The sequence below is a fragment of the Advenella sp. FME57 genome (assembly GCF_014897675.1).
GTDB lineage: Bacteria > Pseudomonadota > Gammaproteobacteria > Burkholderiales > Burkholderiaceae_B > Advenella.
The window spans coordinates 173,015-230,685 of record NZ_JABUXU010000007.1; the positions used below are offsets into that span (position 1 = coordinate 173,015).

Below are 57,671 nucleotides of genomic sequence, written 5' to 3' on the forward strand. Positions count from 1 at the left end.
CGGCAATCACCTTGGCAAAGCCGGTCGTGTCGCCCAAAGCACGGGCGCGGCCGTTGGCCAGGAATGGAAAGCTGCCTGTGCGGATTTCGCGTTTTTCTGCCTTCAGTTGCTGTTCGGTCTTGCCGACCCATGCAATTTCCGGAGAGGTGTAGATGACCCAGGGGATGGTATCGAAGTTGACATGGCCGTGCTGACCGGCAATGCGTTCGGCAACGGCAACACCCTCTTCTTCGGCTTTGTGCGCCAGCATCGGGCCGCGCACCACATCACCCACTGCCCAGACGTTTGGCAGATTGGTCTTGCATTCTTCGTTAACGCTGATGAACCCGCGCTCGTCCAATTGCAGGTCGACACTGTCCGCGTTCAGGTTGCCGGTAAAAGGCACCCGACCAATAGAGACAATCAGTTTGTCTACTGCAAGCGACTGTTCGGCGCCCTTGGCGTCGGTATAGGGTACGGTGACTGTCTTGGCTGTGGATTTGATCTCGCCGATTTTGACGCCGGTTTCAATTTTCAGACCCTGTTTGGCAAATGCTTTCTGCGCTTCCTTGGCCACCTGGACGTCGGCTGCACCCAGAAATTCAGGCATGGCTTCCAGAATGGTCACTTCGGCGCCCAGGCGACGCCAGACGCTACCCATTTCCAGACCGATCACACCAGCGCCAATCACGCCCAGTTTCTTGGGCACGCCAGCAATACGCAGGGCGCCATCATTGGACAGAATCTGTTTTTCGTCAAAAGGCAGGCCAGGCAAGGCGCGTGCGACCGAACCGGTAGCCACGATCACATGGGTCGCGGTCAGACTTTCCGCTTTCTTGCCAGTGACGCTGATTTTCCAGCTGCCGTCTTCGGCCTTGCCATCGAACGCACCTACGCCGGAAAAGAAAGTGACTTTGTTCTTTTTGAACAAATATAGAATACCGTCGTTGTTCTGTTTGACAACCGTGTCCTTGCGACCGATCATGTTTTCCAGTTTGAGCTTGACGCTGCCCAGTTCAATGCCATGCTCGGCAAAATGGTGGTTGGCCTGTTCAAAATGCTCGGACGATTGCAGCAGGGCTTTGGACGGAATGCAGCCGACATTGGTGCAAGTGCCGCCTGGTTTGGGATTGCCGGCCTCATCAGCCCAGGCATCAATACACGCAACTTTTTTGCCCAGCTGCGCAGCGCGAATCGCTGCAATGTAGCCGCCAGGACCGGCACCAATTACGACAACGTCAAATTGTGAAGACATAATTTTCTCTTGATTTCGATAGAGCAGATGCGCTTGCACGCATCCTATGAAAAACGCGCGCCCCGCGAAGGGGCGCATTCAGACTGCGTCGATTACAGTTCCAGCAGTAGGCGTTGCGGATCTTCCAGCGCCTCTTTCATGGCAACCAGACCCAGCACCGCTTCGCGGCCATCAATGATACGGTGATCGTATGACATGGCCAGGAAGTTGATCGGACGAATGACCACCTGACCATTCTCTACCACAGGGCGGTCCTTGGTGGCGTGAACGCCCAGGATGGCAGACTGCGGTGGATTGATGATGGGAGTGGACAGCATGGAACCGAAGACACCACCATTGGAAATGGAGAAGGTGCCGCCAGTCAGGTCTTCCAGGCTGATTTTGCCTTCGCGGGCTTTAACACCGTACTCCGCAATGGTTTTTTCAATTTCGGCAAAAGACAGCTGGTCTGCATTGCGCACAATAGGCACCACCAGACCGCGCGGGCTGCTGACCGCGATACCGATATCAAAGTACCCGTGATAGATAATATCTTTGCCATCGACAGAGGCGTTGAGCAACGGATATTTTTTCAATGCGGCAACCGCAGCCTTGACGAAAAAGGACATGAAGCCCAGTTTCACACCATGTTCTTTTTCAAAGCGATCTTTGTAGGCATTACGCAGATCGATCACTGCCTTCATGTTGACTTCGTTGAAAGTCGTGAGAATGGCGTTTTCCTGCTGCGACTGGATCAGGCGCTCGGCTATACGCGCACGCAGGCGAGTCATTGGCACGCGCTGTTCCGGGCGGCCATCAAGAGACAGGCTGGTCGCGGCGCCAGCAGATGCGGCAGGCGCTGCGGGTTTGCCAGAGGCAGCGGCGGCGTCGGCCTTGGTCACACGACCATCACGACCAGAACCCTCTACGTCACCAGCAGCAATACCTTTTTCAGACAGGATTTTGCTGGCGGCGGGAGATGCAACGCCTGCACTGCCTTTGCTGGCTTCGGCGGCCTTGGCTGGGGCGGCTTCGGCCTTGGCAGGCTCGGCAGCAGCCGGCTGGGCCGCAGGCGCAGCAGCGGCGGCTTCAGGCGCAGCTGCTGCGCCTTTTGCCTCGGTGTCAATTTTTGCCAGCAACTGCCCTGAAGTGACCGTGCTGCCATCGCCCTGGGCGATTTCAGTTAGCACGCCACTGGCCGGTGCAGGCACTTCCAGAACGACCTTGTCGGTTTCGACTTCGATCAGGGTTTCATCCTGAGTTACAGCTTCGCCTACTTTCTTTTTCCACTCAAGCAGGGACGCCTCTGAGATCGATTCGGAGAGCTGAGGAACTACAACGTCAATAATAGCCATTTTCGATAATCCGTAAAATTGTAATTAGACCGCTTACTTGGTCAGAATGAACCCTTTGAGCTTGGGCGCAAAAGCCTGTTCCACCAAGGCTTTTTGCTGCTCAATATGCTTGGCCATATAGCCAACCGCAGGAGAGGACGAAGCGATACGTCCGGCATAACCCAGGCGCTGTCCGGACGACATATCTTCATACAGGTGGTGCTGGATATAGAACCATGGTCCCTGATTCTGAGGCTCGTCTTGTACCCAAACGACTTCCGTCGCATTCGGGTACTTGGCCAGCTCACTGGCAAACGACTTGTGTGCAAACGGATACAGCTGCTCTACCCGCAGGATCGCAACGTGACTGGCATCCCGTTCCTTGCGTGCGTTCATCAGATCATAGTAAACCTTGCCTGAGCACACCAGCACGCGCTTGACTTTCTTGCCGTCAAGGTTGCTGTCGATTTCACTCAGGATAGGATGGAATTCGCCGGAGGCCAGATCGCTCAGCGGTGAGGTTGCGTCCTTGTTACGCAGCAGTGATTTTGGCGTGAAGATCACCAGCGGCTTGCGGAATGGCCGAATCATCTGGCGACGCAGCAGATGGAAAATCTGTGCGGCATTCGTTGGCTGCACACACTGCATGTTATGGTCGGCGCACAGTTGCAAAAAGCGTTCGATACGTGCCGAAGAGTGCTCTGGTCCCTGACCTTCGTAGCCGTGCGGCAGCATCAGCGTCAGACCGGACTGGCGTCCCCATTTGGCTTCGCCTGAACTGATGAACTGGTCAATCACAACCTGCGCACCGTTGACAAAATCGCCGAACTGCGCTTCCCAGATAACCAGAGTGTTTGGCTCGGAGCAAGAATAGCCGTACTCAAAACCCAGTACCGCCTCTTCGGACAGCACTGAATCGATGACCGTGAACGGCGCCTGGGAATCGGAGACATTCTGCAGTGGAATATAGGTGCCATCGTTCCAGCGCTCACGTTTCTGATCATGCAATACAGCGTGGCGGTGCGTAAAGGTGCCGCGTCCCGAATCCTGGCCCGTAATACGGATGGTATAGCCCGATGCCACCAGCGTCGCTAACGCCAGATGTTCGCCCATGCCCCAGTCCAGGTTTTGCTCGCCCATTGCCATTGCACGGCGGTCGGCGAGCAGTTTTTTCACCAGGTTGTGGGGCGTAAAGGTGTCTGGCACAGTGGTAATGCGCTCGCCAATACGTTTGAGTTCGGCCAGCGGCACAGCCGTATCGGCACTGTCTGTCCACTTGGCGCCCAGAAACGGCGTCCAGTCAATGGAATATTTGTTTTTGTAGTCGGTAAGAACGGGCTCGACGGTTTTCTGGCCGTCTTCCATTAGCCGGCGATAGTTTTTGACGAACTCTTCGCCTTCGCCATCAGCCAATACGCCCTGCGCGGTCAGTTTGTCTGCATAGATTTTGCGCGTGCCGGGGTGCGCGCCAATGCTCTTGTACATAAGCGGCTGCGTCAGCGACGGCGTATCCTGCTCGTTATGACCCAATTTACGGTAGCAGATGATGTCTACAACCACGTCATGGTTAAACTCCATGCGGTAGTCCAGCGCCAGGCGTGTTGCGAAAACCACGGCTTCGGGATCATCGGCATTCACGTGAAAGACCGGTGCTTCGATCATTTTTACTACATCGGTACAGTAAAGCGTTGAACGTGAGTCGCGCGGGTCAGATGTGGTAAAGCCGATCTGGTTGTTAATTACGATATGCAGGGTACCGCCGGTGCCGTAGCCGCGTGTCTGCGCCATATTGAGCGTTTCCATGACCACGCCCTGGCCAGCAAAGGCCGCATCACCGTGCACCAGCACAGGCAACACCTGCTGCCCCAGCGGGTCGGCACGGCGTTCCTGACGAGCCCGCACACTTCCTTCCACAACCGGGTTAACAATTTCCAGATGCGAAGGGTTAAATGCCAGGGAAAGGTGAACCGGGCCACCGCGAGTGGACAGATCGCTGGAAAAACCATTGTGATACTTCACATCGCCATCGGTCAGGCCTTCAGCATGCTTGCCTTCAAACTCGGCAAACAGGTCGCCGGGCATTTTGCCCATGATGTTGACCAGCATGTTCAGGCGGCCACGGTGAGCCATGCCCACGATAATTTCCTGAACGCCCAGATCGCCTGCGTGGTTGACCACCTCGTCCATAGCAGCGATAAAGCTTTCACCGCCCTCGAGTGAAAAGCGCTTCTGCCCCACATATTTCGTGTGCAGGAAACGCTCCAGCCCCTCGGCTTCGGTCAGTTGCTGCAGAATGCGTTTCTTGGTGTCGCCATCGAAAGAGCCGTTGGCATGAGTAGACTCCAGGTGTTCCTGAACCCAGCGCTTGGCCTTGGGATCGGACATATGCATAAACTCGACGCCGACAGCGCCGCAATAGGTATCACGCAGGGAGTTGAGGATTTCACGCAAGGTCATGGTGCCTTGTTTCGTGAAATAAGTATTGGTGGCAGAGTACACCTGGTCCAGATCGGCGTCGTTCAGGCCGTAAAAGGCGGGATCGAGTTCTGGAATTTCGGGACGCTCACGGCGTTTCAACGGATCAAGCTGGGCCCAGCGCACCCCCAGGGTGCGATAGGCAGCGATTAATGACTGGACATGAAGCTGTTTGCTGGCCACCTCCAGGGTGGGCGCGCCTCCCCGTGCAGCTTGAGCAAAGGCGTTGGCCTTGGCGCGCTGGGCAAAGGAAGTGACAACAGAATAGTGGCTCTGGTCCCGGGTGCTTTGGGCCCCGTCTGTGGCAGGTGCATGCTGAAGCTGATCAAAATAGTCGCGCCAGTGGTCAGCCACTGCAGCCGGATTGGTCAGGTACTCTTCGTACAGTTCTTCAACGTAGGGAGCATTACTCCCAAATAAATAAGAGGTAGATTTTTTTTCAGTTTCCGTCGTCATAAATCGCTTCACCGTTGCGGGTGTTTCACCCTTTGAGATGCAGGTATACCTTCCGGGTTACGGCTAGACCGAGTTGCGGATAGCGGGCAGAAGGCACATAACATAGCCTTGATAGCCAATGCATTAAAGTATAACCATCGGGAAGGCTTAATCCAAGGAACTTTTTCGATTATGCAAGAAATTACCGGTTTCAATCGATTGTGCTTGGTATATTTTGATAATTCGTTGCTAACGACCCACGCCATGAAAGCGGTAGCCCGGCTTTGCCACAATTGTCTGGCAAAGCGTAAAGAGCAAACTGGCGGTTGACCGTTTCGATGAACGGGTCGCTGCATCCTGTTCCCTGGCCATCCAGTGAATAGCCGCCACTGCCCTGCCCGCTAACCAGGAGCAGCGCCAGGTTGATAGCCACGCCAACAGAAATCGGCAACGCCCCAAGCGCGGGTCGGGGCAGTTGCCGCCTGCAGCCGCAGGGGCCAAGTTGCCGCCGGAACGCGGGCATCGGCGTTATCATATCGAAACTGCGATTCAAGCATAGCAATGAGCATAACAATATTGTTGAACCTTAAGGATAAAAACCATGAGTCACGACCGTAACAAACTTGCCCTGGATTACCACGCCTATCCGACACCGGGCAAAATTTCCGTTACTCCGACCAAACCGCTGGCCAACCAGGATGACCTGTCGCTGGCCTATTCGCCCGGCGTCGCGGCGGCATGCATGGCCATTTTTGCCGATGGCGATATGGCTGCATCAAAATACACCTCGCGCGCCAATCTGGTCGGCGTCATCACCAACGGTACTGCAGTGCTCGGACTGGGCAATATCGGCCCGCTGGCCTCCAAGCCGGTCATGGAAGGCAAAGGATGCCTGTTCAAGAAATTTGCCGGCGTTGACGTATTTGATATCGAACTGGCCGAAAACGATCCCGACAAGCTGGTAGATATTATCGCCGCGCTGGAACCCACGCTGGGCGGTGTCAATCTGGAAGACATCAAGGCGCCGGAATGCTTCTATATCGAGAAAAAACTGCGCGAACGCATGAAAATCCCGGTATTCCACGATGACCAGCATGGCACGGCCATTATTTCCTCGGCCGCCATTCTCAATGGCCTGAAAATCGTCGGCAAGGACATCGGCAAGATCAAATTGGTATGTTCCGGCGCCGGCGCGGCCGCGATTGCCTGCCTTGATTTGCTGGTCAATCTGGGCGTTGCTCGCCAGAATATCTATGTCGTAGACTCTCGCGGCGTAATCTGGGAAGGTCGCGACCAGAACATGGAACCGAACAAGGCGCGTTACGCACAGAAAACAGATGACCGGACCCTGGCCGATGTGATGCGCGACACCGATGTATTCCTGGGCTGCTCGGCCAAGGATGTACTGAAACAGGACATGGTTGTTACCATGGCGCCCTCGCCTCTGATTCTGGCCCTGGCCAACCCGGACCCTGAAATCCGTCCCGAAGACGCCAAAGCAGTACGCCCGGACTGCATTATCGCGACCGGCCGCTCTGATTACCCTAACCAGGTCAATAACGTTCTTTGCTTCCCCTTTATCTTCCGCGGCGCGCTGGACGTGGGTGCCACCCGCATTACCGAAGAAATGAAAATGGCCTGCGTACAGGCCATTGCCGAGCTGGCACAGGCCGAGCCAAGCGATGAAGTCGCACTGGCCTACGAAGGACAGGATCTGAGCTTTGGCCCCGAATATATTATTCCGAAGCCTTTTGACCCCAGGCTTATCGTCCAGATTGCGCCGGCCATTGCCAAGGCGGCCATGGAATCGGGTGTCGCAACCCGTCCGATCGAAGACATGGATGCCTATCGCCAGCAACTGCTGGGCTTCGTGTATCGCTCAGGGCCGTTGATGCGTCCCCTATTCAAACAGGCACGCACCACCCCACCGAAACGCGTGGTCTATGCCGATGGCGAAGACGAGCGTGTATTGCGCGCAGCGCAGACGGTCATCGACGAACAGCTGGCCTATCCGATTCTGATCGGACGCCCTGCCGTGATCGAAATGCGTGTCAAGAAACTGGGGCTGCGCCTGGCGGCCGGCACCAACATGGAAGTGGTGAACCCCGAAGACGACGAACGCTTCAACGAAACCTGGACGGCTTACTACAAGATCAAAGGTCGTGATGGCGTCACGCCCAATGTGGCAAAAGCCATGGTACGCAAGCACAATACCCTGATCGGTGTCTTGCTGATGGAGCGCGGCGACGCCGATGCCATGATCTGCGGCGTTGGCAGCCGCTTTGACAACCAGCTCAAATATGTGTCGGAAGTGATTGGCCTGAAGGAAGGCGTGACCACCTATGCGGCGATGAACGTGCTGATTCTGCCTGACCAGACCCTGTTCATTTGTGATACTCATGTAAACGAAGATCCGACCGACGAACAGGTCGCAGACATTACGATCCAGGCTGCCGATGAAATGATCCGCTTTGGCATTCAGCCCAAAATCGCCTTGCTGTCGCACTCCAATTTCGGCAGCCGTCCTTCGGATTCGTCGCGCAAGATGGCCTCGGCCCGCCGCCTGATCGCACAGCGCCGTCCAGACTTAGAGGTGGATGGCGAGATGCATGCCGATGCAGCATTGTCCGAACGCATCCGCCTGGACGCCTATCCCGACTCCAGCCTGACCGGTCGCGCCAATCTGTTGATCATGCCAAATCTGGATACCGGCAATATTACCTACAACATGCTGAAAATGACCGGCAGCCATGGCATTGCCATGGGACCGATCCTGCTGGGCGCTGCCAAGCCGGTGCACATCCTGACCACCAGCACGACCACAAGGCGCATCGTCAATATGACAGCGCTGGCCGTCGTTGATACGCTTGGGGAGTCCAAATAATGCGCTCGGACGATCTGTCAAAACTGGTGCTGCGCCTGACACTTGGCATTCTCCTGCTCATGCACGGCATCTTCAAGGTGCAACACGGCATCGGCGGAATTATCGGCATGGTTTCCTCTACCGGCCTGCCCGGATGGCTGGGTTATGCCGTTTACATTGGCGAAGTGATTGCGCCGATCCTGCTGATTGTGGGCCTTTATTCGCGTATTGCCGCAGTGCTGATTGCGATCAACATGATCGTCGCCATTATGCTGGCGCATAGCGGCCAGCTGTTCATGGTGACGGGCAACGGCGCACTCAGACTGGAAACGCAATACTTCTTCCTGTTTACCGCTGTCGCCGTCTTTTTTGCCGGCGCTGGCCGTTTCAGCATGAATAGCCCGTACAACAACTAGTACGGCACGCAAAACCTGCTGTCTGCATAAGCGATAGCAGGGTCTCGCCGCCAGCCAGCCGAATCACCACCGTGGTTCGGCTTTTTTTCGCGCCCCGATTTTTTTCATGGTCCGATTGTGTCAGGCATGGCCGGCGCAATCAGCACCACGGCACACGTGGCCAACGCAAGATCACACGCTCAACGTCCCATCCAGAACGGCCGTTCACGGCAGGCGTCGCCCTGCTGGCAAAATACATAAGAGCAAAACGCATAAGATGAGCGACAGCGGAACGAACACAAACAGACAGACGAAAAAAAACCGCAGACCGAATATCTGCGGTTTTTTTCGACAAGCAACACGCAAGAATTATTTGCGGGTCTCGATATTGCCAACATCACGAGCCGAGTAGCCGGTATACAACTGGCGTGGGCGGCCGATTTTGTAATCAGGATCAGACAACATTTCGTTCCACTGCGCAATCCAGCCCACTGTACGAGCCAGCGCAAAAATCGCGGTGAACAGCGATGTGGGAATGCCGATGGCGCGCTGCACGATACCTGAGTAGAAATCGACGTTCGGGTACAGCTTGCGCTCGACGAAGTAAGGATCTTCCAGGGCGATACGTTCGACTTCCATCGCCAGCTTGAACAATGGATCGTCTTGCAGACCCAGTGATTCGAGCACTTCCTTGCAGGTCTCCTGCATCAGTTTGGCGCGAGGATCGTAGTTCTTGTATACGCGATGGCCAAAACCCATCAGACGCACGCCTGAGTTTTTGTCCTTCACTTTTTCCATGAACTCGCCCACTTTGTCGATACCGCCGTTAGCTTGCAGGTCTTCCAGCATGTTCAGGCAGGCTTCGTTGGCGCCACCATGAGCGGGGCCCCACAGGCAAGCCACGCCGGCAGCAATCGCCGCAAACGGATCGGTGCCTGAAGAACCGCAAAGCCGCACAGTCGACGTAGACGCATTCTGCTCGTGATCGGCATGCAGAATGAAAATGCGGTCAAGCGCACGCTCTACCACATCGTTGACTTTGTATTCTTCGCAAGGCGTAGCGAACATCATGCGCAGGAAGTTGCCTGTGTAGGACAGGTTATTCTGTGGATAGATATAAGGCTGGCCCAAAGAATATTTGTATGCCATGGCCACCAGCGTCGGCATTTTCGCGATCAGACGAATAGCTGAAATGTGACGATGCTCAGGGTTGTTAATATCTGTAGAATCATGATAGAACGCAGACAGCGCACCAACCAGGCCGGTCAGCACAGCCATCGGGTGGGCGTCACGGCGAAAGCCACGCAGGAAAAAATGCAGCTGCTCGTTGACCATTGTGTGATGCGTTACTGTCTGGTCAAACTCTTCTTTCTGTGCTGAGTTGGGCAACTCGCCGTTCAGGACCAGGTAGCAGATATCCAGGAAACTGCACTTGACTGCCAGTTGCTCTATAGGGAATCCACGGTACAGCAATTCGCCTTTTTCACCGTCAATATAGGTAATGGCCGATTCGCAGGCCGCTGTGGACATGAAGCCGGGATCATAGGTAAACATGTCGGTCTGGCTGTACAGCTTGCGGATGTCAATTACATCCGGTCCTACCGTGCCCTTGTAAATAGGCAGCTCAATCTTCGTAGAATCATCTGAAAAGCTCAGAATCGCTTTCTTGTCAGAGAGGTTCATTTAACATCCTTAAGAAAAAACCAGACTTCGGTCTGCCTGCTATCCCTGCCGCATCAAGTCGATAAGGCGTTGTATATTAGGCGTATCATAGATACCTTCCGGATTGGCGCGGTCAAGAAGAATATCAAGCAGACTGTTGTCATCAAGTTCAAAAAGCTGGGTGAGTGACGAGACATCCTCGTCAGTCAACTCCTGTTCATAACGATCCAGAAATTTGGTAATGATCAGATCGTTTTCAAGCAGTCCCCGGCGGGCACGCCAGCGAAGACGCGCCCGTTCCAGTTCGGTTAGTGTGGTCATCTTTGATCAGACCGCACGACGAACCATCAGTTCCTTGATTTTGCCAATTGCCTTGGTCGGATTCAGTCCTTTCGGACATACATCGGCGCAATTCATAATGGTATGGCAACGGAACAAACGGTATGGGTCATTCAGATTGTCAAGACGGGCATTGGTATCCTCGTCGCGACTGTCTGCAATAAACCGGTAAGCCTGAAGCAATCCGGCAGGGCCGACAAATTTGTCAGGATTCCACCAGAATGAAGGACAGGACGTGGAGCAGCATGCGCACAGAATGCATTCATACAGACCGTCGAGTTCTTCGCGGGCTTCGGGCGATTGCAGGCGTTCTTTTTCCGGCGGCGGCGTATCGTTGACCAGATACGGGCGCACGGAGTGATACTGGTTAAAGAAGTGCGTCATATCGACGATCAGATCGCGAATGACCGGCAGACCGGGCAATGGGCGCAGAACAATCGGCTCTTTGAGCTCGTTCAGATTGGTCGTGCATGCCAGACCGTTTCGGCCATTAATGTTCATGGCGTCGGAGCCACATACGCCTTCGCGGCAGGAACGGCGGATGGCCACACTGTCATCAACGTCATTCTTGATGCGGATAATGGCGTCGAGCAGCATCTTGTCTGTCGGTTCCAGTTCCACTTCCAGTTTCTGCATGTAGGGACGCTCGTCCTTGTCAGGATCGTAGCGATAAATCTCGAATTTCATGATACGTTTTGTGCTCATAATACTCTGCTTAGAATGTACGTGCTTTTGGAGGGAACGACTCGACGGTCAGCGGCTTCATATGCACTGGTTTGTACTCCAGGCGGTTATCCGCAGAATGCCACAATGTATGCTTGAGCCAGTTCACGTCGTCACGCTCAGGGTGATCATTCAAGGCATGTGCGCCGCGGCTTTCTGTACGATTCGCTGCCGACTGGATCGTGGCACGCGCCACTTCAGTCATATTGGCCAGTTCCAGGGCTTCGACGCGCGCCGTGTTGAAGACTTTGGATTTGTCATCAAACTTGACGTGCTTGGCCTGTTCGGCCAGTTCGTCTATCTGGCCGACACCTTCTTTGAGCAATTCGAGGGTACGGAACACACCGCAGTGACGCTGCATGGACGCGCGAATGCTGTTGCCCACGTCCTGTACTTTTTCACCGTTCGTACGCGATTCCAGTTCATTAACGCGTGACAGTGAGAAGTCCAGCGATGCCTTTGGCAGATCCTGATGCGACATCTGGCGCTCCAGATGCGACTCTACAATCCGGTTGCCTGCTGCACGACCAAAGACCACCAGGTCCAGCAGCGAGTTGGTGCCCAGGCGGTTGGCGCCGTGCACGGAGACGGCAGCGCATTCGCCAATCGCATACAGGCCGTTAACGATTTTCTCTTCGCCGTTTTCCCAGGTAACCACTTCGCCATGATAGTTGGCCGGAATGCCGCCCATCTGATAATGGATGGTAGGCACCACGGGAATAGGTTCCTTGATCGGATCCACGTTGCCGAACTTGATGGCAATCTCGCGAATGGAAGGCAGGCGTTTGTTAATGACATCTGCGCCAAGGTGATCCAGTTTGAGTACCACGTAGCTGCCATCAGGACCACAACCGCGGCCTTCCTTGATTTCCTGATCCATTGAGCGCGACACAAAATCGCGCGGCGCCAGATCTTTCAGGGTTGGCGCATAACGCTCCATGAACCGCTCGCCATCCTTGTTCAACAGGATACCGCCTTCGCCGCGCACCCCTTCGGTAATGAGTACGCCGGCGCCGGCTACGCCGGTGGGGTGAAATTGCCAGAATTCCATGTCCTGCAGACAGATGCCGGCGCGGGCAGCCATGCCCAGGCCATCGCCGGTATTGATGAAGGCATTGGTGGAAGCCTGCCAGATGCGACCGGCACCACCGGTAGCCAGCACGACAGCCTTGGCTTCCAGAATATAGATTTCACCGGTTTCCATTTCGAGCGCGGTGACACCCACGACATCGCCGGCCTCGTTGCGCAGCAGATCCAGCGCCATCCATTCAACGAAGAACTGGGTGCGCGCGGCAACGTTGCGCTGATACAAGGTATGCAGTAGCGCGTGTCCGGTACGATCAGCTGCGGCACAGGCGCGCTGTACGGGCTTTTCGCCGAAGTTGGCGGTGTGACCACCAAAAGGACGCTGGTAGATGGTGCCATTGGCATTACGGTCGAACGGCATGCCAAAGTGTTCGAGTTCGTAAACGGCATTGGGCGCCTGACGGCACATGAACTCGATGGCATCCTGGTCGCCCAGCCAGTCGGATCCCTTGACGGTATCGTACATATGCCAGTACCAGTTGTCTTCGCTCATATTGCCCAGCGAAGCACCGATACCGCCCTGCGCGGCTACCGTATGGGAACGGGTTGGAAAAACCTTGGAAAGGACGGCGACGGATAATCCGGCCTGAGCCAATTGAAGGGAGCAGCGCATACCGGACCCGCCGGCACCTACAACCACTACATCAAACTGGCGGCGCGGTAATGATGAATTGATAGCGACCACGGCTTATAAACTCCAGACAATTTTTGCGAAATACAGGACGGCGGCAATCAGCCACAGGATAGTGAGCACCTGCAACGTCAGTCGGACACCTACGGGTTTGACGTAATCCATCCAGATATCGCGCACGCCGATCCACGCATGCCAGGCAAGCGAGAAAAAAGCCAGCGTTGCGGCAATCTGCCCGACGGGCAGGCCCCAACAGGAGAACGTAAAGAAACCCTTCCAGGATTCGTAGTTAATGGGGGTAAACAGCGCTGCAATCAGGAAAATGACTGAATACACAGCCAGAATCACGGCTGTAATACGCTGCACGATGAAATCCTTGATACCGTAGCCGGCACCCACAACCAGCCGCTTAGTACCTACCAGTTCCTTGGCCATCAGATCGCTCCAAACATTTTAACGGCGAACACCAGGGTCAGCGCCAGGCTGACTCCCATTACCACAGCGGCGCTTTTCTGTGCCGAGACCTTGTCGATACCGATATGCAGATCAAGAACCAGATAACGGATGCCTGCGCACAGATGATGCATGAAGCCCCACAGCAAAACCAGCAGGATCAGCTTGAGAATGAAACCACCCGCCCCACTGCCCAACGATGCAAAACTTTCCGGCGAAGCCACGCTGGCTGCAAAAAGCGGGATCAGAATGATGGGAAGACTGAGAAAAAGCAGAGCGCCACTGATTCGATGCAAAATAGACACTTTGCCAGCAGCCGGCAGGTGGTATTTTGTAATCTGGGCAATATCAATATTACGATATTGCGGGCGCTGTTTTGACGGGGTGTCTGACATAACGGCCTCTAGGAAACAAACTACAACAAATTAAAAATAAAAAACGCACGTAAAAAGGCGAAGAACCGCTGTCCGGTCCCCGCACTTTCTGATCGAATTAGTTTAAACCATTTCGATAATGATAATGTTCTGTAACATATAAACCGCGGCGAATCTCCATGGGCCTGTCCCCATAGGTGTAGGAAACGCGATTAACCTGCAGCAGCGGCGTACCTTGCTCGACTTTGAGCAGCTCGGCGGTTTCGGCGTCACAGGCCACGGCCTTGAGTTTTTCATCGGCGCGAACCATGTTTACACCGAATTCCGTCTCGAAAAACCCGTATAGCGGACCGTTCATTGCCTGAAGCCTTTCAATGCTCAGCCCCTTGAATCCCTCTCCTGGGAGCCAGATTTCATCAAGCACCGTGGGAACCGCACCAAAGGACATGATTCGCCGGATATAAATCACCGAGTCGCTGCCGCGTAGCAAAAGCACACGGGCCACATCCTGCGTCGCACGCTGGCGACTGCACTGCAGGTAGACACTTTGGGCACGCGCCGCATTTCCTTCGCTATCGGATTTTAACCTTAAAAAACGATAGCGAACCTGCGCTTCATGGTGCGTAGCAACAAATGTTCCCTTGCCCTGACGACGAATCAGCAGATTCTCGGCCGCCAGCTCGTCAATTGCCTTGCGCACTGTGCCCTGGCTAACCTGAAAGCGTGCTGCCAGTTCAAGTTCGCTGGGGATGCTCTCGCCCGGCTTCCATTCGCCTTCATGCAAACTGTGGACCAGCAGGTCTTTGATCTGTTTGTACAAAGGGCTGAATGCCGCAGCAGACGATTTCAACGAGGGGGTTGGGATTTCAGACATGTTCTGTGAACAAATTAAAACCTGTTTATTATCTCATATTGCAAGCAGAATTGTCTATTCTTATATAAGATATAAGTTATAAGACAATTTGACGATACCGCAGATTTCTACTAAGCTTTAGCGTTAAAATCACTTCAAATACACTCGTTTTTTTCCCTTATTTTATTGGAGATCCCTATGTCCAAACCCGCCGTACGCGTCGCCGTCACGGGCGCCGCCGGTCAGATCGGCTACGCTTTGCTTTTCCGCATTGCATCAGGCGAGATGCTCGGTAAAGACCAACCTGTTATTCTGCAACTGCTGGAAATCCCCGACGAAAAAGCGCAAAAGGCCCTCAAAGGGGTCATCATGGAACTGGATGACTGCGCCTTTCCTTTGCTGCAGGAAATTACCGCTCACAGCGACCCCAAGACCGCATTCAAAGATGCCGATATCGCCCTGCTGGTTGGCGCACGTCCACGCGGCCCCGGCATGGAGCGCAAGGATCTGCTCAAGGTCAATGCCCAGATTTTCACAGCACAGGGCAAGGCCCTGAATGAAGTGGCCAGCCGTAACGTGAAAGTGCTGGTTGTCGGCAACCCTGCCAATACCAACGCCTATATTGCCATGAAATCTGCGCCGGATCTGCCCGCGAAGAACTTCACCGCAATGCTGCGCCTGGACCACAACCGTGCGCTTACCCAATTGGCGCAAAAATCCGGCAAGGCAGTCAAGGATATCGAAAAACTGGTGGTCTGGGGCAATCACTCTCCCACCATGTACCCTGACATCCGCTTTGCCACCGTTGGTGGAGAAGGCCTGGAAAAACTCATCAACGACGATGCCTGGAACAAAGACACGTTCATCCCTACCGTGGGTAAACGCGGTGCCGCCATCATTGAAGCTCGTGGCCTGTCGTCTGCTGCGTCAGCAGCCAATGCAGCCATTGATCACGTCCGTGACTGGGTCCTGGGCAGCAACGGCAAATGGGTCACCATGGGTGTAGCGTCCGACGGCTCTTATGGCATTCCCGAAGGCATTATCTACGGCGTGCCAGTCATTACGGAAAACGGTGAATACACGGTTGTCAAAGACCTGGAAATCAACGCATTTTCCCGTGAACGCATGGACTTTACCCTTAACGAGCTGCTCGAAGAGCGCGACGGCGTAGCCGATCTGCTGGGTTGATCCATTGATACACAAATAGCCACGGTGTCGTGGCTATTTTTTTAATAGTACCGCGACCCAAACACGAAAGCGCTCCAAAGCCGGTGACAATGATCTTCTGAAGGACGGTGTTCGGCCGCAAATGCGCAGATAATGATCTGCATATCATTTCTATCCGGAGACCGTATGTCAACCATTGCGTCCGCAGGCGCCCGCTTTCGCCAGGCCCTGTCCGAAGAAAAACCACTACAGATTATCGGCGCCATCAACGCCAATCATGCCCTGCTGGCCAGACGCGCCGGCTTCAAAGCCATCTACCTGTCCGGCGGCGGCGTTGCCGCGGGTTCCTTGGGCCTGCCGGATCTGGGCATCAACACACTGGATGACGTGCTCATCGATGTACGTCGCCTTACCGATGTGTGCGATACCCCCCTGGTGGTCGACATCGACACCGGTTTCGGACCTTCGGCATTCAATATTGCACGCACCGTAAAAAGCCTGATCAAGTTTGGCGCCGGCGCCTGCCACATTGAAGACCAGGTCGGCGCCAAGCGCTGCGGCCATCGTCCGGGAAAAGAAATTGTTACCACCGGCGAAATGGTCGATCGCGTCAAGGCAGCCACAGACGCCAGAACCGATAGCGAATTTTTCATTATTGCCCGTACCGATGCCATTGCCGTTGACGGCGTTGACGCCGCCATCGAGCGCGCCATCCAATGCGTTGAGGCCGGCGCCGATGGTATCTTTGCCGAAGCGGTCTATGACCTGCCCACCTATGAAAAATTCGCCAGCGCCATCAGCGTGCCGCTGCTGGCAAACATTACCGAGTTCGGCCAGACGCCGCTATTTACCGTAGAAGAACTCGGCAGCGTCGGCGTGGGTATGGTACTGTATCCACTGTCGGCTTTCCGCGCCATGAACAAGGCGGCAGAGAACGTCTACACCACCATCCGCCGCGATGGTCACCAGAAAAATGTCATCGACCAGATGCAGACGCGCGATGAACTTTATGATCGCATCGGCTACCACGATTTTGAACAGAAACTTGACGCCCTGTTCGCCAGCAAAAAATAACACTTCAATTAGTCAGGAGATAACACCATGTCTACAAAAGCTACCAAGCCAGCAAAAGCCAGCAAAACCGCCAGCGCACCCGCCGCAGCGGCTACCGCAGACAATTCTGCCGGTTTCAAACCGAAAAAATCGGTCGCCCTGTCCGGCGTTGTAGCGGGCAACACGGCCATTTGCACGGTCGGCCGCAGCGGTAACGACCTGAATTACCGGGGTTATGACATTCTTGATCTGGCCGACTCCAGTGAATTTGAAGAGATCGCTCACCTGCTGATCCATGGCAAACTGCCTACACAGGCTGAACTGACCGCCTACAAACAGAAGCTCAAACGTTATCGTGGCCTGCCGGCCAACCTGCAAACAGTGCTTGAATCGCTGCCCGCCCATAGTCATCCGATGGATGTCATGCGAACTGCCGTTTCGGTCCTGGGCTGCACCCTGCCCGAGAAGGACGATCACAACCTGGCTGACGCCCGCGATATCGCCGACCGGCTGATGGCCAGCCTGGGCTCTGCCCTGCTCTACTGGTATCACTTCAGCCATAACGGCCGCATCGTCGATGTGCAGACGGACGACGACAGCATCGGCGGACATTTCCTGCATCTGCTGCATGGCCAGACGCCGTCCAAAGAATGGGTTCGCGCCATGCACACGTCGCTGATCCTGTATGCAGAGCATGAATTCAATGCCTCTACATTTACGGGACGTGTCGTTGCCGGCACGGGTTCGGATATGTTTTCTGCGATCACCGGCGCCATCGGCGCGCTGCGCGGTCCAAAACATGGCGGCGCCAACGAAGTGGCTTTTGAAGTGCAGAAACGCTATGACACGCCTGACGAGGCTGAAGCCGATATCCGCAAGCGTGTAGAAAACAAGGAGGTGATTATCGGATTCGGTCACCCGGTGTACACCATATCCGACCCGCGCAATGTCGTGATCAAGCGGGTGGCAAAAAAACTGTCCCAGAATGCGGGCACCACCAAAATGTTCGATATTGCCGAAAGACTGGAAACAGTGATGATGGACATCAAAAAAATGTTTCCGAACCTGGACTGGTTCTCAGCGGTGTCCTACCACATGATGGGCATTCCCACGTCGATGTTTACCCCGCTGTTCGTCATCGCGCGCACAGCAGGCTGGTCAGCTCACATTATTGAACAACGCATCGACAACAAGATCATCCGGCCAACCGCCAACTACACCGGTCCGGACGATCAGAAATTCGTGCCGCTGTCCAAACGCAAATAATCACAATCGAATTATTCATCTTGCTTTACAGGTCGCCATATGTCCAGCCATATTTCAAATGTTCGTCCTGAGCCCGATCAGGTACTTGTCGATATTGTCGACTACGTTGTCAATTATGAAATCAGCAGCGATATTGCGCATGAAACTGCTCGCAACTGCCTGATCGATACGCTGGGCTGCGGCCTGGAAGCGCTTGAATACCCGGCATGCCGCAAGCTGCTGGGGCCCATCGTGCCCGGCACCACGGTACCCAATGGCGCCAAGGTGCCGGGCACGCAATTTGCGCTGGACCCGGTACAGGCTGCATTCAATATCGGCACCATGATACGCTGGCTCGACTTTAATGACACTTGGCTTGCCGCAGAATGGGGCCACCCATCGGACAACCTGGGCGGCATTCTGGCTACGGCTGACTGGCTCTCACGCAATGCAGTGGCTGCTGGCAAGACGCCGCTGACCATGCGTGAAGTGCTCACAGGCATGATCAAGGCTCACGAAATCCAGGGGTGCATTGCACTTGAAAATTCGTTCAACAAAGTGGGCCTGGACCATGTCGTTCTGGTCAAAGTGGCGTCGACGGCCGTGGTTGCGCAAATGCTCGGTCTGACTCGCGACGAAATCATCAACGCCGTCTCGCTGGCCTGGGTGGATGGTCAAAGCCTTCGCACTTATCGCCACGCCCCCAATGCCGGCAGCCGCAAATCCTGGGCTGCCGGCGACGCCACCAGCCGCGCCGTACGCCTGGCATTGATCGCCAAAACAGGCGAGATGGGTTATCCATCGGTCCTGACGGCAAAAGCCTGGGGCTTTTATGATGTGCTGTTCAAAGGGCAGCCGTTCAAATTCCAGCGCCCCTATGGCAGTTACGTCATGGAAAACGTGCTGTTCAAGATCTCGTTCCCGGCTGAATTTCACGCGCAGACCGCCGTTGAATGCGCCATGCAGATTCATGATCAGCTCAAAGCCGCCGGCAAGACCGCCGACGATATCAAGAAAATCACGATCCGTACCCACGAAGCGTGTATCCGTATCATCGACAAGAAAGGGCCGCTGAACAATCCGGCCGATCGCGATCACTGCATTCAGTACATGGTCGCCGTGCCCGTGCTGTTCGGTCGCCTCACTGCCGGCGACTACGAAGATGGCATCGCTGCCGACCCGCGCATTGACGCATTGCGCGAGAAAATCGAATGTGTCGAGGATCCTGCATTCACGCATGACTATCATGATCCTGAACAACGCTCTATCGCCAATGCCCTGACGATTGAGTTCAACGACGGCAGCAAGCTGGATGAAGTGGTCTGTGAATACCCGATAGGCCACAAGCGCCGCCGTAAAGACGGCATCCCGCTGCTGGAAGCCAAATTCCGTATCAACCTGGCACGGGTGTTTCCAGGCAAGCAACAGGAGAACATCCTGGCTGTCTCGCTGGATCAGAAAACCCTCGAAGCCATGCCGGTCCACGAATATGTGGACATGTATGTCATTTAAACTGGTTCGCGCACCGGGACGATAAACTGCGGCAAGGCGCCTTCCCACCCTGCGACGCCCGGTGAGCACAGGCCTCGCTCACGGCATCCTTCGGGATGCCGTTTTTGCTGCTGTTCCTGCCACCTGAGGCCGCCCCGGCAGGCGGGTATCATTTGGCGAACACGCTGCGCCAGCAGGAAATATCACCAATGGGCCACCTGCATACCCTGCTTACCGGCAAATTCGCTTACTATTAATAGATTCGTCATTCACTTTTTGTCATCCCATTTGCCTGCCATGTTTCATCCTTATATCGCGACGGCGCTGCCGTTTATCCTGAGCTTGCTGGTCGCCTGTCTTGTTATCGCCGTTGCCTCTATTTTGTATCTGGCATTTGTCTCGCTCAAGGAGACCAATGCCCTGCTTAAACACCCCTATCTGACGCAACAACCGTTTAACCGCTATCCGCTGGGGATCAGGGGGGCGATTTTGCTGGATTATTTTTTGCGTCTATTTCTGCCCAACAGCACGGTATGGCTTGCCGGCCACGCCAATATCCTGCTGGCGCATGTCAACCCCAAAACTGTTCCGCTGCGCATTCGCTGGCCGTTGCTCGGCCTGTGGGGCGCATGCCTGTTGGGTATTGTGTTGATGATTATATTCTGGGGCTTGATGCTTACGGCCAAACAGTAAAACCCGCTACGCCGTCGCAGCACCACAGCGCTCACGACCGCCCATAAAAAAGGATTGCCGATGACCTTGCAGATCACCCACAGGCCCGAAGCGGGCCGTATCGAAGCCACCGTTGAAAACAGCCTGTGCTACATTGACTATCGGCTGCAGGCCCAGGTCATGCATATACTGCACACGATTGTGCCCGATGCTGTCGGCGGGCGAGGCATTGCGGGCCGACTGACCGAGTTTGCCCTGGACCTGGCGCGCGATAATGGCTGGAAAATCAATCCGGTCTGCAGCTATACGGCAGGCTATTTCCAGCGCCATCCGGAACTGCAGCCGCTTCGAGCCTGATTCAAAGGGCGGCAAGTGATCGCTGCGATCCGTTCAGGAACGCGGCGCCACCTTCAGACTGCAGGCCAGCATATCGATCATGAAATCTGCATATTGACTCACGGTGATCGACTGATTGCGATGCTTGCGTCGCTTCAGATACCAGTCCTGCATCATCGCCTTTATCATAGACGCTAGAAGCCTGGGATTATCGTTTCTGAAAACGCCCTGGCGCACCCCATTGTCGATAATGTCAAAGAAAATGTCTTCGATTTCCTGTTCGACCGCGATCGCCGTTTTCATTTGCGCCTTGGGCAGGCTTTTTACTTCCATAAATGAAAAGTAAAACCAGGGCAGCATAATTTCGCTTAAAAAGAGATGGGCCGAGACGGCGGCACGCAATCGCTCAAACGGGTCGCTTATATCACCAATACTCTTGCGCAGGGTACTGCGAGTCAGCATAAACCCGTGCCCCTGAATCAAAACCAGCAAATCATTTTTATTGCGAATATAAGCGTACAAGCCACCGATACTGAATCCGGAATCTGCACACAGGTCTCTGAGGGTCATTGCGTGAAATCCCTTCGTGGACGCCAGACGCAGGGTCGAATCAATAATCCTGATCAGATTCTTGACGGCCACATGTTCTTTCTTTATCCGGATCATGTCGGTGTGTTGGACATAAAGCTGACGGCATATCTCCGCCTTGGTCAAGCTCAGCTCTTCTTTAAAGTTTTCAAAATCAGTTTTCATTACAGGATTACCAAGGGCTGGGTAGGAACAATTCCAGGTAGCGACACAATACCCGATTCAACAGCTATTGCGGCATTGCTCCAGGCGGTAGTCTGTCATCGCCAGTCTCGCGTGCCAAGTCCCGAAGTATATTCTTTCGGATTTTTCCCGTTGCCGTTTTCGGCAACTGCCCCAATACAATTTTTTTGGGTACCTTGAACGACGCCATGTGCTGCGAGCAATACCGGATGAACGCAGCCGGATCGCGGTCACTGTCTTCATCTTTCAATGTAATGAAAGCGCAAGGCACCTCTCCCCATTTTTCGTCCGGCAGCGCGACAACCGCGACTTCGAAAACGTCTGGATGGCGGTAAAGAACGTCCTCGATCTCTTTGCTGGATATATTCTCTCCTCCGGAAATAATAATATCCTTGGCCCGATCCTTGATCTCGACATAATTGTCAGGGTGCATGACGGCCAGATCGCCTGTGCGAAACCAGCCTCCTGCAAATGCTTGCCGTGTCCCGGCGGGATTCTTCAGATAGCCTTTCATGACCGTATTGCCCCTGAGCGCAAGCTCTCCGAGCGTTACACCATCTGCAGGCACCGGCTCTCCGGAAGTACGGTCCAGCACGACAAGCGTATCAATGGCATACAACCCTGTCCCCTGGCGCGACATTTTTTCTGCCAGCGCATCCGCATCCAGCGTCTCCCAGTCGTTTTGCCAGACACACACAGCAGATGGACCATAGGATTCGGTCAGCCCATACAAATGACAAATATCAAAACCGACTTCCTGCCCCTTGCGCACAACCGTCGCCGAGGGCGCTGCCCCACCCAACGCAAAACGCGTAGGTAGCGGAATGGTCCATCCCCGATGGCTGAAATCATTCAATATCATGTTTAACACCACCGGCGCGCCACACATATGGGTCACTTTATGGTCAACAATTTTTTGATGAATTTGCTCAGGATCGATTTTGCGCAAACAGACATGCGTGCCGCCCACGGCGGTCACTGCCCAGGTATAGCACCAGCCGTTACAGTGGAACATGGGCAAGGTCCACAGATAAACGCTATCGGCCGTCATGTTCAACGCCATGGCATTGCTCATGGCAGACAGCCAGGCGCCCCGATGATGGTACACGACACCCTTGGGGTTGCCCGTTGTGCCAGAGGTGTAGTTCAGTGAAATCGGGTCCCATTCGTCCTGAACCTTCTGCCAGACAAAGCTGTCATCGCCGGCACTGACCAGATCCTCATAGCGCTGATGTCCCTGTATGAGGGCAGGCCCGCCATCGCGGGCTATTGCAATCAGCGCCGGTGGCTTGTCAAGATCATCAATAATCTGCGCGACTAGCGATTCGAACTCAGTATCGTAGATCAACACACTGGATTCGCAATGCGCCAGGATATAGCGCAAGGAGGCAGCATCCTGCCGGGTATTCAGTGTATTGAGCACGGCGCCCAGCATCGGCACAGAATAATGCGTCTCGAGCAACTCCAGGGTATTGAAGCAGAGCACGGATACCGTATCGTTTCTGCCCACGCCCATTTTTGACAATGACGATGCCATGCGCACGACCCGTTTATATAACTGCAAATAGCTGTATGACTGCTGATCGATCACTGCCGTCTTGCCAGGAAAGACGGTTGCCGAGCGCAATAGAAAATCGACAGGGGAAAGACTGGAATAATTGGCAGGATTTTTGTCCAAATCACTGTGATAGACGTCGGTCATCGTCGCTGCTTCCTCAGTTTGTATTCAGGAATTTCGGATTGCTGATCCTCAGCTCGCTGCGGGTAAGCTGGAGCAGCAAATCGGTTAAGGCCTGACAAGACTGCGCATCTGTCGGCATTTTCCGATGTCGGATCAGCCGCGCCAGCACCGCCTCGGCACTGACCGACGGACAATTGCCATCTGCACCCAACCCCGCCAGAAAAGAGTCAAGTGCCTTGGTGAGGTTTTCTTCAGACACTGGCGGCCTGATTTCCCTGGCGGCAATGCCCATGGCATTTGCAATCATGAGCGCTGCATAGCGATGTTGTTCGCCAAGCACCGGCACCAGTTCATCTAACAGTAATTGACGTGCTGTCACTAGCAGGTTATGTGCATCAGGTTGGTTTGACATAAGCGTTTTCCGTATTCAGGCACTGCGATAGAATATCCAATTCCATTTGCGGAACCATGCGTCCGGTCAGGGCCAGCTCCAGCGATATTTCCTTTCCGGACACATGGCGCTGCCCCTGCTGCAGAGCGATAACAGACCAGCGCACCATGGCCATGACCTCCCAATAGCCAACTTTTTGTGCGTCAACCCGCTCACCCGTGACAGAGGTATACCCGGAAAAGAGGTCGGGCTTGTCACCCACGCCGCCAACTTCCTTGGCAACATTCCCAAAGCGCCAGCTTTTCGCACACAGCCAGCCAAGATCTTCATAGGGGTCGCTCCAGGCGGCAAACTCCCAGTCAAGCACCGCAGTCAGTTCACCCTGCGCCACCATATAGTTGCCGGTTCTGAAATCGCAATGACACAGCACCAGAGGCGACGAAGCCGGCTCATGGTCTTGCAGCCAGTTCAGCGCCCATTCGAGCACCGGATGTGGCTGTGCGACGCGATCGAGCGCCTGTCGGTACTCGGCAATTCGAGTTTGAGCAGCAGGCGCAGATGGAACCGGCAAAAAATCCAGTTGCGCATGGTCGGGACTGACACGATGCAAGCGACCAAGTTCCTGACCCAGCCGGTAGGTCAGGGATTTGGCCTGTTCCTGGGTCAACGTCTTTATCAATTGCCGGCCGTTGGCTGTTCCTGGCGCGCAACTCATCACGTAGAAAGCATGCCCGATCAATGACGTGTCGGTGCAAAGCCATAATGGTTCCGGCGCTGTCACGCCTGCCTCGCAGGCGCAACGCAGAACGGCAAACTCCTGTTCCCGGCTGAGCGAGGCATCAATCTGGGATGGCGCGTCGCTGCGCACAACAAACCGATGCGATCCCGGATGTGTGCCCGAAGTCATTTCAAGCGAAATGCTGTAATTATTCTGGATCGCGCCTCCCGAGAGTTTTCTGAAATCCGTCACAGCTACTGTGCGTGCATCCGTCCATGCTTTTATCGCATCTGCAATTTTCCCGGAAAGCGCTTGCATATCCATGCTAACCCCAGCGCCAGAAATCATTACCTTCAAGCAGCAGGTTTCTAGACAACACCATTTTATGCACTTCAGAGGCGCCATCGACCAGACGCGCCTGTCGGGCATAGCGGTAGATCCATTCCAGAGGCGTATCCTTGGAGTAGCCACGGGCCCCGCACAACTGAATGGCCGTATCAACCGCTTTATGCAAGGTATCAGCCACTGCCACTTTTGCCATGGACACCTCTTTGCGGGCAAAATCCCCCTGGTCCAACTTCCAGGCAGCATGCATGGTCAGCAGGCGACTGATCTGTATTTCCATGGCGACCTCACCGAGCAGCCATTGCACGCCTTCGCGTTCTGCCAGCTTTGCGCCAAAGGACTCTCGATGGGAAACATAGTCTGTGGCAATTTCCATCGAGCGCTTGGCCAGCCCCAGCCAACGCATACAGTGAGTAAGTCTGGCCGGTCCGAGCCGGATTTGCGTCAGTTTCAAGCCATCGCCAACGTTCATCAAACGATTCTCATCGGCAATCCGCAGGCCATCAAATATCAGCTCACAATGTCCGCCATGCTCCTCCGGCCCCATGATGGGAATCCGGCGAGTGATTTCCCAGCCTGGGTCATCCCGGTGAAACAAAAAGGCGGTCAGGCCCTTGCGGCTGTCATCCGACGTTCTTGCCATAAGGATGAAATGAGATGCCACACCGGCGCCGGTAATAAAATGCTTGCGCCCCCGAATCACCCAGTCGTTCCCCTCCCGGGTTGCGGTGGTTTGCATCATGGACGGATCGGACCCGCTGCCGGGCGCCGGCTCTGTCATGACAAATGATGATCTGACCGCGCCATCGACAATCGGCTGCAGCCACCGCGTCTTCTGCGCTTCGGTTGCGACTTTTTCAAGCACCATCATATTGCCATCATCCGGTGCTGCCGAATTGAACACGACCGGCCCGAACAGGGACCGATTCATCTCTTCGTAACACGGCGCCATTTGCGCCATGCTCAGGCCCTGCCCGCCTCTGGCCAGCGGCATTTGCAATGACCACAGGCCCTGGGCGCGGGCTTGTTGCTGGACTGACTTTAACAGCGCAGGGGCGATATTTTCATGTTCATCATAGGAATCCGGCTGTTTTTCAAGCGGAATCAATACTTCGTCGACAAAATGCCTGATTTTCACGCGCAGATGTTCTGTTTCTTCCGATAGAGTGAAATCCAATTTTTTATCCCTATAAAGATGATTGCAAATGGCCGCCATCGACAACGATACAGCTGCCAGTCATATAGTTTGATGCGTCAGACGCCAGCAGCAGCAAGGCGCCTGTTAAGTCATCCGGCTGTCCCAGACGTCGCTGTGGAATTCTGCCGATCAGTGCCTTGCCAGCCTGCGACTCGAAGAAATCCCGGTTCAGGTCGGTCAGGATGTAACCCGGCGCCAGTGCATTAACGCGGATGCCATAGCGAGCCCACTCCAACGCAAGGGCTTTGGTCATTTGTTCAAGCGCCGCTTTTGACGTGGTATAGGGCAGCACCGCCCCGGCCACACGATGCCCGAGAATAGATGTAATCATGATCACACTGCCTTGCCTGTCGGCTGCGATCAGACGCTTGGCCGTTTCATTGGCAACGATCCAGCTTCCCTTCAGGTTGACGTCAATCACCTCGCTGAATTCACTAACCGACAATGTCAGGGATTTCTTATTGATTCCCAGGCCTGCATTACATACGACAACATCGACAACGCCAAACACGCGGTGTATTTGATCGAATGCCCCGCTGACCGAATCAGGATCGGTAGTGTCCATCACCACCGGCAGATTTTCGATTCCAAGTTCAGTGAGTTTTGCAGACAGCGCCTGCAAGGGCGCCTGGCGGCGTCCCGAGAGCACTACCCGGGCACCTGCCGCGCCAAGAGTTTCAGAAAAATGCGTCCCGAGCCCACCGGCTGCGCCGGTAATCAATACGGTTTTCCCATCCAGATTTAGCATATTTTTCATAGATGTCTCCTGGTCCCAATATAAATTGCATATGTAATGAAGTCAATAAATATAACAAACGTTCTATTTATTTTTATTGATATGTTGCCAAACTTTTGCCTGGCAAAAATTTTGTGCAATGCACATTTACACCAGGCAACGGGAGGAATAAGGTATGCCACAACTGTGATATGACTTCAATTTCATGACTCAACGGCAACCGCAATGACATCCGCATCCGAAAAAATCTGCAGAATACTGTCCTGCTTGTCAGATCGCCGCATTTGCAAGCTGACCGATATCGCGCGTTTCACCGGTCTGGACCTTTCATCGGTACTGCGCATCCTGAAAGATCTGGAAAAACTCGATTTCGTGGAAAGGGAACCACAAACCAAGGAATACACTCTGGGTCGGGAAATTTACGCAATGCATCATGCCATGGTCGCGCGCCAGGACATCCGCGCACTGGCGCGCCCTGCGCTGGTGCGCATGGCCAGAAAATATGGCGACTCACTGATCCTGTCGATACCAAGCAACTGGGAGTCGGTATGCGTGGATACCTGCCTGGGCGACTATCCGATACGCGCCAACTACCTTGAGACCGGCAGCCGTCGCCCGCTTGGCGTAGGTGCCGGAAGCCTGGTGTTGCTGGCAGCCCTGAGCGATGCGCAACAACAGATGTATTTGCCATGCATTCACGAACAGATAGACAAACGCTATCCCATGTTCAATCAGTCCATGCTGAAAACGCACATCGCACTTTGCCGCCAGCAGCAATATGCCGTGTTGTGTGATGTTGTGGTCAACCAAATGGGCGGAATCGGCGTCGCCATCCGGGCGCCAGACGGCACCCCGATTGCTGCTTTGAGCCTGGCTTCATTATCGGAACGCATATTGAGCAGACAAGACAGTATTGCCGCCGACCTGATACAAGAAGCCAGATTGATTGAAAAAACGCATTTTCCTGCCAGATAAGGAAGCAAAAATGAACGCCCAAGCCCATATCCTGTCGGCCGTCACGACAAAATTTGGCAGGCACGACGACGCTACGACATTAGCGCTACTTGCCGACGCAGCAAACGACTGCCTTGCAATGGCTGGTATGGAACGCCAGGAAATTGATGGTGTGCTATGCGGATATGCCACGACATTTCCCCATCTGATGCTGGCAACACTGCTTTCTGAAAAACTGGGCCTCAATCCTGCCTATGCTCATGGAATGCAACTGGGTGGCGCAACAGGCGCTGCCATGGTTATGCTCGCGCGGGAACTTGTTCTGTCTGGAAGATGTCAGCATATCCTGGTCGTGGCCGGCGAGAACCGGCTTTCGGGGCAAAGCACGGACTCGTCCATGCAAACGCTGGCACAGGTTGGCGAAGCAGATCTGGAGGTGCCTTGTGGGGCCTCGGTGCCCACCTACTACGCCTTACTTGCTTCCGAATACATGCACAGGACCGGGCTGACAAAAGCCGACCTGGCCGAATTTGCCGTACTCATGCGGCTCCATGCCTCAACTCATCCCCATGCCCATCTGCGCAACGCCATTACTGTCGACGATGTCCTGCAATCCAAACCCATCTCTTCGCCATTGCAGTTATTGGACTGCTGCCCGATTTCAGATGGCGCCTGCGCCATTCTGGTCAGCGCCAGGCCGGGCCCGGTAGCAATCATGGGCGCAGGTCAGGCTCATCAGCATCAGCATCTGTCAAGAATTGGCGATATCTACGATACCGGCGCGGCAGCAGCCGCGACACGGGCCCTGGCAGACGCAAAGATAAGTCGCAAGGACATTGATTACCTGGGCATTTACGATTCGTTCACCATCACGCTCGCAATATTGCTGGAAGAACTGGGGTTTGCACAACGCGGGCAATCGGCCAATGCTGTTCGACAGGGAAGATATTCCAGAGATGGACCATTACCGCTGAACACCCATGGCGGTCTGCTCTCGTTCGGCCATTCAGGCGTTGCGGGCGGCATGGCGCATATTGCCGAAACCTGGACGCAAATGGCAGGACAGGCCAAGGACAGACAGATTGCAAGCAAAAAGCAGGCATTCATCCATGCGGACGGAGGTGTCCTGTCCTCGCATATCAGCCTGATCCTTCGGGCCACGGGAGGAACAGCATGACGACGGGACGCTGCTTGATGCTGAAACACTGCAGCCGTTGCGGCAGCAATTGGTCTTTGCACCCGTTTGCATGTGCTACCTGCGGCAACACGCAACTGCACGATCTGCAAAGCAACGGTGTGGGAATAGTCAAAGCCTGTTCGGTCGTCACTCGTGCGCCAGATGCGCACTGGCGTGCGCTGGCCCCATACAGCATTGTACTGGTTGCGCTTGAAGAAGGGCCAACCGTCATGGGACAGGCAGATGCCGAGCTCACGGTAGGCGATCATGTGACCGGCAGCGTGCAATCTGCATCCACGACCGAATTCATCCGGTTCTGCCGGCATCAGCAAAACGAACAAACAGAATCCTGACCACTAGCGGGATCATTCATATAGAAAGGAAGAGACAATGAAAACATCCAATGCAAAAACGCATTTTCGTGCCGTACTGGCCGCCTTACTCTGTCTGCCTGCCGCTGTGATGGCGCAGAGTGAATGGCCGCAAAAGCCCATTACGCTGGTTGTGCCCTACCCGCCCGGCGGTCCCACAGACATCGTTGCACGTGTGGTTGCCAAAAATCTGGGCGAGCAGTTGGAGCAGACAATTGTGGTCGACAATCGGGCCGGCGCGGGTGGCAATATTGGGGCGGAGCTGGTTGCAAGGAGCAAACCCGATGGCTATACCTTGTTGCTGGCCACCACGGCGCATGCAATAAACAAATCGCTGTTCAAGACCCTCAATTACGACGTCAGCGCGAGCTTTACGCCGATTACCCTGCTAACCGAAGGTCCCCTGGTCATTGTCACCCGCAGCGATCTGGGCGCTGACAATGTCCAGGACCTGGTCCGCCTGGCTAAAAAAGCCGATAAAAAACTCACTTTTGCTTCATCCGGCAACGGACAGTCCACACATCTGTCTGCGGCGCTATTCAACTCCATGAGCGGGATCAATATGGTGCATGTGCCCTACAAAGGCAGTGCGCCAGCCATGACGGACCTGATTGGGGGACAGGTCGATGTCATGTTCAACACCCTTTTATCCTCTTTGCCTTATATCAAAGACGGGAAGCTCAAGGCGCTCGCTGTGACCGGTCAAAGCCGGTCAGCCGTACTGCCAGATGTACCCACGGTGGCCGAAAGCGGCCTTACCGGTTACTCGGCTACTGCATGGAACGGTCTGTTGGCGCCAAAAGGAACGCCAGTACAAGTGACTGACAAATTGAGTGCGGCATTAAAGTCGACGCTGGCGAATCGGCAAGTCCAGCAGACTTTTTCAGCCCAGGGCTTTAACGCGCGGTGGCTGAGTCCCGCGCAGTTTGCCACTTATCTGTCTGAAGAAATCAGCAAATGGAAAGACGTGGTCAACACTTCCGGGGCAACCGTTAATTGACACAAGGCACGTAATGACAACACTTCTATATCAAAGTGATCCCTCCCTGGCGGCATTGCTCAATCCATCCTCGGTTGCCATCATCGGCGCCTCCGACAATCCGGACAAGATTGGCGGGCGGCCGGTTTATTACATGAAAAAGCATGGATACAAGGGAAAAATATACCCGATCAATCCAACCCGTAACATCATTCAGGGAGAAAAATCCTGGGGATCCGTGCAGGATCTGCCCGAGGTCCCGGAGCTGGTCATCATAGCTGTTGCCGGCGAAGCAGCGGTCGACGCGGTCAAGGCATGCAGCAAACTGGGCGTGCCCGCTGCCATTGTCATTACAGCCGGATTTTCAGAGACCGGCCCGCAAGGCAAGCTTTTGCAGGATCGCATGACCGGCCTGGCGAGCGCACAAGGCATGCGTATCGTTGGCCCCAACTCACAAGGATTGGCAAATTTCGGCAATGGCGCGATTGCCTGTTTTTCCACCATGTTCCTGGAGATCGAACCAGGTGACGGGCCTGTCTCTGTGATCAGCCAGAGTGGCGGCATGAGCGCCATGATCTACGGTTTGCTGCGTAACAGGGGCATCGGTGTGCGCCACGTGCATGCCACCGGCAACGAAGCGGATATAACCGTAGGTCAGTTGGCCATGGCGTCGTTGCACGATCGTCAAATCAAATTGATTCTCATGTACCTGGAGTCGCTCCAGAATGCGGAAGAACTCGCTGCCGTCGCTGCCCTGGCAAAACGGCGTGGCGTTGCCCTTATCGCGATCAAGGCCGGCCATTCACCATCGGGCGCACAAGCGGCAGCCTCTCACACGGGGGCACTGGCCAATCAGGACAACACCATCGATGCTTTCTTTGAGCAACACGGTATTCTGCGGGCTCGCGATCCTCATGAGCTGGTGCGCTATGCCGAATTTATCTTGCGCAGCCCGCTGCCTGCCGGCAGGCAGACCGTGATCGTGAGCAATTCCGGCGCCAGTTGCGTTCTGGCCGCAGACGCAGCCGAAGACAACGGCCTGCGCGTTCTACCTCTGACCGCCGGCACCCAGGACAAGCTGTCCATGCACCTGTCCTCCTTTGCGACGACCCGCAATCCGGTCGACATCACAGCGGCGCTATTGTCAAACAATCGGCTTTTCGGACAGGTGCTCTCGTGTATAGGCAATGACCCAAAGGCAGACAGTTTCGTCATCGACATTCCCGTCGCCGGTCGTGGCTATGATGTTGCGACCTTTGCCGAAGATACCGAAAATTTTGTGTCAGATTCGCAAAAACCGGTGGTGGTGGTGGCATGGCAACCTGCCGTCGCACAGGCATTCAGGCAAAGGAATATTCCGGTTTTTGACGATGAAGAACAGGCAATGAGTACGCTTGCTGCCGCTCATCGGTTTCACGCTAGCCTGACGCGCAAAACCACCGACTGGTCGGCTATTGCAGACAAACCCATCGCGCTCGGCAGGAAAGGATCGATCCTGAGTGAAGCAGATAGTCTCGATATGCTCGCCAGCGTGGGTATTACCGTTGTGGACTATATACGCTGCACCGACGCTCACCAGGCTGTTGCCTATTGGCAAACCTGCAAGCACCCGGTTGTCATCAAGGCATGTTCGGAAAAAATACCGCATAAATCAGAGCATGGCCTGGTTGCGTTGGCGATCGATTCGGAAGCGAAAATTCGTGAAGTTTTTAACTCGCAGTCGGCAACGCTTGAAAACCTGGGTATCAGGGACAAACGCTGGGTTGTTGCACCGATGGAAAACGGTCTATTTGAATTTGCCGCAGGCGTGCATATGGATCCGGTATTCGGGCCGGTCATCATGGCAGGCAGGGGCGGTAAATTTATTGAAGCGCTGCAGGACGTCTTCGTATTGATCCCGCCGTTTTCCATGGGCGATGTCATGGACAAACTATGCACATTGCAGATTGCACCATTGCTGCAAGGGGTACGCGGCGATCCCCCTGCAGATATGCAGGCCTTTGCCGAACTGGTCGTCAAACTGGGCAAGTTTGCCATGACCCATTCTGCCAGCATCCGATCCATTGACATCAACCCCATCTTGATCCGGCCGCAAGGCCTGGGTGTGATTGCCGTCGATGCATTGATCGAATTTGCCTGACGGAGTTTGCCAGACGAAGACTGAGTATCAGTTGGTGACCTTCAGGTTCAGTTGCTGCACTGCCTTGATAATGCCCTGGGGGTTGCCCATCTGCGTTTGCATGACAAATGTCATGAGTTGCAAGGGTGGGTTGGGACTGGCCAGCACGCTCAGGCTCTTGGCCTCGTTCTTCATGAAACGGCTGACTGCGGTGCATACGCCTTCGGGATCCGCGATCCCCAAGGTAGGCGCCTGCTGACGGCAGTCGCTTTCCGATTTGGCCAGGCGGGCGTCGAACGCCTCTTTCTGTTGCGCTGTCGGCTGGCCCTCTACCGGCGCCACGCCCTGCTGCACCTTTACCACGCGCGGCATCAGGCCGGCGTCGTCAAACTTGATATTCAATAGCCGTATGGTGACGGGCGAGAGCGCACTGATCAGCAGCAGCGGATTGGATTTGAGCTCTTCTTCGCGGGTACGAACGGTGTTGACCAGCTCGACGATTTTATCGGCCTTGAGCACCAGGTTGATATTGCCCACCTCTGGCTGATTAAGGGTGACATCGTAGTCGGACGTATCTTGTTTTTCGTTCAGCGTGCCCTTGATCCGCCCGTCCAGCAAGGGCAGGCTGTCATAGCCCAGCTGGCCTGCCTTTTCCATTAACGCAGCGCGAAATGGGCTGCTGCCGGTTTCGTCAGCCAGGCCGGAGAAGGCAAAATCCACCTTCTTGTCGTCGCTGCTGGTCTGCAGATCATGCACCGTGACGTTTTTGATGGTAAAGAACTTTGCCGGATCGTCCTTGCGCACCACTTTGACCTCATGCAGGGAGGCATTGCCCAGTATGGACGCGTCCAGCGAGCCCCAGGTCACGTTATTCTGGATGTCGTTTTCGACCAGATAGGCGTTGAGTTTTTCCTCAATCTGGGTTTTGGCGTAGTAATTGGCGCCAAACCAGGCAGCCGCAGCGACCACAGCAATAGTACCAACGGCGAGTGTGAACTTCTTTGTTCCGGCCATTTTTTTTCCTTACGATTCGTTGAGCGGCGGCAAACCGCGTCTGACACCTGTGAGCCTGACACAGAATTGAAAAATCCGCTGTGGGCGCAAGCAGATTGTAACGGGTTTCGTTATCTACTGCAGTGTGGCGCACAGTCTTATGTCTTATATAAGACATTTGCTAATATAGCGCTAAACCCTTATAATGATAGACGAAAATCATTTCCCTCCTCCTCTATTTCAAGGGTCTTACCATGTTGGAATCCTATCGTCAGCACGCCGCAGAACGCGATGCGCTGGGCATCCCTCCGCTACCTCTTTCGGCAAAGCAAACGGCAGAACTCATAGAGCTGCTCAAGACGCCGCCAGCCGGGCAAGAGGCTTTTCTGCTTGATCTGATTACCCACCGCGTACCGGCCGGTGTTGACGATGCGGCCAAAGTCAAGGCGTCTTACCTGGCTGCCGTCGCCTTTGGTACAGAAAAATGTTCCCTGATTTCCGATGAAAAAGCCACCGAACTGCTCGGCACCATGCTGGGCGGCTACAACATCAGCCCGCTCGTTGATCTGCTGGACAACGAAAAACTGGGCACGATGGCTGCCGAAGCATTGAAAAAAACCTTACTGGTATTTGATGCATTCCACGATGTTCAGGAAAAAGCCGAAAAAGGCAACGCCAATGCCAAGGCTGTATTGCAAAGCTGGGCCGATGCCGAATGGTTCACCAGCCGCCCTGAAGTGCCGGAAAGCCTGACCATTACCGTTTTCAAAGTCACCGGCGAGACCAATACCGATGACCTGTCTCCGGCGCCCGACGCCTGGAGCCGCCCCGATATTCCGCTGCACGCCCTGGCCATGCTGAAAAACCCGCGCGAAGGCATTGAGCCTCAGGAACCGGGCAAAATCGGTCCCATCAGCCAGTTGAACGAACTCAAGGCAAAAGGCAATCTGGTTGCCTATGTCGGAGACGTCGTCGGTACCGGCTCTTCTCGTAAATCGGCAACCAACTCCGTCCTGTGGTTCACCGGCCAGGACATTCCTTTTGTGCCAAACAAACGCTTTGGCGGCGTCTGTCTGGGCAGCAAGATCGCCCCTATTTTCTACAACACAATGGAAGATGCCGGCGCGCTGCCGATCGAACTGGACGTCTCCGACATGAACATGGGCGATGTCGTGGAACTGCGCCCCTACGAAGGCAAAGCCCTGAAAGACGGCAAGGTAATTGCCCAATTCAAGGTCAAGTCCGAGGTGCTTTTTGACGAAGTGCGCGCCGGTGGCCGCATTCCTCTCATCATTGGACGTGGCCTGACTGCCAAGGCCCGTGAAACACTGGGTCTGCCTGCATCTACCCAGTTTCGCCTGCCGGTTGACCCTGCAGATTCAGGCAAAGGCTACACGCTGGCTCAAAAAATGGTCGGTCGTGCCTGTGGTCTTCCAGAAGGCACCGGTGTTCGCCCCGGTACATACTGTGAGCCGAAAATGACCTCGGTGGGCAGCCAGGATACAACCGGCCCCATGACCCGCGACGAGCTCAAGGATCTGGCCTGCCTGGGCTTCTCTGCAGATCTGGTCATGCAGTCTTTCTGCCACACCGCAGCCTATCCGAAACCCGTCGACGTCAAAACCCACCACGAACTGCCTGACTTTATCAGTGATCGCGGCGGTATTGCGCTGCGCCCCGGCGACGGTATCATCCACTCATGGCTCAATCGCATGCTGCTGCCCGATACCGTAGGTACTGGTGGTGATTCGCACACCCGCTTCCCGATTGGCATCAGCTTTCCCGCCGGTTCCGGCCTGGTCGCCTTTGCCGCAGCCACCGGCGTCATGCCGCTGGACATGCCCGAATCAGTGCTGGTGCGCTTCAAGGGCAAAATGCAGCCAGGCGTTACCCTGCGTGACCTGGTCAATGCCATTCCGCTGTATGCCATCAAGAATGATCTGCTGACTGTTGCAAAACAAGGCAAGAAAAACATTTTCTCCGGCCGCATCCTGGAAATCGAAGGTCTGCCCGATCTTAAAATCGAACAGGCATTCGAACTGTCAGATGCATCTGCAGAACGCTCTGCTGCCGGTTGTACCGTGCATCTGAACAAAGAACCCATTATCGAATATCTGAACAGCAATATCACATTGCTCAAATGGATGATCGCCAATGGCTACGAAGACGAGCGCTCTCTGGGCCGTCGCATCAAGGCCATGGAAGCCTGGCTTGCCAATCCGCAATTGCTCGAGCCTGATGCCAACGCCGAATACGCTGCGGTCATCGAAATCGACCTGGCCGATGTGCACGAGCCTATCGTTGCCTGCCCGAACGACCCGGACGACGTCAAAACCCTGTCGGATGTGGCCGGTGCAAAAATCGACGAAGTGTTTATCGGCAGCTGCATGACCAACATCGGACACTTCCGCGCCGCTTCCAAGTTGCTCGAAGGCAAACGCGATATCCCGGTAAAACTGTGGGTCGCCCCGCCGACCAAAATGGACCAGAAGCAGCTGACCGAAGAAGGCCACTATGGCGTACTTGGAGTGGCTGGTGCCCGCATGGAAATGCCGGGCTGCTCATTGTGCATGGGTAACCAGGCACAGGTTCGCGAAGGCGCTACCGTGATGTCTACCAGTACCCGTAACTTCCCCAACCGTCTGGGCAAGAACACCTTCGTATACCTGGGGTCAGCCGAACTGGCCGCTATCTGCTCACGTCTGGGCAAAATTCCGACTCGCGAAGAATACATGGCTGACATGGGCATTATCGACAAGAACAGCGAGAGCATTTATCGCTACATGAACTTCGACCAAATCGACGACTTCAAGGAAATCGCCGATTCTGTTGGCATCTGATGATTCTGTCGGCATCTGGTTACCATCACTCAGCCCTTCGGGGTTGAGCGACATGACACAGGTATCGGCCCTCGGGCGAAACCTGCGTCATGCATCCGGGCAACGAACCATTTAATGGTCCGGTGAAATAAGCCACACATGCAGATTAGATAACCAAGTCACAGAACAGACACGCCTGCGTGTCAATCACCCGGTACGCTGTACCGGGTTTTTTGTCTCATTTTTATGATGCCGTTTTGCAAGCCGCTTCACCGGCAAAACGCCAATGCTGTACCATTGCCCTGCTACGCCTGGACCCATTGACGATCATCTTTGATTCACGCTGTGGGAAGACACGCCAGCCCCCTGACCTTTTTCGGATTCGCTGCCATGCATCTTGATCACCCCATCCCCATTCTGCGCATTTTCTCCACCCCACTTGCCGAGACGTTCTATCTGGATTTCCTGGGCTTTGAAAAGCGCTGGGAGCATCGCTTTGCGCCCGATCTGCCGTTATACATGGAGATTGCCCGCGACAGCCTGGTACTGCACTTGAGCGAACACTTCGGCGATGGCACGCCCGGCAGCGCCGTTTTCCTGCCCATGGAAGGGATCCACACGCTGCAGCAAGACCTGATCAACAAAAAGGCGTCATTTGCACGCCCTGGCGTAACAAAAGAATCATGGGGTTTCACCATGAATATTTCGGATCCTTTCGGCAATCACCTGAGATTTTGCGAACAGCATCACGAACACAGCTGAGCTCACAGATTTACACCCGTCGCATGAAAATCCACGGGCCGGATCGGCCACCGGATACCCTTTACGGCGCGACCAAACTGCAACCCCGGCTAAGCGGTAAGCCTTCACTGGCGCTGTATTGGTGAGCCGGCCATAACAGTTTTGCGGCAAAAACCACCTTTGGCTCACAAATTCGGCACTTTTGCATCAATCGCTTGAAAAGCCGCGCCGGTGGTGGTGTAATCAACAGCATACTTTACCAGATAGACGCTTTATACGAATTAACAAAATTTCTATAAACATGTCTTTTACACAAGACTTGCGGTTCTGTATGGGTTAAAGCCATTCCTGTGATGCCGGGCTGTGCCATTGCGCAACCTGCGCCTCATCTATCAGTCCGAATAATTCCAACCGTCATTATGAACCGAGTTCCCTTTCAATTTTCCCAACGTGCTACGCAACTGACCAGCTCCGCCATCCGCGAGATCCTGAAAATTACCGAACGTCCTGATGTCACGTCATTTGCCGGCGGCCTGCCGTCACATCTGGGGTTTCCCACCGAACAGATCCGCGCCGCGTACGACAAGGTACTGTCTGAATCTCCCAAGGTGGCTTTGCAATATGGACCAACCGAAGGCTACCGGCCGCTGCGCGAATGGGTTGTCAGCGACTTCCAGGCGCGCGGCACGCAGATCGACGTGGACGAGGTGCTTATCGTTTCTGGTTCCCAGCAGGCGCTGGATCTGATCGGCAAACTGCTGATTGACCCAGGCAGCAAAGTGCTGGTGGAATCGCCAAGCTATCTGGGCGCGCTCCAGTCATTTTCTCTGTTTGAACCCGTCTATGAGCCGGTCGCTACCGACGATGGCGGCCTGATACCCGAAGACATCAGCGACCAGAAAGCCGACGGCGCCCGCTTTATATACTGCCTGCCAAACTTTCAGAATCCGACCGGCCGCACCATGGATCTGGAACGCCGCCAGGCGCTGGTAGAGCGCTGCGCCCGCCTGAACGTGCCCATTGTGGAAGACGATCCATACGGCGAGCTGCGCTACATGGGCGAACCGCTACCCGGACTGCTGCATCTGGGTCGCCAGGCCGGTGCGACCGTCTTGCGCATGGGCTCTTTCTCCAAGGTACTGGCGCCCGGCATGCGCCTGGGATACCTGGTTGCGCCTCGCGAAATCATTGCCAAATTGGTGCAAATCAAACAGGCAACCGATCTGCACACCGCCACGGTGACCCAAATGGCCGTGTACGAAACCATCAAGGACGGTTTCCTGAGCACGCACCTGCCCAAGGTGCGCGAACTGTATCGCAATCAGTGCCAGTACATGCTCGACGCCATGGACGAGCACTTTCCCAAGTCGGCCAAGTGGACCCGCCCCACCGGCGGCATGTTTATCTGGGTAAAAGTGGACGAAAAATTTGACACCACCCTGGCGCTGGCCCAGGCCGTTGAACAGTACAAAGTGGCCTATGTGCCGGGCGAACCTTTCTATCCCAATGTCGATGCGCCGAAAAACACGCTGCGCTTGAGTTTCGTGACCGTGACCGAAGAAAAGATCCGGGCCGGTATTGCCGATCTGGGTAAACTCTTCGCTGCGTGATGCGGTCAGTCAATTAAATTGAACTGTAATATCCAGAAAAGGCGGCTATCCTGTGGGGTAGCTGCCTTTTTTGTTGCCGGTCGCACAGCTAAAAAGGAGTAAAATGATCTACACTTAATACTGTTTGTGCGGAACCGCCCCGGAGATAAAAATGTCGTTAGCAAGCACCCTCAAAGAATTCAGAATCGGCAGCAACACTGCAAAATATTATTCCCTTCCCGAACTGGGCAAACAACTTGGCATTGACGTCCAGTCGCTGCCGGTTTCCATTCGGATTGTGCTTGAATCGGTATTGCGCAACTGCGATGGCAAGAAAATAACCGAAGAACATGTACGCCAGCTTGCCAACTGGCAACCGGTGGCCAAGCGCGAAGACGAAATCCCTTTTGTGGTTGCCCGAGTCGTTTTGCAAGACTTTACCGGCGTGCCCTTGCTGGCCGATCTTGCCGCCATGCGCGCGGTTGCCGACAAAATGGGCCGGGATCCAAAACGGATCGAACCACTGGTGCCGGTTGACCTGGTGGTGGACCACTCGGTCATGATCGACTATTTCGGCACCAAAAAAGCGCTGGATCTGAACATGAAAGTGGAGTTTCAGCGCAATCAGGAGCGCTACCAGTTCATGAAATGGGGCATGCAGGCCTTCGATACCTTCGGCGTCGTGCCTCCCGGGTTTGGTATTGTCCACCAGGTAAACCTTGAATACCTGGCCCGCGGCGTCTACCAGAAAGACAACGTTTACTATCCAGATTCTCTTGTGGGTACAGACAGCCACACGACCATGATCAATGGTATTGGCGTGGTGGCCTGGGGCGTGGGCGGTATCGAGGCAGAAGCCGCAATGCTTGGCCAGCCGGTGTATTTCCTCACACCCGACGTGATTGGGGTCGAGCTCACCGGTCAACTGCGCGGTGGCGTCACCGCGACTGATCTGGTACTCACGTTGACCGAAATGCTTCGCCGTGAAAAAGTCGTCGGAAAATTCGTGGAGTTCTGTGGCGAGGGCACAGCCACATTGTCGGTGACCAATCGCGCCACTATTGGCAACATGGCCCCGGAATACGGCGCCACCATGGGCTTTTTCCCGGTCGACGATCATACCATCGACTACTTCAAGGGCACCGGCCGCACCGAGCAGGAAGTGGCTGCGCTTGAAAATTATTTCAAGGCCCAGAACATGTATGGCATTCCCAAGGGCAAGGATATCCGCTATACCAAATTGCTGCATCTTGATCTGTCTACCGTGGCCCCGTCCTTGGCCGGCCCCAAGCGCCCGCAGGACCGTATTGAGATCGGCAACGTCAAGGATACCTTTGCCGACCTGTTCATCAAACCGGCCATCGAAAACGGCTTTAATCAGAGCCCTGAAAAATTCGAGCAGGTTTTCGAGACCAGCGCAGGCACCAGGCTCAAAAACGGCGATATCCTGATTGCGGCCATTACGTCCTGCACCAATACGTCCAATCCCAGTGTGATGCTGGCCGCGGGCCTGCTGGCCAAAAAAGCGGTGCAGGCCGGCATGAAAATCCCCAGCCATATTAAAACCTCGCTGGCGCCAGGCTCCCGCGTGGTCACCGAGTACCTGACTGCAACCGGCCTGCTGCCATACCTGGACAAGCTCGGGTTTGACGTGGCGGCCTACGGCTGCACCACCTGTATTGGCAATGCCGGTGACCTGTCAGCCGATATCAACCAGTCCATCACTGAAAACGATCTGGTCTGCGCCGCCGTTCTGTCCGGAAACCGCAACTTCGAAGCCCGGATCCATCCGAATATCAAGGCCAACTTCCTGGCCTCGCCTCCGCTGGTGGTCGCCTATGCCCTGGCTGGCACCATCAACAAAGACCTCATGACCGAGCCCGTTGGCAAAGGCAAGAACGGCGATGTGTGGCTCGGCGACATCTGGCCAAGCGAACAAGAGGTGCAGGAACTGCTGGCGGCCGCCATGCAGCCCGAGGTCTATCGCAAGAATTACGCCCAGGTCAAAGCCAACCCAGGCAAGCTCTGGGAAAACATCAAGGGCGTGACGGGAAATGTTTACAATTGGCCTGAATCTACTTATATAGCCAAACCACCGTTCTTTGACGCATTTGAAATGACGCCGTCACCCATGCCGCCAGTCAAAAATGCCCGGGCGCTGGGTATCTTTGGCGATTCGGTCACGACCGACCATATCTCGCCTGCCGGTTCCATCAAGGAAACCTCGCCTGCCGGCCGCTGGCTCAACGAGCACGGCATCATGAAAGCAGATTTCAACAGCTACGGGTCCCGCCGCGGTAACCACGAGATCATGATGCGCGGCACGTTTGCCAACGTACGTATCAAAAACCTGATGATTCCGCCACTGCCAACAGGCAGCCGCGTAGAAGGCGGAGAGACCCTGCACCAGCCCGGTGGCGAGCAGATGTCCATTTACGACGCCGCCATGAAATACATTCAGGATGGCGTGTCCACCGTGGTGTTCGGCGGTGAAGAATACGGCACCGGGTCCTCGCGCGACTGGGCCGCCAAGGGGACGCAGCTATTGGGCGTCAAGGCCGTCATTGCACGCAGTTTTGAGCGTATCCACCGCAGCAATCTGGTTGGCATGGGCGTGCTGCCGCTGCAGTTCAAGGACAACGACAGTGTCGATACACTGGGCATCACTGGCACCGAAACGTTCGATATCAGCGGGTTGGAAAACGGCATCAAGGCTCAGCAGGATGTCACGCTCACCATCCGTCGGGACGATGGCACCTCACAGGACGTCACCGTTCTGCTGCGTATCGATACCCCAATTGAAGTTGATTATTACCAGAACGGCGGTATTTTGCCGTTCGTACTGCGCCAGCTGCTTTGATAGACGCCAGGGTCCGCACCGTGCCGGGAAAACAGGCTGAGTCTTCTGCCACATGCCCCAGCACCGCCGGCCCGGGCGAACAAATGGTGTTTTGCCCGATCAGCGCCGCGGCGCGCGATCCTAACATGCTGTCCGGCCTGTCTTTTGAAGGCAGACCGGCAGCGCAACTACAAGTGTAATGAACCGGAAAAAACCAGCCAGCCTGCACGCCAGCGACCAACCGCTACTCGATTTATGCCTTGCCCTGAAGCAATCAGGCTGCATTGTTGAAGATCGTTATTGGGAAAATCTGATTCAGACCTCTCTTCTGGATATTTTCAAACAGAACCGCAAGAAGACGGTGGAACGACTGCTGGACCATTTATCCGATAGCGATTCCGAAACCCATGACATTCTGCTGGAAAATGCAGAGACGCTATCGGAGTCCTGCGAATGGGTCCATGAGGGCGTGACCTACGACTGCGTGTTCGTGGCCATCCCGGTCATCGCCTGGACCCGTTTCGAGATTCCCCTGCCCATCCTTGATGGCGCCGCACAACAAGCGCTCGGCACGCTGCTTGGTCAGCATATTGCCGCCAGTGATGTGCGGATGGCCATCCACCCGCAAATCCTCAGCGTCGATCAGATGCCCCGCTCGTTTACCGGCGTTTTCCAGTGGATGATGGCCATTACCGGCAAGGTTTTCGGCACGCATGTTCGCTCCGTTGTGCCGGTTGATGACCTGTCCGAAGACATGCAGTTAATGTCGGACAGCCGTTTCGTGCTGGCAGCCTTGTGCACACCGAAAGGCCAGCCGGTTTTCCGCTGGCAGCAAGCCCAGGGTCCGTTCAGCGAACAGCGCCAGGCTTGCCTTGAGAGCTGGCGTACCGCGGCGACGCCGCTGTTCCAGAAGCTGTTGCCGGCCTGCGGCATTGAACTCATGCTGCCCGACGCCTTTTATATTGCCAATCGCCAGGCTGACAAACGTATCCGATATGCGGCCATCACAGCGGCCACGCAATGGCTGCAAACTGTCTTTGACACCACGCCGGATGCCTTTCGCGCCACCGTTGCGCTGTATCAGGACGAGGCCTTGCGGGAGATCAGGATCGGCTTTACGCTGCTGCAATCGCATGAAGTGATTTACGGATGCCTGTGGCCGGTCTTTCCTGACGAGACCGAAGATCAGCAACTGGAGACCATCAACGATTTTGCCCAGCTCAATACGTTACTCGAACATCTGCAGAACAATGGCATCCGCCATATTACCTGCCTCAAGGAAGTGCTCGATGGCAGCAGCGATGTGTCGGACGAACCGTTATTTCCCAATCCGGCCGGGGAACTGATGCCCGTGATGATGCCTGACGTATCGGAGGATCCGATTGGACGCTTCCACTAAACACTCGGCTCCCGGCAACAAACCCCATATCGATATCTTCTGTCGGGTTGTCGACAATTTCGGCGATATCGGCGTGTGCTGGCGGCTTGCCCGTTCCCTGCACCTCGAATGGTCGGCACACGTCAGACTCTGGGTTGATGACCTGACGGTTTTTCGCCAGCTGGCCCCGGCGCTACAGCCTGAACTGGACGAACAACTGGTCGAGGACATCCGGATCATTCACTGGACTGACAATCAGACCGCGCATACGCCAGCACAGCTGGTGATCGAGGCATTCGCCTGCGATCCACCAGCCCAATACATTGACGCCATGCCGGGCCATACCAAGCTATGGCTCAATCTTGAATATCTGTCGGCCGAGTCCTGGACGGCGGGCTTTCACGCTCAACCTTCTCCGCAACGCAACGGCGTCACAAAGTATTTCTTCTTCCCGGGTTTTTCAGACCAGACCGGCGGGCTGATTGGCGAAGCCGGATTGAGCGAGCGTCGGCGCAGCTGGATGCATTCTTCAACAAAGAAAAAACAGTTTTTGCAACGCCTTGGCCTGCCGCAAGCCCAGGCCTATCTGCAAGCTGACACGCTTTTTGTCAGTCTGTTTTGCTATGCCTCGGCCCCCTATCGCAGCCTGCTGCATGCCCTGCGAAAATCACGCAGACCTGTGGTGCTACTGGTACCCCAGTCAGTGTTGCCCCAGCTGGAACGCGATGCCACTACCCAATTGCATGGCGCTGTTTCAATTCCCGATACTGGTATGGGCAACGCCCCCGCCTCCTCGCCAGATGCCGTGCCCGAGGCAGCACCCGAGGCGATGGCGCAGGCCAAAAGCCCTGCCGCTACAGAAGACGACGCTGCGCAGGGGCAGCAGACACCGCTGCCCGGCGTTACGCTTTTGCGCATCCCTTTTCTGCCCCAGGACGAATACGACCAATTATTATGGCTGTGCGATCTGAACTTTGTGCGCGGCGAAGACAGTTTTGTCCGGGCCATCTGGTCCCGCAAACCCTTTCTATGGCAAATATACGAGCAGAGTGACGATACTCATCTGAAAAAGCTGCAGGCATGGCTGGCGCTTTTTCCCGGGCATGAAGAGACCAAAGCCATGATGCGCAGCTGGAATTCGCCCTCCAGGCATGCCTATTTCACCAATCAGCTTACGGCTTTGCTTAACACGCCCGGGCAATTGGATAGCTGGCGCAGAAGCTGTCGCACATTTGCCGAAAATTTGTCTAAAAACAAGACATTATCGGAATCCATCCGGATTTTTTATGAAAATACCGCCAACTCAGGCTAAAATCATACTTTTTTCCGCCGGCGTCCGCGTTCAAGCACCACACCTGCCAGGTCTGCAGCGGAATCTGCCACATCCATTCCATCCGGAGCATATTTAATGAAAACCGCACAAGAACTGCGCGTAGGTAACGTCGTCATGGTGGGCACCGAACCCCTGGTCGTGCAAAGAGCTGAATACAACAAATCCGGCCGTAACTCCGCTGTTGTCAAACTCAAATTCAAAAACCTGCTGACAGGATCAGGCAGCGAACAGGTTTCCAAAGCAGACGAGAAATTCGAAATTGTCATGCTGGAAAAGAAAGAATGCACCTATTCGTATTTCGCAGATCCCATGTACGTTTTCATGGACGAAGAATACAACCAGTACGAAGTCGAAGCCGAGAGCATGACCGACGCACTGAACTATCTGGAAGAAGGCATGACCGTTGAAGTCGTGTTCTACGAAGGCCGTGCCATTTCTGTAGAACTGCCTACGATCATTGTTCGTGAAATCACCTATACCGAGCCTGCTGTCAAGGGCGACACTTCAGGCAAAGTGCTGAAACCGGCCACAATCAGTACCGGTTACAATCTGGCCGTACCGCTGTTCTGCAATATCGGCGATAAAATCGAAATCGACACACGCACCAACGAATACCGCAGTCGTGTCATGTAATGATGCATAATCGGGCCCGGCGAGTTTTCTACGAACATCGCAAGCCCTATTATGAGAGAGCCCGCCAGCCCGGCTGATCACATCAGCAGGCCAGGCGGGCTTTTTTTCATCTTATCAAAGCGTGTGCGGCAGCCTGTCCGCAACACGGGGCTGCTCCCAGTACAAGTAACAAGCGGCTTGTCAGGAATGATATCCGAGCATGGTCCCCACGGCCGCTCCTCGAGGCTGGTGGCCGATATAGCGACACTGGTAGGGCGTCACCGATATAGCGCCCATCAATATTGCAATCTCAGTCCCGGAAATTGTTGAAGCTTAACGGCGCATCGGCCACTTCCTTTTTCAGCAGGGCAATGACGTCTTGCAGCACATCGCGCTTGGCGCCGGTGACCCTGACGGTATCGCCCTGGATGCTTGCCTGCACCTTCAGTTTGCTGTCTTTAATAATACGCACGATTTTCTTGGCCAGATCTCCGGTCACGCCTTTCTTGATGGTATTGAACTGCTTGAGCTTGTCACCGGAAATTTTCTCTTGCTTGCCTTTTTCCAGAAACCGAAGATCCACATTGCGCTTGGCCAGTTTATTGAGCAGCACTTCACGCACCTGCCCCACCTTGAAATCATCATCGGCGTAAATCACCAGCTCAAGATCTTTCTGCTCGATGCGGGCATCGGACCCTTTAAAATCGAAACGGGTGGAAACTTCTTTGTTGGCCTGATCGACTGCGTTGCGCACCTCTGTCATTTCGGCTTCACTGACCACGTCAAAACTTGGCATCCATCTCTCCATCTATTGAAATTAAAGGTTATTCTACGCGTCCTGTCACGCTGTTTCAATGAAACAGCGCCGCAATCGCGAACGTAAATATTTATAAAAACCAGCAAATACTGACTGCAATATGACACTCAAACTTGGTAGACTTGGTCTGAGCATTGATAGATGTCGATTGATCTGACTCGGTTTGACCGCTATCGGTCCCCACCATTGAATAAGGATACCCCATCATGAGTGCACTTAATATACTTGAATCCCTGCTCAGCGCCGGCAAATCAGCAATGAGCCAGGCTGGATCATCAGTAAAAAATGCCACATCCGGCGACAAGTCACTGCTGTCCGACGGTGACAAAACAGCCCTGAGTGCAGGTGTATTAGGCATGCTGGTGGGGCACAAAGCCAACAGCAATCTGGCAACCTACGGCGGGTTGGCCGCGCTGGGCACAGTGGCATATCGTGCCTACCAGCGTTGGCAGGCAAACCAGTCTGACCGCCAGCCTGAAATGCAGGCATCTGCCCCAACCGCTGCAGCTGCCCAGCCACCGACACCCATCAATCAATTGCCGGCAGCGCAGGCCGAAGTGCAAAGCAAGGCCATTCTGACCGCCATGATTGCCGCCGCCAAGGCCGATGGCCACATCGAAGAAAACGAGCAGACCATCCTGGACCAGTATTTCAGCAAAATGAGCACGCCGGAAGAACAGGCATGGCTCAAGGCCGAACTGGCCAAACCGGTGGATCCGGTTGCGATCGCCAGCCTGGCAACAGATCCCCACCTGGCATCGCAAATGTATGCCATCAGCGTGTCCATTATTGACAGCACGAACTTCATGGAAAAAGCGTATCTGGATGAGCTGGCCAAGCAACTTGACCTGACGCCGGAACTCAAGACGGAACTTGAAACCCAGGTTGCCAAGGCTTAAGACATTTTTGGCCGGCAAAAGTGGCAACTGAACAGCGCCAAATAAATCCTGGCCAGTCAAAATATATCCTGACCGGTCAATAAGCCGGCCATCCAGGCAAGAACGGCTCGCCTATAACTACTCGCTACTACTCGTTAGCGGCGCGGCCGTTTTCCCTTTCACCTGCTTGCAAGGTCAGCCTGCGCGAAACCGCAAGGGGCTCAAAAGCCCGGGATCCACCCCCTGAACCAGCAAATCGTCCGGTACGGGCTCGTTCAAGGCCATTGCAACGGCCAGGCGGGAGACGCCGTCTGAAGATTGAATACCATAGCCGCCCTGCCCGGCTAGCCAGAAAAACCCTTCTTGCGCAGGATCCCATCCAATAACAAGGTTGCCGTCCGGCGCGAAACTGCGCAAGCCTGCCCAAACGTGCGTAGGCCTGCGAATCTGCAAGGTCGTTGCCTGCTCAATGTAATAAATGCCAGTTGCAATATCCAGCTCTTCGGCCACAACATCCTGTGGCTCCACATCATCCGCATTTGCAGGCGAACCCAGCAACTGACCGGCATCTGGCTTGAAATAATAGGTCTCTTCAATATCGCAAACCATGGGTAACGTCTCCAGGCTCAGCCCTTCGGGCGGAGTGAAGGTAAATGCACTGCGCCGACGTGGTTGAATCCCAACGGCCTGCACGCCGCAAGCCTGTGCAACAACATCGGCCCAGGCGCCGGCGGCATTGACAACGTGACGGGCGCGAAATTGCCTGCCGTCAGCACTCTCAAGGATCCAGACCCCGTCCTGCCGTCGACCCTGGCGAATGTCCACAGAGAAAGCCAGCTCGACGCCGTTGCGCTTCATTCCTTTCAGGTACCCCTGGTGCAAAGCGTCAACATCGATATCTTCTGCGTCTCGCTCATAAATGCCGCCGTATAGATCATCCGGTTTCATACACGGCACGCGCTCAAGGACCTGCGCCGCACTCAGCCATTCGACATTCGGAGCGCGGGCAAGCAGCTCACGATAGGTGCTGTCAAGAATCTCTTTTTGCGCATGGGTTGCCACATAGATGCAGCCCCTGGAATGCAGCACCGGATGTTCGGAAAAACCACTGGATTGGGCTTTCTCGAAAAATGACCGACAGGCGCGGGTTAGCGCCTGCAGTTGCGGTGGCCCGTAGGTTTCAATGAACATGGCGGCCGAGCGCCCCGTTGAATGGTATCCAGCATGCGCCTCTCGCTCGAGCACCAGAATCGTGCCGGGTCGCTGCGACAGCTGATATGCGAAAGAGGCGCCGGCAATCCCGGATCCGATAACAATATAGTCAAACACTGCTGCATTACTCAAAATCTTCCTCCGCTTCGTTGGCCGATGGCTGCTGTTTTTGTCGCCAGCGCATCGTTACCGTGCCGTGTCTGGCCGGGTAACGCCAGACCGAACACACCCTAAGATATTATGAATGAGATTAACCATAAAAGCACGCTCACCCCATGGATCGCACGGGGATTTACAGCCAACCGGTCTTGCGAAACTGACGAAACAGCAGGCCGCAAATCAGGAACATCAACAGCATGATCAACGGATAGCCGTAGGTCCAGTTCAATTCCGGCATATTGGTAAAGTTCATGCCATAGATCCCGGCAATGGCGGTAGGTACGGCCAGAATCGCGGCCCAGGAAGCCAGTTTTTTGGTAATGTCGGTCTGGTGCGCCTGGGCAATCATCTGGCTGGCTTCAAAGGCAAAGGCCAGCGATTCGCGCAAGGCGTTCATCTGGTCATCAATCCGCGCCACCCGGTCGGCCACGATACGATAATAACCCTGTGAGTCCTGCTCCACAAAGGTCAGATTGACCACCGACATACGGGTGCAGATTTCAATGACAGGTGCAATGGAGGTATGCACGCGCAATAAATCACGCCGCATCTTGTAGAGCTTGCGCACATCGGATTCGCGAAAACCATGCAGAATCATTTTCTGCTCCAGCTGTTCTACGTCGACTTCGAAACTGCCGGCCAGCGCCAGATAGCTATCTGCGAGCCCATCCAGTATTTCAGCCACCACGAAGTCACTTCCCCGGGCAATCAATTCCGGCGAGCCTTCCAGGCGCTTGCGCAAAGGCGTATTGGTCATTGCTTCGCCCCGCCTGACGGTAAGGATAAAGCTCTGCCCGAAAATCATCTGCATCTCGCCATAGACAATTTTCTTGTTTTCACGCGAGATGGTAACGGCGACAATCAGAATATAGTCGCCATAGTCGATCACTTTCGGACGGTAATGACGCTTGACGATTTCCTTGGTCGCCAGCTTGCTGAAAGACAGATTCTTACAGGTCATGCGCAATTCTTCGTCAGACGGATCCTTCAGGCCCGTCCATAGCAAGTGATCTGCATCGCGCTTGTAACCGGAGATGTTTTCAGGTGCAATAACGGCGTGAAGTTGACCGCGAACGTACTCCACAGAAGCCACTACGCCTGAGCTGCTATCAACGCTGGCGGTTTTGGCGTCTGCAGTGGCTCCCGTCTTCTTTTGCGGGGCGCCGGAGGCATCGGCTGTAGCGGCGTTATCGCCGGCGACAACGCCGGCCCGCCCGCCCGCCTTGTTCCCCTGATTGTCGGCTAGCTGAGCGCCCGTGTTGTTGCCAGCCTGGCCTGCAGAGGCCGTGGCGCCTTCCTGATCTTGCACATTTTCCCGGGGGCCGGCAGGCCCCACGCTTTCATTGCTTTTTTCGCTGGCCTCGGTTTTTTTTTCATCTTCCATAACAGACTCCCTGCAGATTGGCGATGATACCATTTTTACCTTACACCCGCGTTTACGGCAAATGCAAGCGATCTCAGGGGCAAAACCCGGTATAGTCAACCAGCCCGCGGGTGATGATCATGCGTTGTACTTCGCTGGTTCCCTCGTAAATCTGGGTAATGCGGGCGTCGCGGTAATAGCGCTGCACCGGATAGTCTTCAAGATAGCCATAGCCACCGTGAATCTGAATCGCCTGCGAGCAGACCTTCTCGGCCATCTCCGAAGCAAACAGCTTGGCCTGAGACGCTTCGGACAAACAGGCAATACCTTTGTCCTTCAAGGACGCCGCATGCAATACCATCAGCCGTGCAGCGTTGACCTGGGTATGCATATCTGCCAGCATATTGGCGATACTCTGGTGTTTGATCAGCGGTTCATTGAACTGAACACGGTCTTTGGCGTAAGCAATGGCGGCCTCAAGCGCAGCACGCGCAATACCCACCGCCTGAGCCCCGATACCGATACGTCCGTTTTCCAGATTCGACAGTGCAATCGATAAGCCCCGGCCACGTTCGCCAAGCAGATTCTCCTGGCTGATCGCACAGTTCTCAAGCGTGATGGCGCAGGTATCCGATCCGCGGATACCCAGTTTGCTTTCCACCCGGTTCACAATAAACCCCGGCGTGTCGGTCGGCACCAGAAAAGCGGAAATGCCGCGCTTGCCCTGGTCCGGATCGGTCACCGCAAAAACGATCGCCAGCTTGGCGCGCTTGCCATTGGTAACGAACTGCTTGGCGCCGTTGAGTACCCACTTGCCATCTTGCAACTGAGCGCGGGTTTTCAGGTTGTGCGCCTCAGACCCCGCCTGCGGTTCAGTCAGACAGAAGCAGGAAATGGCGCGACCGCTAGCCAGTTCGGACAGCCATTGCTTTTTCTGGGTGTCATTGCCGCTGTTGAGCAACGTTCCACAACCAACAGAGCAGTGAACTGACACCAGCGTGCCGGTTGCCGCATCGGCAGCGGATATTTCCTCCAGCGCCAGCGCATACGACACGTAATCGGTTTTCGATCCGCCCCACTCCTCAGGTACGACCATGCCCAGCAGGCCAAGATCTCCCATGCGACGCAATACATCATCATCAATCCAGCCGGCAGCTTCCCAGGCGGCAGCGTGCGGCGCGATTTCCTGCTGGGAAAAGTCGCGCGCCATATCGCGGATCATGCGCTGTTCTTCGCTGAGCGCCGTGTCGAATGTGCTCATTTCTCAACCTTTCCCATAGACTGGATGATGGCGGAAAAATCCAGATGACCATTGCCTTGTGCGCTGAAAGTCTGATACAACTGCTGCGCCGTTGCACCCATGACCACCGGCACTTTGGCCGCGCGGGCCGCTTCGGTGGCCAACCCCAGGTCCTTGAGCATCAGGTCAGCCCCAAAGCCGCCGGCATAGCCTTTGGATGCCGGCGCTGTTTCAACCACGTCCGGCCAGGGATTATAGACTTCGGTGCTCCAGCAACGGCCGGACGAAGTATTGATGATGCCGGCCAATACTTTGGGATCCATGCCCAGCGACACGCCAAGACTCATGGCCTCGGCCGCGCCGATCATGGAAATGCCCAACAGCATATTGTTGGCAACCTTGGCAACCTGCCCGTTGCCGGCTCCGCCGCAATGGACGATATTCTTGCCCATTTGTTCCAGGATCGGCCGGGCCTTGTCAAAGGCAGCCTGTTCTGCGCCAACCATAAATGTCAGCGTACCGGCCTTGGCGCCTACGGTGCCGCCGGAGACCGGCGCATCCAGCATGGCATTGCCTTGCCGCTGCGCCGCGGCAGCCACCTCGCGCGACGTTTGTGGATCGATGGTGGAAGAGTCTATTAACAGCACGCTCGGATCGACCGCAGCCAGTACCCCGTCCTCTCCCAGATAGACCTTGCGGACATGCACCGAGGCGGGCAGCATGGTAATGAGCACCTCGGGGCGGGCGGCCGCCACCTCCCGAGGTGATGCCGCCGAGGTGGCGCCTGCCTGGACCAGCTCGGCCACGGCAGAGGCGACCAGATCAAACACCTGCAGCTGATGGCCCGCCTTGAGCAGATTCAGCGCCATTGGCGCGCCCATATTACCCAGCCCGATAAAACCGATATTCATTGCTGTCTCCATTATTTTTTGTCTGGCACAGGAAGGACCACCGCCCCGCCAGTGACCTGGACAATATTGCCTGTGGCCGGCCACGTCCCACACTGTGGGTGGTGATGCTGCGACCGACCGTGAACTCATTAAACGAAAATGTCGATACCGCAAGATACTGCGAAATGGTCTTTCAGAATGTCATTTATAAGACGTTCTGCAGCCGTGTCGGCGCGCGGCGTCGTTCCTGTCTACACAACCCGCGATATCACCTGCCCCGTTTCAAAGAACCGGTCAAGGTTATCGACCACGCGTTGGCTCATTTTCAGACGGGTTTCCACGGTCGCGCTGGCCGAATGCGGCATCAGCGTCACGCGCTCGTGCTCGCGCAGCGCCGACGGCACGTCCGGCTCGTGTTCGAACACATCCAGTGCGGCAAAACCCAGCTTGTCCTGCTGCAGCAACTCGATCATTGCCGCCTCGTCGATCACCGTACCCCGGGAGACATTGACAACCGTCCCCTTGCGTCCCAGGGCAAGCAGCACCTCCCGATTGATCAGATGATGCGTGGAGGGGCCGCCCACACATGTGAGCACAAGATAATCGGCCCACTCGGCCAGCCCCGTCAGCGAGGCTTCATAGCCATACGATACATCATCGCGCGCCTTGCGATTATGGTAGCGGATCTCGCAATCAAAACCGGCTAGCCGGCGCGCCACTTCCACTCCGATACCGCCCAGGCCCACAATGCCCACATTCTTGCCGGATACGCTCTGCGCCAGCGGAAACTGGCCCTCTACCGGCCAGCGCCCTTCGCGCACATAACGATCGCCCCAGACCAGTTGTCGGGCGCTGCCCAGCAGCAGACAAACCGCCAGATCGGCAACACACGCATTCAGGACATCCGGCGTATTGCCCAGTTGTATGCCTCTTTTTTTCAGCTCACCGGCGTCAATCGTGTCGTATCCCACGCCAAAACTGCTGACCACGCCCAGATCAGGCAGGCTGTCCAACCATTCATTCTTCAGTCCGTGCCCGGCAGTGGTCACCAGGCCGCGCACGCCCTTGCCATGTTCCGCCAAAAACGCCTGCGGATCTGCTTGCTCCCACAAGGCCAGCACCTCGTAGCTCTCCCGCAGATGACTATTGACCAGTTGTGTGCCGCTGGCGACCTGGACGATTTTTGTTTTTGCCATGATATCCTCCTCAAAAAACATTGTTTATGTTCACTGAAAAAGAGAATACCACGCCTGTGATCACGTGACATGCCCGGGCCGGGTGCAGGGTGCGCTTAACAAAAGAGGCATGACGGATTGGTCTGAAGGGATGGTCCTGGAATGCGCTTAACGGGACGATCTGAATGACGCAATGCCACGGCAGGCGGGCTTTTTCCAGAATAAATATTTGACTCGTTGTAGAATAATGGGTTACTCCCGATCTCGGGCAACTTTTATTGCAAATTCGATGTCTCTCATAGTCCACAAATACGGCGGAACCTCCATGGGCTCCGTTGAACGAATCAAGAATGTTGCGAAACGCGTGGCCAAGTGGCACAACGCCGGCCATCAGGTCGTGGTTGTGCCCTCGGCCATGTCCGGTGAAACCAATCGCCTGCTGGGGCTGGCCAAGGAAATTTCCGAATTGCCCGACGGTCGTGAACTTGACATGCTCGCCGCGACCGGCGAACAGGCAAGCAGCGCCCTGCTCGCCCTGGCCCTGCAGGCCGAAGGCATCAAGGCCCGCAGTTTCACCGGCTGGCAAGTGCCTGTGAAAACAGATTCCTCTTTTACCAAGGCTCGCATCAAGTCCATAGACGACAAACGCGTCAAGGCCGAGCTCGATAATGGCCGGGTCGTCATCGTCACCGGTTTCCAGGGCATTGACCCTGACGGTCATATCACGACGCTGGGTCGCGGCGGCTCCGATACGTCGGCTGTTGCCATTGCCGCTGCGGTCGGCGCCGACGAGTGCCTGATCTATACAGATGTCGATGGCGTCTACACCACCGATCCGCGCGTGGTGCCCGAAGCCCGGCGCCTGTCTGTCATCTCCTTTGAAGAAATGCTGGAAATGGCATCGCTGGGCTCCAAAGTCCTGCAAATCCGTTCAGTCGAGTTTGCCGGCAAATACAAGGTGCCGTTGCGCGTCATGTCATCGCTCACCGACCCTGCAATTGCCCTGCAGGAAGAGAAAAATTCAGGAACATTAATTACCTTTGAGGAAGATTCAAAAATGGAATCCGCTGTCATTTCCGGTATCGCGTTCAGCCGCGACGAAGCCAAACTGACGTTGCTGGGTGTACCTGACAAGCCCGGCGTTGCCTATGCCATTCTGGGGCCCGTTGCCAAAGCCAACATCGACGTCGACATGATCATCCAGAACCAGTCTGTCGATGGCACCACCGACTTTTCCTTTACGGTGAACCGCGCCGAATTCAAACGGGCGACGGAACTGCTGACCGACACCATCCTGCCCGCAGTCGGCGCCCGCGAAGTGCTGACCGACGACAAGGTGTGCAAAGTGTCTATCGTGGGTATCGGCATGCGCTCACACGCCGGCGTCGCCAGCCAGATGTTCAGCACGCTGGCCAAGGAAGGCGTCAACATCCAGATGATCAGCACCAGCGAAATCAAGACCTCGGTTCTGATTGACGACAAATACATGGAACTGGCCGTGCGCGCCCTGCACAAAGCCTTTGGCCTGGACCAGGAAGTCGAACAGGCCTGATCGTGGCTCAATGGCCGGGGCAACAGCAGGTTTGGGGGCAGCAAGCGTGCCAGGCAATAGCGCTGCTGCCACACCCCGGTAAATTTTCCGCTAGTTGCTGCCCTTTTGAGCAAATTTTGTGGCGGCCGCGACAAAAATCGTGTTAGAATCTCGGATTGTTCGGAGACGTGGCCGAGAGGCTGAAGGCACTTCCCTGCTAAGGAAGCATGTGGGCTAAAACCTGCATCGAGGGTTCGAATCCCTCCGTCTCCGCCAAAAACACTTAAAAGCCCTTGAATTTCAAGGGCTTTTTCATTTTTCACGGCGCGATGATCGGTCCCATGGACCAGCCGCCGCGCTTTGGCCGTACCATATGGCCCTTTATCTTCGGCCCTTTATCTTCAGCCACCTATCCGCAGACCTTTATCTGCAAACCTCGGGGGTTATAGCGCATACGAAGTTGCTGCCCACCCCCAAGCGGGATGTCCTGCGACCCGGTCTTTACCGAGCAGCAAGAACCTGCCCTATCGTTTGATACGCTGCCTGCAACTGTGCCGGGCTGGTTACATAGGGCGGCAACACATACACTGTCTGGCCAATGGGACGAATCAACAAGCCTTTTTCCAGAAAGCGCTGGTGCAGCTGTCCTGCCGACTGCGGATATGACTGCGGCAAATCAAAGGCAGCAATGGTTCCGGTAATCCGAGGGCGCAGTATCGCCGGCACGGCCTGTTGCAGCAGTTGCAATCCCTCATGATGACATTGCGGCAGTACCTGCAGTGCGCTCGACGTTTCATCGGTAATTAGCAAAGCCATTGCCGCGACGGCGGCGGCGCAGGCCAGCGGATTGGCTGTATAGGAATGTCCGTGAGAAAACGCCCGGTCAGCCTGCTCAGATAAAAAGGCCTCGTAGATATGGTCGCCCGTTATGGTTAATGCCAGCGGAAGAAAACCGCCTGTTATCCCCTTGGACACGCATAAAAAATCCGGCACTGCGCCTGTCTGCTCAAATGCAAAGCGGGTGCCGGTGCGGCCGAATCCGGTCATGACTTCATCGAAGATCACCAGCGTGTCGTGCGCACGGGCCAGTGCGCATGCCTTAGCAACAAATTGCGGCCGGCACATACGCATCCCTGCTGCCCCCTGCACCAGCGGTTCCATGATCATGGCCGCGACCTGGCCTGCATGTCGTATCAGTGCGGCTTCCAGTGCTGCAAGCGCTGCCTGCTCCCGGGCCTGTACCTCTTGGTCATTCCACCAAGTATCCGGAAAAGGTACCGCCACCGACTCGAAAAACAGCGAACGGAATTGATCGTGATAGCCGCAATGCGCGCCAACTGACATTGCGCCAAAGGTGTCGCCATGGTACCCACCTTCAAAGCCGATAAACAGCTTGCGCTCCTGTCCATGCGCATTTTTCCAGTACTGGTGCGCCATTTTCAGTGCAACTTCAACGGCCGTCGACCCATTATCGGAAAAAAAGAACTTGCGCAATTTTTCAGGCAGCATGGCACTGAGCGCCTCACACAGTTGCACGGCAGGCTCATGGGTGCAACCGGCGAACAGCACATGCTCCAGCCTGTTTGCCTGCGCGGCAATACTTTGCGCAATGTGCGGGCAGCCATGCCCGAACAGGTTCACCCACCAACTCGATACCAGATCAAGATAGGCATTATTATCCGTATCGTAAAGCCATGGTCCGCGCCCATGCGAGACCGGCAGGCGTGGCGCGGCGGTTTGTTCCTGAGTGAACGGATGCCACACCAGCGCCTTGTCCCGTTCCGCCAGCGTGCGGTTCTTTCTTGCGTTCATTCTTGCACTCCCAAAGCATGTTTAAGCGCCGACGTCGGCGCGATTTGCATCAAGGTAGATGCACTGACTCCGGCAGACAGCACCGGAATGTGCTGCAGCACGGGCACACTGCCATAGTCTGCAATTGTGTCCGCAGTCATATCGCATGGCGGGCCGTTCAGTATGACGCCCAGCACAGCAATACCCCGCAAGCGCAAGGCCTGCAAAGTAAGCAGCGTATGGTTAAGCGTTCCCAGCCTGGTCGAAGCCACCACCAGCACAGGAAGAGCCAGCCAGGCGATCAGATCGATCATCAGGCATCCCGCGCCCAGCGGGACCATGACGCCGCCGGCGCCCTCCACCACCAGCCGTTGCGCGTCAGGCAGGCGGATGTTGTCCAACGCAAGCTGCCTGCCCTCCAGCCGGGCGGCGTAATGGGGTGACGCCGGCTCGTGCAGCCGGTATGTTTCCGGGTAAGTATGACAACCGGCATGGATCTTCACCCACTCGCTATCGGTCATCGGCAGCAAGCCTGCCTGCACCGGCTTGAAATAGTCAAACCCAAAATGCCGGCATAGCCAGGCCGACACCAGCGTCTTGCCCACATCGGTATCGATTCCAGTGACAAAAATACGCATGATCAACCCCTTGTCGCTGGACGGGACAAGTGCTGCACAATGGCCTGGGCCAGCTGGTTCACGCTATCGCTATCATGAAGCGCATTGATGGCAATACGCAATCGGGAAGTACCAGTCGGTACGGTGGGCGGTCGGATCGCTGACACCATCATGCCTTCTTCCAGCAGCACTTTCTTCAATGCCAGCGTGTCGGATTCATCTCCCAGACATACTGGCACGATATTGGTGCCATCGCCCATGACGGTTATGCCGCGAGCACGCAACAGCTGGCGCAGCAAATCGGCCATGGCAAATACCTGCTGGCGTTGGGCAGCAAGCGCCGGGACCATGCTCCATGCCTTAGCTGCCGCCGCCACGCTCATGGGCGACGGCGCCGTTGAATAAATGAAGCCGGCCGTTCTGTTCAACATGAATTGCTGCATGATCGTATTGCAGGCAATGTATGCTCCGGCGCCACCGATAGCCTTGCTGAATGTCCCCATCACCATATGCGGCACCGGGGACAAATCAACTGTCGTGGACAGGCCATAGCCTTGCGGGCCATACAAACCTGTCGCATGCGCTTCATCCAGATACAGAAAACAGTTGTAGCTGGCGGCAATATCGACCACATCCGCAATGGGCAACAGGTCCGCTTCCATCCCGTGAACGGTTTCAGTCACGATAAACGCGGGCCGGGACGCCACTCGATACTTTTGCAACTGACGGCGCAGGTCGGCCATGTCGTTGCGCTCGAACAGCACATATTCCGCCCCGGATAAAAACATCGCGTTATAAAGACTTGAATGATTGAGTCTGTCGAAAAAAACAATGGGTGCCGCCGGCAGGACCCGCTGGCTCAGCAGACTGGCCAGTACGGTCATATTGGCCTGATAACCCGAACTGAATATAAGGGCCGCCTCGGTATGCTTGCTCTGGGCGATCTGCCTTTCAAAGGATTCAATCAGACTGTAGTTTCCGGACAGCAATCGGGAACCAGTTGAACCGGCACCGCATTGCCTGGCAGCTTCAATCGCGGCGTTCACAACATCGGGATGGGTAGCCAGGCCGAGATAGTCGTTACTGGAAAAGTCGAGCGAGACCGGAAGATCCACTTGCGGCAACGCGCGCAGCCGGCTTTTAGCGGCCTGCTCAACACAATACTGATCGTAAAAATGATACATGGGGCGACACCTGAATATTTGTCGCAAACATGAGGCTCCCAGCATCAACCGGGCATATGCGACGTTCAACCCCTATTCTAAAAAGAAGGCTTTGCAAATGAAATTTTAATAAATTGAAAAATAGGCGCAAAATAACAGACGAACAGTGATGTTGCGCAAAAATAGTCACCTAGCCTGATGAATGTCCGCCATCGGGAAACCCCAAGCGAGCGCAATCGCGGGCGCCGGTTGCCTGGCAAGTGCCACGCAAACCTATTTTTATATGCGTTG

General features: G+C 55.3%; 48 protein-coding genes and 1 tRNA gene (1 of these 49 cut by a window edge). 23 read left to right on the top strand and 26 right to left on the bottom strand.

Translation table 11 applies throughout. The features are described from left to right. From lpdA to INT32_RS10310, 3 genes are all read right to left on the bottom strand, one after another. Positions 1 to 1,234, bottom strand: partial view of a dihydrolipoyl dehydrogenase gene (gene lpdA, locus INT32_RS10300; RefSeq protein WP_193088636.1) — the 5' portion only. The gene continues 197 nt to the left of window position 1, outside the view; 1,234 of the gene's 1,431 nt are visible here — the first part of the coding sequence; the start codon lies at positions 1,232 to 1,234; its stop codon lies off the left edge, out of view. A 92-nt stretch (positions 1,235 to 1,326) separates the two neighbouring features. Further along, a complete protein-coding gene (gene odhB / locus INT32_RS10305; protein WP_193088637.1) occupies positions 1,327 to 2,568 on the bottom strand; it encodes a 2-oxoglutarate dehydrogenase complex dihydrolipoyllysine-residue succinyltransferase in 1,242 nt (413 codons plus the stop codon). 33 nt (positions 2,569 to 2,601) lie between these two features. Next, positions 2,602 to 5,478 (bottom strand): 2-oxoglutarate dehydrogenase E1 component, encoded by a 2,877-nt coding sequence (locus tag INT32_RS10310; protein WP_193088638.1) that lies wholly within the window; start codon positions 5,476 to 5,478, stop codon positions 2,602 to 2,604. Positions 5,479 to 6,058: 580 nt separating this feature from the next. Here INT32_RS10310 and INT32_RS10315 point away from each other — a divergent pair. Next, complete coding sequence (locus tag INT32_RS10315; protein ID WP_193088639.1) at positions 6,059 to 8,341, top strand: NADP-dependent malic enzyme; 2,283 nt, start codon at positions 6,059 to 6,061, stop codon at positions 8,339 to 8,341. Next, positions 8,338 to 8,736, top strand: a complete 399-nt coding sequence (locus INT32_RS10320; RefSeq protein ID WP_193088705.1) for a DoxX family protein — start codon at positions 8,338 to 8,340, stop codon at positions 8,734 to 8,736. The genes INT32_RS10315 and INT32_RS10320 overlap by 4 nt, the downstream gene beginning before the upstream one ends. A 348-nt stretch (positions 8,737 to 9,084) precedes the next feature. On the opposite strand, the gene INT32_RS10325 is transcribed toward INT32_RS10320, so the two are convergent. From INT32_RS10325 to INT32_RS10355, 7 genes are all read right to left on the bottom strand, one after another. After that, on the bottom strand, positions 9,085 to 10,398 hold the full coding sequence (locus INT32_RS10325; protein ID WP_193088640.1) for a citrate synthase: 1,314 nt from the start codon (positions 10,396 to 10,398) through the stop codon (positions 9,085 to 9,087). 39 nt (positions 10,399 to 10,437) lie between these two features. Next, positions 10,438 to 10,698, bottom strand: a complete 261-nt coding sequence (locus INT32_RS10330) for a succinate dehydrogenase assembly factor 2 (protein WP_193088641.1) — start codon at positions 10,696 to 10,698, stop codon at positions 10,438 to 10,440. Between the two features lie 6 nt (positions 10,699 to 10,704). After that, positions 10,705 to 11,421 carry a succinate dehydrogenase iron-sulfur subunit gene (locus INT32_RS10335; RefSeq protein ID WP_193088642.1) on the bottom strand — a complete coding sequence of 239 codons (717 nt, stop codon included), beginning with the start codon at positions 11,419 to 11,421 and terminating at the stop codon, positions 10,705 to 10,707. Between the two features lie 10 nt (positions 11,422 to 11,431). Continuing rightward, positions 11,432 to 13,210, bottom strand: a complete 1,779-nt coding sequence (sdhA, locus tag INT32_RS10340) for a succinate dehydrogenase flavoprotein subunit (protein WP_193088643.1) — start codon at positions 13,208 to 13,210, stop codon at positions 11,432 to 11,434. A 3-nt stretch (positions 13,211 to 13,213) separates the two neighbouring features. After that, complete coding sequence (sdhD, locus tag INT32_RS10345) at positions 13,214 to 13,591, bottom strand: succinate dehydrogenase, hydrophobic membrane anchor protein (protein ID WP_042070070.1); 378 nt, start codon at positions 13,589 to 13,591, stop codon at positions 13,214 to 13,216. Beyond that, the gene (gene sdhC / locus INT32_RS10350; RefSeq protein ID WP_193088644.1) at positions 13,591 to 14,004 is read right to left on the bottom strand and encodes a succinate dehydrogenase, cytochrome b556 subunit; all 414 of its coding nucleotides are present in this window, start codon (positions 14,002 to 14,004) and stop codon (positions 13,591 to 13,593) included. The genes sdhD and sdhC overlap by 1 nt, the downstream gene beginning before the upstream one ends. A 97-nt stretch (positions 14,005 to 14,101) precedes the next feature. Further along, positions 14,102 to 14,857: a GntR family transcriptional regulator gene (locus INT32_RS10355; RefSeq protein WP_193088645.1), complete on the bottom strand. Its 756-nt coding sequence runs from the start codon at positions 14,855 to 14,857 to the stop codon at positions 14,102 to 14,104. A gap of 177 nt (positions 14,858 to 15,034) precedes the next feature. Here INT32_RS10355 and INT32_RS10360 point away from each other — a divergent pair, with 177 nt between their 5' ends. The 6 genes from INT32_RS10360 to INT32_RS10385 all read left to right on the top strand — a co-directional run bounded on the left by INT32_RS10360 (position 15,035) and on the right by INT32_RS10385 (position 20,821). Next, a complete protein-coding gene (locus tag INT32_RS10360) occupies positions 15,035 to 16,024 on the top strand; it encodes a malate dehydrogenase (RefSeq protein ID WP_193088646.1) in 990 nt (329 codons plus the stop codon). 165 nt (positions 16,025 to 16,189) lie between these two features. Continuing rightward, positions 16,190 to 17,077, top strand: coding sequence for a methylisocitrate lyase (gene prpB, locus INT32_RS10365; RefSeq protein WP_193088647.1), 888 nt, complete (start codon positions 16,190 to 16,192; stop codon positions 17,075 to 17,077). Positions 17,078 to 17,104: 27 nt separating this feature from the next. Further along, complete coding sequence (prpC, locus tag INT32_RS10370; RefSeq protein ID WP_193088648.1) at positions 17,105 to 18,322, top strand: 2-methylcitrate synthase; 1,218 nt, start codon at positions 17,105 to 17,107, stop codon at positions 18,320 to 18,322. A 39-nt stretch (positions 18,323 to 18,361) separates the two neighbouring features. Beyond that, entirely contained in the window at positions 18,362 to 19,813 is a 1,452-nt protein-coding gene (locus INT32_RS10375) for a bifunctional 2-methylcitrate dehydratase/aconitate hydratase (RefSeq protein ID WP_193088649.1), read from the top strand. Positions 19,814 to 20,089: 276 nt separating this feature from the next. Next, positions 20,090 to 20,485: a hypothetical protein gene (locus tag INT32_RS10380; RefSeq protein ID WP_226816869.1), complete on the top strand. Its 396-nt coding sequence runs from the start codon at positions 20,090 to 20,092 to the stop codon at positions 20,483 to 20,485. Between the two features lie 60 nt (positions 20,486 to 20,545). Next, positions 20,546 to 20,821 carry a GNAT family N-acetyltransferase gene (locus INT32_RS10385; RefSeq protein WP_193088650.1) on the top strand — a complete coding sequence of 92 codons (276 nt, stop codon included), beginning with the start codon at positions 20,546 to 20,548 and terminating at the stop codon, positions 20,819 to 20,821. Between the two features lie 33 nt (positions 20,822 to 20,854). Here the strand turns inward: INT32_RS10385 and INT32_RS10390 are convergent, their stop codons facing one another. The 6 genes from INT32_RS10390 to INT32_RS10415 all read right to left on the bottom strand — a co-directional run bounded on the left by INT32_RS10390 (position 20,855) and on the right by INT32_RS10415 (position 26,661). Continuing rightward, on the bottom strand, positions 20,855 to 21,553 hold the full coding sequence (locus tag INT32_RS10390) for a TetR/AcrR family transcriptional regulator (protein ID WP_193088651.1): 699 nt from the start codon (positions 21,551 to 21,553) through the stop codon (positions 20,855 to 20,857). Between the two features lie 64 nt (positions 21,554 to 21,617). Continuing rightward, positions 21,618 to 23,273 carry an AMP-binding protein gene (locus tag INT32_RS10395; RefSeq protein ID WP_193088652.1) on the bottom strand — a complete coding sequence of 552 codons (1,656 nt, stop codon included), beginning with the start codon at positions 23,271 to 23,273 and terminating at the stop codon, positions 21,618 to 21,620. Between the two features lie 13 nt (positions 23,274 to 23,286). Beyond that, positions 23,287 to 23,664, bottom strand: a complete 378-nt coding sequence (locus INT32_RS10400; protein ID WP_193088653.1) for a DUF6285 domain-containing protein — start codon at positions 23,662 to 23,664, stop codon at positions 23,287 to 23,289. Further along, entirely contained in the window at positions 23,648 to 24,685 is a 1,038-nt protein-coding gene (locus INT32_RS10405; protein WP_193088654.1) for a phosphotransferase family protein, read from the bottom strand. The genes INT32_RS10400 and INT32_RS10405 overlap by 17 nt, the downstream gene beginning before the upstream one ends. Before the next feature lies 1 nt (position 24,686). Beyond that, positions 24,687 to 25,883, bottom strand: coding sequence for an acyl-CoA dehydrogenase family protein (locus INT32_RS10410; protein WP_193088655.1), 1,197 nt, complete (start codon positions 25,881 to 25,883; stop codon positions 24,687 to 24,689). Between the two features lie 10 nt (positions 25,884 to 25,893). Further along, complete coding sequence (locus INT32_RS10415; protein WP_193088656.1) at positions 25,894 to 26,661, bottom strand: SDR family NAD(P)-dependent oxidoreductase; 768 nt, start codon at positions 26,659 to 26,661, stop codon at positions 25,894 to 25,896. 204 nt (positions 26,662 to 26,865) lie between these two features. On the opposite strand from INT32_RS10415, the gene INT32_RS10420 reads away from it, so the two are divergent. From INT32_RS10420 to INT32_RS10440, 5 genes are read left to right on the top strand one after another with little or no spacing between them, the layout of a single operon-like run. Beyond that, positions 26,866 to 27,615 carry an IclR family transcriptional regulator gene (locus INT32_RS10420; RefSeq protein ID WP_193088657.1) on the top strand — a complete coding sequence of 250 codons (750 nt, stop codon included), beginning with the start codon at positions 26,866 to 26,868 and terminating at the stop codon, positions 27,613 to 27,615. A gap of 10 nt (positions 27,616 to 27,625) precedes the next feature. Next, positions 27,626 to 28,771, top strand: a complete 1,146-nt coding sequence (locus INT32_RS10425; protein WP_193088658.1) for a thiolase family protein — start codon at positions 27,626 to 27,628, stop codon at positions 28,769 to 28,771. A 56-nt stretch (positions 28,772 to 28,827) separates the two neighbouring features. Beyond that, a complete protein-coding gene (locus INT32_RS10430) occupies positions 28,828 to 29,124 on the top strand; it encodes an OB-fold domain-containing protein (RefSeq protein WP_226816871.1) in 297 nt (98 codons plus the stop codon). 37 nt (positions 29,125 to 29,161) lie between these two features. Further along, positions 29,162 to 30,142 (top strand): tripartite tricarboxylate transporter substrate binding protein, encoded by a 981-nt coding sequence (locus INT32_RS10435; RefSeq protein ID WP_193088660.1) that lies wholly within the window; start codon positions 29,162 to 29,164, stop codon positions 30,140 to 30,142. A 13-nt stretch (positions 30,143 to 30,155) separates the two neighbouring features. After that, a complete protein-coding gene (locus INT32_RS10440; protein WP_193088661.1) occupies positions 30,156 to 32,261 on the top strand; it encodes an acetate--CoA ligase family protein in 2,106 nt (701 codons plus the stop codon). 27 nt (positions 32,262 to 32,288) lie between these two features. On the opposite strand, the gene INT32_RS10445 is transcribed toward INT32_RS10440, so the two are convergent. Further along, positions 32,289 to 33,254, bottom strand: a complete 966-nt coding sequence (locus INT32_RS10445) for a DUF3139 domain-containing protein (protein ID WP_193088662.1) — start codon at positions 33,252 to 33,254, stop codon at positions 32,289 to 32,291. A gap of 233 nt (positions 33,255 to 33,487) precedes the next feature. Between INT32_RS10445 and acnB the strand changes: the two genes are divergently transcribed. The 7 genes from acnB (at position 33,488) to efp (ending at position 44,565) form a co-directional block, all read left to right on the top strand. Then, positions 33,488 to 36,073, top strand: coding sequence for a bifunctional aconitate hydratase 2/2-methylisocitrate dehydratase (gene acnB / locus INT32_RS10450; RefSeq protein ID WP_193088663.1), 2,586 nt, complete (start codon positions 33,488 to 33,490; stop codon positions 36,071 to 36,073). Between the two features lie 369 nt (positions 36,074 to 36,442). Continuing rightward, positions 36,443 to 36,814, top strand: a complete 372-nt coding sequence (locus INT32_RS10455) for a glyoxalase superfamily protein (protein ID WP_193088664.1) — start codon at positions 36,443 to 36,445, stop codon at positions 36,812 to 36,814. A gap of 398 nt (positions 36,815 to 37,212) precedes the next feature. Beyond that, complete coding sequence (locus INT32_RS10460) at positions 37,213 to 38,403, top strand: PLP-dependent aminotransferase family protein (RefSeq protein ID WP_193088665.1); 1,191 nt, start codon at positions 37,213 to 37,215, stop codon at positions 38,401 to 38,403. Between the two features lie 151 nt (positions 38,404 to 38,554). Further along, complete coding sequence (gene acnA / locus INT32_RS10465; protein ID WP_193088666.1) at positions 38,555 to 41,242, top strand: aconitate hydratase AcnA; 2,688 nt, start codon at positions 38,555 to 38,557, stop codon at positions 41,240 to 41,242. Between the two features lie 178 nt (positions 41,243 to 41,420). After that, positions 41,421 to 42,620, top strand: a complete 1,200-nt coding sequence (locus INT32_RS10470) for a DUF2863 family protein (protein ID WP_193088667.1) — start codon at positions 41,421 to 41,423, stop codon at positions 42,618 to 42,620. After that, a complete protein-coding gene (locus tag INT32_RS10475) occupies positions 42,604 to 43,911 on the top strand; it encodes an elongation factor P maturation arginine rhamnosyltransferase EarP (RefSeq protein ID WP_193088668.1) in 1,308 nt (435 codons plus the stop codon). Before INT32_RS10470 ends, INT32_RS10475 begins: the two co-directional genes overlap by 17 nt. Positions 43,912 to 44,007: 96 nt before the next feature. Next, the gene (gene efp, locus INT32_RS10480) at positions 44,008 to 44,565 is read left to right on the top strand and encodes an elongation factor P (RefSeq protein WP_193088669.1); all 558 of its coding nucleotides are present in this window, start codon (positions 44,008 to 44,010) and stop codon (positions 44,563 to 44,565) included. Positions 44,566 to 44,854: 289 nt separating this feature from the next. On the opposite strand, the gene INT32_RS10485 is transcribed toward efp, so the two are convergent. Continuing rightward, positions 44,855 to 45,340, bottom strand: a complete 486-nt coding sequence (locus INT32_RS10485; RefSeq protein WP_193088670.1) for a YajQ family cyclic di-GMP-binding protein — start codon at positions 45,338 to 45,340, stop codon at positions 44,855 to 44,857. Between the two features lie 227 nt (positions 45,341 to 45,567). Here INT32_RS10485 and INT32_RS10490 point away from each other — a divergent pair, with 227 nt between their 5' ends. After that, the gene (locus INT32_RS10490) at positions 45,568 to 46,260 is read left to right on the top strand and encodes a tellurite resistance TerB family protein (protein WP_226816873.1); all 693 of its coding nucleotides are present in this window, start codon (positions 45,568 to 45,570) and stop codon (positions 46,258 to 46,260) included. A 174-nt stretch (positions 46,261 to 46,434) separates the two neighbouring features. Here INT32_RS10490 and INT32_RS10495 read toward each other — a convergent pair whose 3' ends face one another. The 5 genes from INT32_RS10495 to INT32_RS10515 all read right to left on the bottom strand — a co-directional run bounded on the left by INT32_RS10495 (position 46,435) and on the right by INT32_RS10515 (position 52,302). Beyond that, entirely contained in the window at positions 46,435 to 47,583 is a 1,149-nt protein-coding gene (locus INT32_RS10495; RefSeq protein ID WP_193088671.1) for an FAD-binding oxidoreductase, read from the bottom strand. 160 nt (positions 47,584 to 47,743) lie between these two features. Next, positions 47,744 to 48,994 carry a magnesium and cobalt transport protein CorA gene (locus INT32_RS10500; RefSeq protein ID WP_193088672.1) on the bottom strand — a complete coding sequence of 417 codons (1,251 nt, stop codon included), beginning with the start codon at positions 48,992 to 48,994 and terminating at the stop codon, positions 47,744 to 47,746. A 73-nt stretch (positions 48,995 to 49,067) separates the two neighbouring features. Further along, entirely contained in the window at positions 49,068 to 50,234 is a 1,167-nt protein-coding gene (locus INT32_RS10505) for an acyl-CoA dehydrogenase family protein (protein WP_193088673.1), read from the bottom strand. Next, positions 50,231 to 51,124, bottom strand: coding sequence for a 3-hydroxyisobutyrate dehydrogenase (gene mmsB, locus INT32_RS10510; RefSeq protein ID WP_193088674.1), 894 nt, complete (start codon positions 51,122 to 51,124; stop codon positions 50,231 to 50,233). Before mmsB ends, INT32_RS10505 begins: the two co-directional genes overlap by 4 nt. Before the next feature lie 230 nt (positions 51,125 to 51,354). Next, positions 51,355 to 52,302, bottom strand: a complete 948-nt coding sequence (locus tag INT32_RS10515; protein WP_193088707.1) for a 2-hydroxyacid dehydrogenase — start codon at positions 52,300 to 52,302, stop codon at positions 51,355 to 51,357. Between the two features lie 265 nt (positions 52,303 to 52,567). On the opposite strand from INT32_RS10515, the gene INT32_RS10520 reads away from it, so the two are divergent. Beyond that, positions 52,568 to 53,830 (top strand): aspartate kinase, encoded by a 1,263-nt coding sequence (locus INT32_RS10520; protein WP_193088675.1) that lies wholly within the window; start codon positions 52,568 to 52,570, stop codon positions 53,828 to 53,830. 161 nt (positions 53,831 to 53,991) lie between these two features. Next, a tRNA-Ser gene (locus INT32_RS10525) sits at positions 53,992 to 54,085 on the top strand. Between the two features lie 225 nt (positions 54,086 to 54,310). Here the strand turns inward: INT32_RS10525 and bioA are convergent. Genes bioA through INT32_RS10540 form a run of 3 tightly spaced genes read right to left on the bottom strand, consistent with a single transcriptional unit; the run spans position 54,311 to position 57,401 of the window. Further along, positions 54,311 to 55,621, bottom strand: coding sequence for an adenosylmethionine--8-amino-7-oxononanoate transaminase (gene bioA / locus INT32_RS10530; RefSeq protein WP_193088676.1), 1,311 nt, complete (start codon positions 55,619 to 55,621; stop codon positions 54,311 to 54,313). Further along, positions 55,618 to 56,238, bottom strand: coding sequence for a dethiobiotin synthase (bioD, locus tag INT32_RS10535; protein WP_193088677.1), 621 nt, complete (start codon positions 56,236 to 56,238; stop codon positions 55,618 to 55,620). Before bioD ends, bioA begins: the two co-directional genes overlap by 4 nt. Positions 56,239 to 56,240: 2 nt before the next feature. After that, positions 56,241 to 57,401: an 8-amino-7-oxononanoate synthase gene (locus tag INT32_RS10540; RefSeq protein ID WP_193088678.1), complete on the bottom strand. Its 1,161-nt coding sequence runs from the start codon at positions 57,399 to 57,401 to the stop codon at positions 56,241 to 56,243. Positions 57,402 to 57,671: the final 270 nt, after the last annotated feature.

What these genes read in the sequence shown, in the direction of transcription:
- sdhC (WP_193088644.1), bottom strand. Translation starts at nt 14,004, where the DNA reads ATGTCAGACACCCCGTCAAAACAGCGCCCGCAATATCGTAATATTGAT.
- INT32_RS10470 (WP_193088667.1), top strand. Translation starts at nt 41,421, where the DNA reads ATGAACCGGAAAAAACCAGCCAGCCTGCACGCCAGCGACCAACCGCTA.
- INT32_RS10490 (WP_226816873.1), top strand. Translation starts at nt 45,568, where the DNA reads ATGAGTGCACTTAATATACTTGAATCCCTGCTCAGCGCCGGCAAATCA.
- INT32_RS10310 (WP_193088638.1), bottom strand. Translation starts at nt 5,478, where the DNA reads ATGACGACGGAAACTGAAAAAAAATCTACCTCTTATTTATTTGGGAGT.
- INT32_RS10485 (WP_193088670.1), bottom strand. Translation starts at nt 45,340, where the DNA reads ATGCCAAGTTTTGACGTGGTCAGTGAAGCCGAAATGACAGAGGTGCGC.
- INT32_RS10390 (WP_193088651.1), bottom strand. Translation starts at nt 21,553, where the DNA reads ATGAAAACTGATTTTGAAAACTTTAAAGAAGAGCTGAGCTTGACCAAG.
- bioA (WP_193088676.1), bottom strand. Translation starts at nt 55,621, where the DNA reads ATGAACGCAAGAAAGAACCGCACGCTGGCGGAACGGGACAAGGCGCTG.
- INT32_RS10355 (WP_193088645.1), bottom strand. Translation starts at nt 14,857, where the DNA reads ATGTCTGAAATCCCAACCCCCTCGTTGAAATCGTCTGCTGCGGCATTC.
- bioD (WP_193088677.1), bottom strand. Translation starts at nt 56,238, where the DNA reads ATGCGTATTTTTGTCACTGGAATCGATACCGATGTGGGCAAGACGCTG.
- INT32_RS10325 (WP_193088640.1), bottom strand. Translation starts at nt 10,398, where the DNA reads ATGAACCTCTCTGACAAGAAAGCGATTCTGAGCTTTTCAGATGATTCT.
- sdhD (WP_042070070.1), bottom strand. Translation starts at nt 13,591, where the DNA reads ATGGCCAAGGAACTGGTAGGTACTAAGCGGCTGGTTGTGGGTGCCGGC.
- prpC (WP_193088648.1), top strand. Translation starts at nt 17,105, where the DNA reads ATGTCTACAAAAGCTACCAAGCCAGCAAAAGCCAGCAAAACCGCCAGC.
- INT32_RS10505 (WP_193088673.1), bottom strand. Translation starts at nt 50,234, where the DNA reads ATGAGCACATTCGACACGGCGCTCAGCGAAGAACAGCGCATGATCCGC.
- INT32_RS10445 (WP_193088662.1), bottom strand. Translation starts at nt 33,254, where the DNA reads ATGGCCGGAACAAAGAAGTTCACACTCGCCGTTGGTACTATTGCTGTG.
- INT32_RS10400 (WP_193088653.1), bottom strand. Translation starts at nt 23,664, where the DNA reads ATGTCAAACCAACCTGATGCACATAACCTGCTAGTGACAGCACGTCAA.
- INT32_RS10395 (WP_193088652.1), bottom strand. Translation starts at nt 23,273, where the DNA reads ATGACCGACGTCTATCACAGTGATTTGGACAAAAATCCTGCCAATTAT.
- INT32_RS10315 (WP_193088639.1), top strand. Translation starts at nt 6,059, where the DNA reads ATGAGTCACGACCGTAACAAACTTGCCCTGGATTACCACGCCTATCCG.
- INT32_RS10335 (WP_193088642.1), bottom strand. Translation starts at nt 11,421, where the DNA reads ATGAGCACAAAACGTATCATGAAATTCGAGATTTATCGCTACGATCCT.
- INT32_RS10520 (WP_193088675.1), top strand. Translation starts at nt 52,568, where the DNA reads ATGTCTCTCATAGTCCACAAATACGGCGGAACCTCCATGGGCTCCGTT.
- INT32_RS10460 (WP_193088665.1), top strand. Translation starts at nt 37,213, where the DNA reads ATGAACCGAGTTCCCTTTCAATTTTCCCAACGTGCTACGCAACTGACC.
- INT32_RS10420 (WP_193088657.1), top strand. Translation starts at nt 26,866, where the DNA reads ATGACATCCGCATCCGAAAAAATCTGCAGAATACTGTCCTGCTTGTCA.
- INT32_RS10540 (WP_193088678.1), bottom strand. Translation starts at nt 57,401, where the DNA reads ATGTATCATTTTTACGATCAGTATTGTGTTGAGCAGGCCGCTAAAAGC.
- INT32_RS10330 (WP_193088641.1), bottom strand. Translation starts at nt 10,698, where the DNA reads ATGACCACACTAACCGAACTGGAACGGGCGCGTCTTCGCTGGCGTGCC.
- INT32_RS10360 (WP_193088646.1), top strand. Translation starts at nt 15,035, where the DNA reads ATGTCCAAACCCGCCGTACGCGTCGCCGTCACGGGCGCCGCCGGTCAG.
- INT32_RS10500 (WP_193088672.1), bottom strand. Translation starts at nt 48,994, where the DNA reads ATGGAAGATGAAAAAAAAACCGAGGCCAGCGAAAAAAGCAATGAAAGC.
- INT32_RS10405 (WP_193088654.1), bottom strand. Translation starts at nt 24,685, where the DNA reads ATGGATATGCAAGCGCTTTCCGGGAAAATTGCAGATGCGATAAAAGCA.
- INT32_RS10385 (WP_193088650.1), top strand. Translation starts at nt 20,546, where the DNA reads ATGACCTTGCAGATCACCCACAGGCCCGAAGCGGGCCGTATCGAAGCC.
- INT32_RS10455 (WP_193088664.1), top strand. Translation starts at nt 36,443, where the DNA reads ATGCATCTTGATCACCCCATCCCCATTCTGCGCATTTTCTCCACCCCA.
- INT32_RS10425 (WP_193088658.1), top strand. Translation starts at nt 27,626, where the DNA reads ATGAACGCCCAAGCCCATATCCTGTCGGCCGTCACGACAAAATTTGGC.
- odhB (WP_193088637.1), bottom strand. Translation starts at nt 2,568, where the DNA reads ATGGCTATTATTGACGTTGTAGTTCCTCAGCTCTCCGAATCGATCTCA.
- INT32_RS10375 (WP_193088649.1), top strand. Translation starts at nt 18,362, where the DNA reads ATGTCCAGCCATATTTCAAATGTTCGTCCTGAGCCCGATCAGGTACTT.
- INT32_RS10415 (WP_193088656.1), bottom strand. Translation starts at nt 26,661, where the DNA reads ATGAAAAATATGCTAAATCTGGATGGGAAAACCGTATTGATTACCGGC.
- acnB (WP_193088663.1), top strand. Translation starts at nt 33,488, where the DNA reads ATGTTGGAATCCTATCGTCAGCACGCCGCAGAACGCGATGCGCTGGGC.
- acnA (WP_193088666.1), top strand. Translation starts at nt 38,555, where the DNA reads ATGTCGTTAGCAAGCACCCTCAAAGAATTCAGAATCGGCAGCAACACT.
- efp (WP_193088669.1), top strand. Translation starts at nt 44,008, where the DNA reads ATGAAAACCGCACAAGAACTGCGCGTAGGTAACGTCGTCATGGTGGGC.
- prpB (WP_193088647.1), top strand. Translation starts at nt 16,190, where the DNA reads ATGTCAACCATTGCGTCCGCAGGCGCCCGCTTTCGCCAGGCCCTGTCC.
- INT32_RS10440 (WP_193088661.1), top strand. Translation starts at nt 30,156, where the DNA reads ATGACAACACTTCTATATCAAAGTGATCCCTCCCTGGCGGCATTGCTC.
- INT32_RS10380 (WP_226816869.1), top strand. Translation starts at nt 20,090, where the DNA reads ATGTTTCATCCTTATATCGCGACGGCGCTGCCGTTTATCCTGAGCTTG.
- INT32_RS10435 (WP_193088660.1), top strand. Translation starts at nt 29,162, where the DNA reads ATGAAAACATCCAATGCAAAAACGCATTTTCGTGCCGTACTGGCCGCC.
- mmsB (WP_193088674.1), bottom strand. Translation starts at nt 51,124, where the DNA reads ATGAATATCGGTTTTATCGGGCTGGGTAATATGGGCGCGCCAATGGCG.